This window comes from Streptomyces sp. ADI95-17, from assembly GCF_003846175.1.
Taxonomy (GTDB): Bacteria; Actinomycetota; Actinomycetes; order Streptomycetales; family Streptomycetaceae; genus Streptomyces; species Streptomyces sanglieri.
This window is the reverse complement of record NZ_ML123057.1, coordinates 105,918-156,227: the sequence shown is the minus strand read 5'-3', so window position 1 is coordinate 156,227 and position 50,310 is coordinate 105,918. Positions and strand designations below refer to the sequence as shown.

At 68.4% G+C, this 50,310-nt stretch carries 46 protein-coding genes and 9 pseudogenes; 28 read left to right on the top strand and 27 right to left on the bottom strand.

The features are described 5' to 3' along the window. Positions 1-179: 179 nt before the first annotated feature. Positions 180-695 (top strand): hypothetical protein, encoded by a 516-nt coding sequence (locus tag EES42_RS43880; protein WP_241196989.1) that lies wholly within the window; start codon positions 180-182, stop codon positions 693-695. Between the two features lie 140 nt (positions 696-835). On the opposite strand, the pseudogene EES42_RS43875 reads toward EES42_RS43880, so the two are convergent. Both EES42_RS43875 and EES42_RS43870 read right to left on the bottom strand, forming a co-directional pair. Continuing rightward, positions 836-1,493, bottom strand: a pseudogene (locus EES42_RS43875) (IS5 family transposase); the annotation flags it as partial. Between the two features lie 24 nt (positions 1,494-1,517). After that, complete coding sequence (locus EES42_RS43870; protein ID WP_124723756.1) at positions 1,518-1,991, bottom strand: hypothetical protein; 474 nt, start codon at positions 1,989-1,991, stop codon at positions 1,518-1,520. 358 nt (positions 1,992-2,349) lie between these two features. Here EES42_RS43870 and EES42_RS43860 point away from each other — a divergent pair. Then, positions 2,350-3,027 (top strand): annotated as a pseudogene (locus tag EES42_RS43860) (IS630 family transposase); the annotation flags it as partial. 71 nt (positions 3,028-3,098) lie between these two features. Here EES42_RS43860 and EES42_RS43855 read toward each other — a convergent pair. Next, positions 3,099-3,476: a nuclear transport factor 2 family protein gene (locus EES42_RS43855; protein WP_124723755.1), complete on the bottom strand. Its 378-nt coding sequence runs from the start codon at positions 3,474-3,476 to the stop codon at positions 3,099-3,101. Positions 3,477-3,617: 141 nt separating this feature from the next. Between EES42_RS43855 and EES42_RS43850 the strand changes: the two genes are divergently transcribed. Then, positions 3,618-3,803: a hypothetical protein gene (locus tag EES42_RS43850; RefSeq protein ID WP_124723754.1), complete on the top strand. Its 186-nt coding sequence runs from the start codon at positions 3,618-3,620 to the stop codon at positions 3,801-3,803. Positions 3,804-3,939: 136 nt separating this feature from the next. After that, entirely contained in the window at positions 3,940-4,539 is a 600-nt protein-coding gene (locus EES42_RS43845; protein WP_206433981.1) for a GNAT family N-acetyltransferase, read from the top strand. A 273-nt stretch (positions 4,540-4,812) separates the two neighbouring features. Here EES42_RS43845 and EES42_RS43840 read toward each other — a convergent pair whose 3' ends face one another. After that, positions 4,813-5,673 (bottom strand): phosphotransferase, encoded by an 861-nt coding sequence (locus EES42_RS43840; protein ID WP_124723773.1) that lies wholly within the window; start codon positions 5,671-5,673, stop codon positions 4,813-4,815. Positions 5,674-6,008: 335 nt separating this feature from the next. Here EES42_RS43840 and EES42_RS47800 point away from each other — a divergent pair. Beyond that, positions 6,009-6,185: pseudogene (locus tag EES42_RS47800) on the top strand (hypothetical protein); the annotation flags it as partial. Positions 6,186-6,445: 260 nt separating this feature from the next. Here the strand turns inward: EES42_RS47800 and EES42_RS43830 are convergent. Next, the gene (locus EES42_RS43830) at positions 6,446-6,730 is read right to left on the bottom strand and encodes a DsbA family protein (protein ID WP_164495601.1); all 285 of its coding nucleotides are present in this window, start codon (positions 6,728-6,730) and stop codon (positions 6,446-6,448) included. Between the two features lie 78 nt (positions 6,731-6,808). Then, on the bottom strand, positions 6,809-7,162 hold the full coding sequence (locus EES42_RS43825) for an antibiotic biosynthesis monooxygenase family protein (RefSeq protein ID WP_124723751.1): 354 nt from the start codon (positions 7,160-7,162) through the stop codon (positions 6,809-6,811). 340 nt (positions 7,163-7,502) lie between these two features. Between EES42_RS43825 and EES42_RS47130 the strand changes: the two genes are divergently transcribed. Continuing rightward, a complete protein-coding gene (locus tag EES42_RS47130) occupies positions 7,503-7,868 on the top strand; it encodes a helix-turn-helix domain-containing protein (RefSeq protein ID WP_323138625.1) in 366 nt (121 codons plus the stop codon). A 113-nt stretch (positions 7,869-7,981) separates the two neighbouring features. After that, positions 7,982-8,374 carry a hypothetical protein gene (locus EES42_RS45500; protein WP_164495577.1) on the top strand — a complete coding sequence of 131 codons (393 nt, stop codon included), beginning with the start codon at positions 7,982-7,984 and terminating at the stop codon, positions 8,372-8,374. A 192-nt stretch (positions 8,375-8,566) separates the two neighbouring features. Here the strand turns inward: EES42_RS45500 and EES42_RS47125 are convergent, their stop codons facing one another. Continuing rightward, positions 8,567-8,827, bottom strand: a complete 261-nt coding sequence (locus EES42_RS47125) for a helicase associated domain-containing protein (RefSeq protein ID WP_241196988.1) — start codon at positions 8,825-8,827, stop codon at positions 8,567-8,569. 328 nt (positions 8,828-9,155) lie between these two features. On the opposite strand from EES42_RS47125, the gene EES42_RS43810 reads away from it, so the two are divergent. Further along, on the top strand, positions 9,156-10,247 hold the full coding sequence (locus tag EES42_RS43810; RefSeq protein ID WP_124723750.1) for a glutamate--cysteine ligase 2: 1,092 nt from the start codon (positions 9,156-9,158) through the stop codon (positions 10,245-10,247). Positions 10,248-11,096: 849 nt separating this feature from the next. Here the strand turns inward: EES42_RS43810 and EES42_RS43805 are convergent. Continuing rightward, entirely contained in the window at positions 11,097-12,347 is a 1,251-nt protein-coding gene (locus EES42_RS43805; RefSeq protein WP_124723749.1) for an FAD-dependent monooxygenase, read from the bottom strand. Positions 12,348-12,418: 71 nt separating this feature from the next. Between EES42_RS43805 and EES42_RS43800 the strand changes: the two genes are divergently transcribed. The 5 genes from EES42_RS43800 to EES42_RS43780 all read left to right on the top strand — a co-directional run bounded on the left by EES42_RS43800 (position 12,419) and on the right by EES42_RS43780 (position 15,931). Further along, positions 12,419-12,994 (top strand): TetR/AcrR family transcriptional regulator C-terminal domain-containing protein, encoded by a 576-nt coding sequence (locus EES42_RS43800; protein ID WP_124723748.1) that lies wholly within the window; start codon positions 12,419-12,421, stop codon positions 12,992-12,994. Between the two features lie 246 nt (positions 12,995-13,240). After that, positions 13,241-13,474: a hypothetical protein gene (locus EES42_RS43795; protein ID WP_241196987.1), complete on the top strand. Its 234-nt coding sequence runs from the start codon at positions 13,241-13,243 to the stop codon at positions 13,472-13,474. Between the two features lie 107 nt (positions 13,475-13,581). Continuing rightward, a complete protein-coding gene (locus EES42_RS43790; RefSeq protein ID WP_124723747.1) occupies positions 13,582-14,187 on the top strand; it encodes a dihydrofolate reductase family protein in 606 nt (201 codons plus the stop codon). Positions 14,188-14,324: 137 nt separating this feature from the next. Continuing rightward, entirely contained in the window at positions 14,325-14,615 is a 291-nt protein-coding gene (locus tag EES42_RS45880) for a hypothetical protein (RefSeq protein ID WP_206433980.1), read from the top strand. 1,088 nt (positions 14,616-15,703) lie between these two features. Beyond that, positions 15,704-15,931, top strand: coding sequence for a hypothetical protein (locus tag EES42_RS43780; protein WP_124723746.1), 228 nt, complete (start codon positions 15,704-15,706; stop codon positions 15,929-15,931). Between the two features lie 42 nt (positions 15,932-15,973). Here EES42_RS43780 and EES42_RS43775 read toward each other — a convergent pair whose 3' ends face one another. Beyond that, a complete protein-coding gene (locus EES42_RS43775) occupies positions 15,974-16,174 on the bottom strand; it encodes a hypothetical protein (RefSeq protein WP_124723745.1) in 201 nt (66 codons plus the stop codon). A gap of 1,114 nt (positions 16,175-17,288) precedes the next feature. Here EES42_RS43775 and EES42_RS43765 point away from each other — a divergent pair. Beyond that, on the top strand, positions 17,289-17,975 hold the full coding sequence (locus EES42_RS43765; protein WP_164495604.1) for a DUF4232 domain-containing protein: 687 nt from the start codon (positions 17,289-17,291) through the stop codon (positions 17,973-17,975). 49 nt (positions 17,976-18,024) lie between these two features. Here EES42_RS43765 and EES42_RS47120 read toward each other — a convergent pair. Beyond that, positions 18,025-18,426: pseudogene (locus tag EES42_RS47120) on the bottom strand (zinc-binding dehydrogenase); the annotation flags it as partial. A 235-nt stretch (positions 18,427-18,661) separates the two neighbouring features. Between EES42_RS47120 and EES42_RS43755 the strand changes: the two are divergent. Together EES42_RS43755 and EES42_RS43750 are read left to right on the top strand one after the other, a co-directional pair. Then, entirely contained in the window at positions 18,662-19,348 is a 687-nt protein-coding gene (locus EES42_RS43755) for a hypothetical protein (RefSeq protein ID WP_124723743.1), read from the top strand. A 1,133-nt stretch (positions 19,349-20,481) separates the two neighbouring features. Continuing rightward, positions 20,482-21,906, top strand: a complete 1,425-nt coding sequence (locus tag EES42_RS43750; protein ID WP_124723742.1) for an FG-GAP repeat domain-containing protein — start codon at positions 20,482-20,484, stop codon at positions 21,904-21,906. Positions 21,907-21,955: 49 nt separating this feature from the next. On the opposite strand, the pseudogene EES42_RS43745 reads toward EES42_RS43750, so the two are convergent. Next, positions 21,956-22,105: pseudogene (locus tag EES42_RS43745) on the bottom strand (transposase); the annotation flags it as partial. 567 nt (positions 22,106-22,672) lie between these two features. After that, on the bottom strand, positions 22,673-23,176 hold the full coding sequence (locus EES42_RS45490; protein ID WP_164495599.1) for a TetR/AcrR family transcriptional regulator: 504 nt from the start codon (positions 23,174-23,176) through the stop codon (positions 22,673-22,675). A 9-nt stretch (positions 23,177-23,185) separates the two neighbouring features. On the opposite strand from EES42_RS45490, the gene EES42_RS43740 reads away from it, so the two are divergent. Next, positions 23,186-24,409: an SDR family NAD(P)-dependent oxidoreductase gene (locus EES42_RS43740; RefSeq protein WP_206433978.1), complete on the top strand. Its 1,224-nt coding sequence runs from the start codon at positions 23,186-23,188 to the stop codon at positions 24,407-24,409. A 231-nt stretch (positions 24,410-24,640) separates the two neighbouring features. Here the strand turns inward: EES42_RS43740 and map are convergent, their stop codons facing one another. Next, positions 24,641-25,423, bottom strand: coding sequence for a type I methionyl aminopeptidase (gene map, locus EES42_RS43735; protein WP_124723740.1), 783 nt, complete (start codon positions 25,421-25,423; stop codon positions 24,641-24,643). Positions 25,424-25,489: 66 nt separating this feature from the next. On the opposite strand from map, the pseudogene EES42_RS43730 reads away from it, so the two are divergent. After that, positions 25,490-25,847: pseudogene (locus EES42_RS43730) on the top strand (helix-turn-helix transcriptional regulator). Positions 25,848-26,060: 213 nt separating this feature from the next. Here EES42_RS43730 and EES42_RS43725 read toward each other — a convergent pair. Then, the gene (locus EES42_RS43725) at positions 26,061-27,071 is read right to left on the bottom strand and encodes a recombinase family protein (RefSeq protein WP_124723739.1); all 1,011 of its coding nucleotides are present in this window, start codon (positions 27,069-27,071) and stop codon (positions 26,061-26,063) included. A 597-nt stretch (positions 27,072-27,668) separates the two neighbouring features. Here EES42_RS43725 and EES42_RS43720 point away from each other — a divergent pair. Beyond that, positions 27,669-28,970, top strand: coding sequence for an MFS transporter (locus EES42_RS43720; RefSeq protein WP_241196986.1), 1,302 nt, complete (start codon positions 27,669-27,671; stop codon positions 28,968-28,970). A 62-nt stretch (positions 28,971-29,032) separates the two neighbouring features. Here EES42_RS43720 and EES42_RS43715 read toward each other — a convergent pair whose 3' ends face one another. From EES42_RS43715 to EES42_RS43700, 4 genes are all read right to left on the bottom strand, one after another. Further along, complete coding sequence (locus tag EES42_RS43715) at positions 29,033-30,562, bottom strand: Tn3 family transposase (protein WP_164495597.1); 1,530 nt, start codon at positions 30,560-30,562, stop codon at positions 29,033-29,035. Positions 30,563-31,334: 772 nt separating this feature from the next. Continuing rightward, on the bottom strand, positions 31,335-32,426 hold the full coding sequence (locus tag EES42_RS43710; RefSeq protein WP_124723736.1) for a M23 family metallopeptidase: 1,092 nt from the start codon (positions 32,424-32,426) through the stop codon (positions 31,335-31,337). A 116-nt stretch (positions 32,427-32,542) separates the two neighbouring features. Continuing rightward, positions 32,543-33,322, bottom strand: coding sequence for a D-Ala-D-Ala carboxypeptidase family metallohydrolase (locus EES42_RS43705; protein WP_124723735.1), 780 nt, complete (start codon positions 33,320-33,322; stop codon positions 32,543-32,545). 94 nt (positions 33,323-33,416) lie between these two features. Further along, positions 33,417-34,283: a peptidoglycan-binding domain-containing protein gene (locus tag EES42_RS43700; protein ID WP_241196985.1), complete on the bottom strand. Its 867-nt coding sequence runs from the start codon at positions 34,281-34,283 to the stop codon at positions 33,417-33,419. Between the two features lie 407 nt (positions 34,284-34,690). Here EES42_RS43700 and EES42_RS43695 point away from each other — a divergent pair, with 407 nt between their 5' ends. The 3 genes from EES42_RS43695 to EES42_RS43685 are packed head-to-tail and all read left to right on the top strand — an operon-like array spanning position 34,691 to position 37,468. Beyond that, positions 34,691-35,737: a sensor histidine kinase gene (locus EES42_RS43695; protein ID WP_124723734.1), complete on the top strand. Its 1,047-nt coding sequence runs from the start codon at positions 34,691-34,693 to the stop codon at positions 35,735-35,737. Further along, a complete protein-coding gene (locus tag EES42_RS43690) occupies positions 35,730-36,833 on the top strand; it encodes a hypothetical protein (protein WP_124723733.1) in 1,104 nt (367 codons plus the stop codon). Before EES42_RS43695 ends, EES42_RS43690 begins: the two co-directional genes overlap by 8 nt. Further along, positions 36,812-37,468 carry a response regulator gene (locus EES42_RS43685; RefSeq protein ID WP_124723732.1) on the top strand — a complete coding sequence of 219 codons (657 nt, stop codon included), beginning with the start codon at positions 36,812-36,814 and terminating at the stop codon, positions 37,466-37,468. Before EES42_RS43690 ends, EES42_RS43685 begins: the two co-directional genes overlap by 22 nt. Before the next feature lie 111 nt (positions 37,469-37,579). Here EES42_RS43685 and EES42_RS43680 read toward each other — a convergent pair whose 3' ends face one another. Beyond that, positions 37,580-37,927, bottom strand: a complete 348-nt coding sequence (locus EES42_RS43680; RefSeq protein ID WP_124723731.1) for a hypothetical protein — start codon at positions 37,925-37,927, stop codon at positions 37,580-37,582. 175 nt (positions 37,928-38,102) lie between these two features. On the opposite strand from EES42_RS43680, the gene EES42_RS43675 reads away from it, so the two are divergent. The 5 genes and pseudogenes from EES42_RS43675 (at position 38,103) to EES42_RS43650 (ending at position 42,677) form a co-directional block, all read left to right on the top strand. Then, positions 38,103-38,465, top strand: coding sequence for a MarR family winged helix-turn-helix transcriptional regulator (locus EES42_RS43675; protein WP_124723771.1), 363 nt, complete (start codon positions 38,103-38,105; stop codon positions 38,463-38,465). Further along, complete coding sequence (locus EES42_RS43670) at positions 38,462-39,895, top strand: MFS transporter (protein ID WP_124723730.1); 1,434 nt, start codon at positions 38,462-38,464, stop codon at positions 39,893-39,895. The genes EES42_RS43675 and EES42_RS43670 overlap by 4 nt, the downstream gene beginning before the upstream one ends. 33 nt (positions 39,896-39,928) lie before the next feature. Continuing rightward, on the top strand, positions 39,929-40,222 hold the full coding sequence (locus tag EES42_RS43665) for a DUF1330 domain-containing protein (RefSeq protein WP_124723729.1): 294 nt from the start codon (positions 39,929-39,931) through the stop codon (positions 40,220-40,222). A 133-nt stretch (positions 40,223-40,355) separates the two neighbouring features. Then, positions 40,356-40,967 (top strand): annotated as a pseudogene (locus tag EES42_RS47115) (IS5 family transposase); the annotation flags it as partial. Between the two features lie 129 nt (positions 40,968-41,096). Beyond that, positions 41,097-42,677: an ISL3 family transposase gene (locus EES42_RS43650; RefSeq protein WP_124723726.1), complete on the top strand. Its 1,581-nt coding sequence runs from the start codon at positions 41,097-41,099 to the stop codon at positions 42,675-42,677. A gap of 13 nt (positions 42,678-42,690) precedes the next feature. Here EES42_RS43650 and EES42_RS43645 read toward each other — a convergent pair whose 3' ends face one another. Together EES42_RS43645 and EES42_RS43640 are read right to left on the bottom strand one after the other, a co-directional pair. Then, on the bottom strand, positions 42,691-43,206 hold the full coding sequence (locus EES42_RS43645; RefSeq protein ID WP_124723770.1) for a DUF2716 domain-containing protein: 516 nt from the start codon (positions 43,204-43,206) through the stop codon (positions 42,691-42,693). A 715-nt stretch (positions 43,207-43,921) separates the two neighbouring features. Continuing rightward, positions 43,922-44,554, bottom strand: a complete 633-nt coding sequence (locus EES42_RS43640; protein ID WP_124723725.1) for an HAD family hydrolase — start codon at positions 44,552-44,554, stop codon at positions 43,922-43,924. A 231-nt stretch (positions 44,555-44,785) separates the two neighbouring features. Here EES42_RS43640 and EES42_RS43635 point away from each other — a divergent pair, with 231 nt between their 5' ends. Then, complete coding sequence (locus EES42_RS43635) at positions 44,786-45,022, top strand: hypothetical protein (protein WP_241196996.1); 237 nt, start codon at positions 44,786-44,788, stop codon at positions 45,020-45,022. A gap of 110 nt (positions 45,023-45,132) precedes the next feature. On the opposite strand, the pseudogene EES42_RS43630 reads toward EES42_RS43635, so the two are convergent. From EES42_RS43630 to EES42_RS43605, 6 genes and pseudogenes are all read right to left on the bottom strand, one after another. After that, positions 45,133-45,458 (bottom strand): annotated as a pseudogene (locus EES42_RS43630) (transposase); the annotation flags it as partial. Between the two features lie 29 nt (positions 45,459-45,487). Further along, a complete protein-coding gene (locus EES42_RS43625) occupies positions 45,488-46,111 on the bottom strand; it encodes a hypothetical protein (RefSeq protein WP_124723723.1) in 624 nt (207 codons plus the stop codon). Between the two features lie 124 nt (positions 46,112-46,235). Further along, a complete protein-coding gene (locus tag EES42_RS45480) occupies positions 46,236-46,685 on the bottom strand; it encodes a DUF3592 domain-containing protein (protein WP_164495595.1) in 450 nt (149 codons plus the stop codon). 353 nt (positions 46,686-47,038) lie between these two features. Then, the gene (locus tag EES42_RS43615; RefSeq protein ID WP_164495594.1) at positions 47,039-48,016 is read right to left on the bottom strand and encodes a transposase family protein; all 978 of its coding nucleotides are present in this window, start codon (positions 48,014-48,016) and stop codon (positions 47,039-47,041) included. A 30-nt stretch (positions 48,017-48,046) separates the two neighbouring features. Then, entirely contained in the window at positions 48,047-48,514 is a 468-nt protein-coding gene (locus tag EES42_RS43610; RefSeq protein WP_124723721.1) for a GNAT family N-acetyltransferase, read from the bottom strand. A gap of 619 nt (positions 48,515-49,133) precedes the next feature. Further along, a pseudogene (locus tag EES42_RS43605) lies at positions 49,134-50,310 on the bottom strand (IS701 family transposase); the annotation flags it as partial.

The window sequence follows — 50,310 nt, the reverse complement described above, 5'->3', positions numbered from 1 at the left end:
AAGGGCTGTCCCGTAAGTGTTGGGCGCGGGTGGGACGAGACTGAGCAGCTCAGTTGATGCGGGGGCCCATGCACACTGCACCGGGGAATTCGCGGGCGTCCCGCCCAGCGCCTGTCCTATCCTGACCACTGCCGTCCACGCCGGGACGGGCCCGACGGAGGGGCGGCGGAGTGCCGGACGTGTACAAGATCATGCTGGATGCCGAGTTGAGCAAGGCGTTCGATGTGTGGTCCGGCTATCTGAACGCCCGGACTGGCGAGGACCCTCAGGTCCGTGCACGACTGCGCTCCACGTTGGAGTCGGCCCGCGTGGCAGCCGCCGAGGGCGATCCCGCGTCCGCACGCGCCTTGGTGGCGGAGATGTACGACGACGCCCGAGAAGCCGGCCTTCCCTGGGCTCCCGTGCCACCTGGCCCATGCGCGGCGGACCGGCAGGCTCGCGACTACGTCAAGGACGAACTGCGGCAGGTGCTTCCTGTGCACCTGCGCGGGGATCTCGATAGCATCGCGATCTACCTGAGCGTCACAGGCCGCCGCCTCCAGACCGCTCCCGGCCTCGACGCCGCCAGCCACCAGGACATCCTCTACATCTCGGCCCGCGCCGGGATGGCCCTTGATCTCGCCCACCCGACAGCAGCGCGACGAGAACTCGAACGCCTCAAAGCAATTGCGCGACGCTGCGGGGTGGAGCCCTGAGAACCGGGCGGCATCGGCCGCGATCCGGCCCCGGCAAGACCTGCGTCGTACAGCCGCGGCGCCGGATGGCGGCCTGCGGTACGCGTGCGTGCAGAAGGGCGACTGAGCAGATCAGTTGGCGCGCGATGCCGACTTGGGCGCGACCGTGACGAATACGCCTTGTCCGCGATGACCGCGTCGGGCCTGCGGCGCGGTCGCCCGACGCCGGTCCGGGGTACTGGCAGTGCGTCCGGGACCGCGTCGAAGGCGGTGGAGTCGTTGACGTTGCCCGGCGTGGCGAGGACGGCCAGGGGGAGGACGGCCAGGGGGAGGCCCCGGCCGTCGCACGCCAGGTGAACCTTGGTGGTCAGCCCGCCGCAGGACCGGCCGAGCGCCTGGCCAGCCGCCGCGCGTTCCGGGTCCTCCAGTTCGTCCCCCGCCGGTGCCCCCTTTTGCGGGCGCCGGCGGCGTGCTGGTGAGCGCGGTTGATCGTGGAGTGGACCGAAACGGTCCACTCCACCGCTCCTCCGACCGAGTCGTCGCGGACCTGGACCTCCCCGAGCGGACGGGCCCAGGTCCCGTCCACCTCCCAGCGGGCGAACCGCTCATACGCCGTCTGCCGCGGCCCGAAGCGTTCCGGCAGGTCACGCCACGGAGAACCCGGCCGCAACCGCCACAACACCCCGTTGATCACCTGCCGGTGATCCCGCCACGGACGACCTCCACGGACGACCCCCACGGACGACCCCGCCCGTCAACACCCGGCGGCAGCGGAGCTATCCGCTCCCACGCCGCATCCGCCAGCTCCCCACGACCCACAAACAAGATCAATCATCAGACGTCCTAGGCGACCCCGGAAGCGTCGTTGGACCGTCGCACGACGGCCGCCCCGCGCAGTGCGACGGCGCACCAGACAGCCACCAGGAGCAGTGCGGCCGCGGCCAGGCCCGCGACTTCGAGGGGCTCCGGCCGCCAGCCCAGGGACAGCCGGGTGCCGATCATGACGGTGCCGAGGAGGACCTCCGACGGGGAGTAGACGGGCACCTTGGCCGCCACGAACCGCAGGATGGCGCTCAGCCCCAGGCCGATCACGGCCCAGGCGAGCAGATAGGGCCAGAGTGCTCCCGGCGCGGCGGGCGGCAGGCCGTACTCCTCCGGGCCGATGCGGAACAGGGCGCCCAACCACCCCAGCGTCACTCCGGCGGCGGTGACGAGCGCCGCCCACAGAGCATGGTGCCGCAGCGGGCCGGACCGCACTCGCTCGTCCTCGTGCTCGTCCTGGGTGTCGACGGAGTTCGTTGTCTCAGGAAGATCCATCACACCCGATGAGACGCTCACCGGCCGCCGAACGTTGCGTCGCGGACGGTGTCGCGAGCATGCCGAAAACACCGAGGCCCGCCCCGAGGGCCGTAGCTCGTCGGCGACGAGCCCGACATGATCCGAACGAGAGGCCCCAGCCGCGTTCGGCGGCCACCGACCGGCAGGTCACGCGGCCCGGTCACCCACCGGCCCTTCGACCGCCGCGCCTGGGTGCCACAGTCCGGGCAGTGGAGTGCCCACTCGTCAGCGGTGACCAGGTGCACCACCGGTCCGTCGGGGTCGTTCGCCATCTGGTGCAGGGTGTCGGCGACGTCCTCGTGGCCTCGGAGGGGAACCGCGCGGCGAAGGCGATGACTTCCAGCGCACCAGGACCTGGAAGGAGCCACCCGACCCTGATCGCGATGCCAAGCTCGACCGGATCGAGCAGGTGCTGGACCGCTTCCCGGACCGGGGCTTCGCCTTCGACGAGTTCGGGCCCCTGGGGATCCGGCCCATCGCGGGCTCCTGCTGGGCGAAGCAGGGCAAGCCCAACCGGCTGCCGGCGACCTACCGCCGCATCCACGGCGTCACCTATTTCCACGGCTGCTACTCCGTGGGCGACGACCGCCTGTGGGGCGTCAACCGCCGCCGCAAGGGCACCGCCAACACCCTGGCCGCGCTCAAGTCGATCCGCGCCGCCCGACCCGACGGCGCCCCGATCCACATCATCCTGGACAACCTCTCCTCCCACACTGGCGCGGACATCCGCCGCTGGGCGAAGAAGAAAAAGGTCGAGCTGTGCTTCACCCCGACCTACGCTTCCTGGGCCAACCCGATCGAGGCCCACTTCGGCCCGCTGCGGCAGTTCACCCTGGCCAACTCCCACCACCGCAGCCACCCCGCGTAGACCCAGGCACTGCACCGCTACCTGCGCTGGCGCACCACCAACGCCCGCCACCCCGACGTACTCGCCGCCCAACGCAAGGAACGTGCCCGCATCCGCAGCGAAAAGGGCATCCGCTGGGGCGGACGCCCCCTCAGCACCGCAGCCTGACCAACTGCGAACCGCAGCCCCCGAGCGCCGAAGGGGCAAGTTCAGGAGAAGGACAGCGACAGAAGGATGACTCAGGAGGCGGACGCCTCGATCTCCCCCGCAAAGACGATGACCTGGTCGATGAGGCTCCGCCGCAGATGGACGACGTCCGTTCCCGCCAGGCGGGGGCCTCCATCCGGCGTGGTGAAGACCCACTTGTACCGGGCCCACTCGCCAGGCATGTCCACCGCTGAGCAGCGCACCATCGTGCCGGTCCCCGCTGGGTGGCGCCGGATGTCCAGCACGAACCGCTCGACCGCCGCGATTCCTTCGCTGCGGCCCAACGGCCCCCAGAAGACCACGTCTGAGGTCAGTGCCTGGGAGAGCAGGTCAGTCACATAGCTGTCGTCCGAGGCGTTGAACGCGGAGATGAACGTGTCGATCGCGGAGCGTGCGGTCTCTTCCTGCATGCCCCAGTAATACCAGCCTTTTCGCGTGCGTTCGTCACGCGAGCCGCCTTCCGGTCACGGTGAACCATTCCGGTCACACCTCTAGCAAGTGACGGCGGGATTCTGTCCGGAGTCCCGCGCCACTGCGTGAGGAGCCTCGTCATGACGTACGCCAGCAGCGCCCGGCAGCCCGATCCCCGAGCCACGCCCGACCTGGTCAAGGGGCGCCGTGCAGCTCCTGGCGGCTCGGAATCCAGTGCCGTGAACGATGCCGCGAACGATTCCAACGTCGTGCCCATCACCGCTGCTCACACTGCCCGCCAGGTGGCCTGTCGCACCGAACCTTGAGCGAAGCGAATCTCACCGAACCTTGACGGAGGGCAGTTCGTCTCGTCGAACATCAGGTACACAGGTCAGGGCGCTGCCGCAGCGGTCGAGAGCCTGTTGGAGCGACAGACCGCAGTACACCTCCCGGGAGGAATCCGTGAGCAACAACGCAACAGGCGACGCCGCTACCTCCCTCGCCGTCCGGCTCTTGGACACGGACACCTGGCCCGCGTTCGCCCGACTGGTCGAGGCGAGCAACGGTGTGTGGGGTGGCTGTTGGTGCATGGGCTTTCATGTCAGGGTCGGCAAGGGGCGTACCCCCCAGCAGAACCGGGCCGAGAAGGACCAGCGAGTCCGCGAGGGCCGGACCCATTCCGAGCTCGTCTTCGCAGGTGACGAATGCCTGGGCTGGTGCCAGTTCGGCTCGCCAGCCGAGCTGCCGGAGATCAAGAGCAAGCGGAAGTACGAAAAGGACCTCACGGTGCTGCCGGACTGGCGCATCACCTGCTTCTTCACAGGGAAGAGTCTGCGCAGGCGCGGCATCGCGCACGCCGCTATCGGCGGGGCGCTGGCCGAGATCGCCCGTCAGGGCGGTGGCACGGTCAAGGGCTATCCCGAGGAGACCGACGACCGTTCGGTGTCGGGCTCGCTCCTGCACACCGGCCCGATGGCCGTCTTCGAGAACCACGGTTTCACGCGGGCCCGGCCGATCTCGCCCCACCGCTGGGTCGTCACCCTCACCATCCCTCCGGCCTGAGGCTGTACTTGCTCCACGGCCTGTCGATCCAACAGGCTCTCATCCGCTGCGGCAACGCCCTGACCTGTGTACCTGATGTTCGACGAGACGGTGTGCCGGGCCACGATAGTTGGCACCGCCTGGCCAAGATTCTTGGCATCTGTAGCGAATTGCCGCGTTTGTTGGCACTGGCGCCATGGTTCAGCGCGGCAGCGAGGCCGGCGAACATGGGTTGCAACGGCGACAGTCTCGTCGCTTGGTTCCTTGCCGCTTTGACGTGACCTTCGGTGATTTCTACAGACTATCCAGTCGCCTGGTCACTGTGTCGAGTGTCGGCCAAGGAGGCCCCTCGCGCAGCAAGCGCAGGAATTCCTCTCCGAATCGCCTCCCGTTCGGAAACTGGTCGCCAAGCTCCCAACGCCACGCGGCGACCATCGCGATAACGAGCTGCCGACACTCGTCCAGCAGCCCTTGGTCAACGCTCGGGTAGTGCTCACAGACCGCCTCGGGAACATGGGCGAGATCGAACTCGACGGGACCACGGCAGCACGTCTCAAGGTCGATGAACAACGGTCCGCTCTTCGTGCTGAGCACATTGCCTGGATGAGGCTCGCCGTGGAGCAGCTGCTCCACGGCGCCGCGGTCGTCGATCGCTCGTCGCAGGCTTGCCAGCCTGCCGCTGAGGAACACGCGGTCCGCGTCGGTGAGCTCCGGCGAGCGATCCGGGTCGGCGACAACTTCTTCCGCCTCCGTGATCCGGTCCGTGAACCTCGGGCTCGGCACATCGACCTTGCGCATGTCGGCGTGCAGCTGCTCCAGCGCCTTGGCGTAGTCGACTGGTGAGGTGTGAGGTGTCACGGGCTCGTAGTAGGTCCACAGCGTCACTGCGAAGCCATCGCGCGTGTACACACGCGGGTCCGCCCGAGGTTCCAAGGGACACACCGGGCATCCGACCTCGGCGAGCCGCTGAGCGAGATCGACTTCGAACTGTGCAACCTCTTGGCCCACAGAGGCGACCCGGGCAAAGACGTCGCATGGCGTCAGCCGCAGTGCCAGCTTGTTCGAGTTGTGGAGAACGGTTGCATCGTTGGCTGGCAGGTCGAGCGATGCGGCGACCGAAGTCGCAGCCGCGATCGCACGCGTGACGTCGGTCATATCCACCCTCTAATCCTGGCATAGATGAGCGAGGGCGATGCCAACCAGCATGGCAGGTGCCAACTATCGTGGCCCGGCACAGACGAACTGCGCTCCGTCAAGGTTCGGTGAGATTCGCTCAAGGTTCGGTGCGACAGGACACAAGCCCAGCGCGACTGGCTCGCCGCCTACCGGCAGCTCGCCGAACCTCGCCCCCGCCCTGCGCCGCCGCCTCCTGGACCTGTCCGCCCGGGCCCAGTGGCATCCGTTCTGGTCCACCCCGCCCGGTACACCCGCCGCCCGGGTCGAGCTGCGCCGGCTCGCTCACCGCTAGAGCAGCGCGGGACGCGTGCGGCATGACCCGGCCCGATGCCCTGTCCTCCCGGCAGGAGGCGATCCTGGCGACGATCGGGGACTGGATCGCCGAGACCGTTGAGAGCCCGTCCGTCCGGCAGATCGGCGAGCGGGTCGGCCTGTCCAGCACCAGCTCCGTCGCCTACCAGCTCGGCCGCCTCGAAGCCCGCGGACTGATCAGCCCTACTCTAGGCCGCCTGCCAGAGCTGACGATGACCGCCGGCCGAAATGCCCCCGCCTCCCACGGCCGGCCAGTCCCTTCGTGCGCATGGGCGGGGTTGCGCGCGGTCCTATGGGACGGCCTGTTGGTCGGGCAGAGACAGTGCCTCTTCCAGCAGCAGACGGAGCCGAGCCGACGGCTGAGTCCCCGAGGCAGGGGGGGCCGCCATCAATGACTACCGAAGGGACGCTGGTGATACCCAGTGCCGCGGCGCGGCGCTCAACTCACCGGACGCGCAGCATGCAGGTTGAGCTCCAGCCCTTCGAGTCTGCCTTCCGTCTGGATTTGGGCGATCCGCTCCGGCGCTTTCACTCCCCACCACGTCGACATCGCCTCGGCCGGCGTCGGGCCGAGGATTCGCCCTGCACCCGGATCAAGTTCATAACTTCGCCATACGATCTGCACTCGGCCTGCTGCGGTGACCTGGCTCGCGGTCGCTTCGATGCGCCTCTTCCCTATGTAGAACCACGGACAGAGCACATCCCCGAAAACCTCGACCCTCACCGACTTCCTCCCTCTCGTCGGCGGTCGCTGAGTGAGTCTCTTGCCCGGAGGCGACGCAATCCGGAGCTGCGACCGGAACTAGTCACGCGTCCGCGGTCCCACTTCACGCACGACCGTGTAGGTGGGTACTCCGGCCATGCGGGGTTCGACCTTGCCGACGAGCCCTTCCAGTGCTTTCTCAATGGCCGCCATCCGGCCCTCGGTGTCGGAGCTCGCGACGAAATCGCGGTAGTCAGCCTCGCTCGCCCAGTGCACGATGTTGTAGACGCGGGTGCCGTCCGTGCTCACATGGAATCGGGCCGAGCAATAGCCAGGGTAGAAGCTCACCCACTGATCCTGGATCTCGGCGAAGACCTTCACCAGCTCGGCCTGAGTCTCACGGCCGTCGACGGTGTAGTCGATGATCGAGTAGAAACCGCGGTCAGTATTCATGCTGTTCTCCTTGCTGCCGGCGCATCGGCCGGGACGAGTAGCCCCCTGGGCGGAAGTCTGGAACCTCAACATGGCTTGAGGTCAAGCGATCCATGTCCAAACCGCTCCGGACGCTCGGATTGCTTGGTCGCGTAGCCTGACTGCCCGCCACCGAGCACACCCGAGTGTCGGCAAACGACGGCACCCTCAAGTGATCAACGCACCACCCACGGATGATCATGTAATCGTGGAGGCGCAGGTGCGTGACTACGGGTTTTCGCCGGCTCAGCAGGATGAGATCTGGAGACGCTGGCGCGAGGGGCGGTCGTTCAGCTTGATCGGACGGGCACTCGGGGCACCGATGCGGCACGCCTGTCGCTTCCTGTACCAGGGCGGCGGCGTCCGTCTCTCCCCTCGGACACGATCGGAGCGGGATCTGAGCGGCAGCGAGCGCGAGGAGATGTCCCGCGGGATGGTCGCCGGAGAATCGGCCCGGCAGCTGGCCAAGCGGCTGGGCAGATCGCCTTCGACCGTCTCCCGCGAGATCGCCCGCAACGGCGGCCGGGATCGCTACCGAGCCGCGTCGGCCGATGCAGCCGCCTGCGAGCGCGGGCGCCGCCCCAGCAGGCCAAACTCGCCCAACGGCCCGCTCTGCGCGACCTGGTGGAGGCCAGGCTGGCTCTGCGTCCGAGGTCTTCGCCCTGGATGGCCCAGCCTTCCCATATGACCTACGTAAGATCCGAGTTATCCACTGATGATGCGTCATGCACCTTATGGATAGCCCTTGTTGTTACGTTCGCTTCGTTCTGTTTGTGGCAAACTCCGGAGAAGGACACAACCATGCGTACGAAGAAGATGCGGGCAGCCGGACTTACGGTCGCGGGGCTGTGCGTGACAGGTCTGGCCGTGGCCGGCGGGATGGCGATCGCGGCCACCTCAAGCTCCCAGGCCCCATACGCCCAGGCCGGAGCACTGGTCAAGGCCGACGGCTCGGTTGTCCACTCCAAGGGCGTCTCGGAAGTCACCAAGTCGGGCCACGTCTACTGCGTGAAGATCAGCAACACCGACGTCGACCTGTCCCGCGCCATCGTCACGGCCACCCCCCGCGACGGCATCGGCTACACCCTCCGCGCCATCGCCGGCGGCTGCGCGAACGGCAAGGGCGTCCAGGTGGCCACCTACAACGCCAGCGCCAGTGGCGCGGCAACCGCGTTCTACGTCGCCGTGCTCTGACCCGACCCGGCCCCACGGAGGGCCCGTCCACACGGACGAGCCCTCCACACCGCACACCCGTAACCGCGAACAGCCCCACCCCGCCGCTCCAGCCCCGGCACGAAGAAGAACGGCGGCCCCACACACCCGCCCCGACACCGCATCACCGCCACGACGAAGCAACCGCCCGGACCACCGCCCCACCATGCCCGCCTACCAGCGCATCCCGAGCTGATCGAGGTCGGCCCGCCGCTGCTCGGGGAGCTTCGCGACGCGTTTGCGAACGCTGTCGAGCCACGTGCCGAGCTTGACCAACACGGGCCCGTCAGTACCGTTCCGACGGCCCGACAGCGCATCAGCCGACTCCAGGCGCCCAGCGTGCTTGCGAGCCACTCGCAGGTGTCCTCCACACGCGTGGAACGGCCCTGCTGCTGCCAGATTGGCCGCCCACTTCGTATCCCGCGTCTGCTTCACCGGCCGCTCCTCCTCCCCGGCGCCCCGATCCCCAGGATGTTCTCCAGGAACCACTGCTGCGCAGGCACCAGCTGCTCCCACCCGAACCGCCGCACACTCACACAGCGTCCGGGGTCTTCGCCCTGGACGACGACGTCACCCGCAGCCGTGGATAGCGTGCCGCCGACCCGGACGTGGTTCTGGAGGATGCGGAAGCAGCCTGCCGCCCGGCGTGTCAGGCAGGGCACCGATGCGACACCGACCATCGACGTCGCATCCAGTCGCGCGGCAAGGCAACACCGCGCACGACACATGACAGGCGCCTGAGGGCGTCCGCTGGAAGGATCCGATGGTCCGGACTGTTGGTGTTGAAGAGGAACTGCTGCTCGTCGACACAGAGAGCGGCGAGCCCCGGGCGCTTTCGACGGCCGTGCTGGCCGTCGCGGAACGCTGCTCGGAGGGGGACTCGGCCTTCGAGCCGGAGCTTCATCATCAGCAACTGGAATTCGCCACCGAACCGCGCAGTGACATGCGCGAACTCGCCGGCGAAATCCGCCGCCGGCGAACCGAGGCCGCAGAGAGTGCCGCCCGGACCGGGGCAGCTGTGGTGGCCCTCGGGACGGCTCCCCTGCCGGTCAGCCCATCGATCGGTGAGGGGGAGCGGTACAGCTGGCTGGCTGAAAAGTTTGGCCAGACCGTACAGGAACAGCTGACGTGTGGATGCCACGTGCACGTTTCCGTGGCCTCGGACGAGGAGGGCGTCGGTGTGCTGGACCGCGTACGAACCTGGTTGCCGGTCCTGCTGGCCCTGAGCGCCAATTCGCCGTTCTGGCAAGGCCGCGACACCACGTACAGCAGTTACCGGAGCACGGTCTGGGGGCGCTGGCCATCCGCCGGACCGGCCGAGATCTTCGGCTCCGCGGAGCGCTACCACGAAGAGGTCCAGGCACTCATCGACACGGGAGTCCTGCGCGACGAAGGAATGATCTATTTCGACGCGCGGCTTTCGCACCGGTACCCGACGGTCGAGATCAGAGTGGCGGACGTGTGCCTGGACCCGGCCGACACCGTGCTGCTCGCCACACTCGTCCGCGGCCTCGTCGAGACCGCGGCACGCGAGTGGCGTGCCGGCGATCCGCCGGACCCGGTGGGAGTCGGTGTCCTGCGCATGGCTGCCTGGCAGGCCGGCCGGTCGGGACTGGAGGGGCAACTGCTCCACCCCCGCACCATGCGCCCCGAGCCCGCGGCCGACGTCGTCGGGGCCCTGCTCGCGCATGTTCGTAGTGCGCTGGAGGACAGTCACGACTTCGCCTCGGCCGAGAAGGCGCTCATGGACGTCCTGGAGCGGGGAAACGGGGCGCAGACCCAACGGGAACTGCTCGCTCGCACCGGAAGTCTTCGTGACGCAGTGGCCGAGTGCGTGTCCAGGACACGTGGCTGAGCGTCGACTTGCCGCTCCGGAGCCGGCGCTCCGGCCCTGACGCGCTGTTTCTCCCTGGGAGCGTGCGCGCCTCGACGAGTGGGGGAGGGGCCGACGGTGTGGTCCTGTGACTGCGTCGGAGAGGTGAGCGTGCACGCTGTCGGCGGCCACCTGCCCGTCGCTGGTCCCGGTCGCGTAGGTCAGGACGGTGTCAGCGGTGACGCGTGCCTTCGCGTTCAAGTCCTTCAGGAAATCGCTCTCTGTGCCGAGCAGGGTGTCGCGCCACATGTCCTGGCACGCCGCCCAGTGGTGGGTGATAGGAGACCAGCAGCATCCGGTTCCGTGGTTGGGGGTCGCCAGGGTGATGATCCGGCGGATCTCGGCGCCGTCCTCCTGGGCCTTCCTCGCCACCAGCCCCCCGACGAGGGGTACCGGCGGATGACCGGCGCCCAGCTCAACCGAGGCTCGCCACCGGCTCGCCCGGTAGATTCTTTCTCGGGCATCGAGGCGAACTGTGCCAGCACTACCGCGAGGGTATGGAGGACCAACTCGGCGCCCGCCCTCAATTCCGTAGTGCTCTTCAACAGCCTCTACGTCGACGCCGCCGTCAAGCAGGTCGCCGCTGACGGTTTCCCCGTCACCGACGAACTCCTCGCCCGCCTGTCTCCACCCTTCACCCGACCTGCCGCGCCGGGACTGCGACAGCTACGCGACGACAGCTACGCGACCCGCACACGGACGAAGACGATGACGACTGCAGGCAGGAATGGGCGTCGAGAGTCGGCAAGGCGCTGATCACTCTGTGGGCCAGCGCCTTCCTTCTTGCCGTGCTACTCGCAACGACTGTCGGCCCCCGATGTCCGGCCGCTTTCAGACGGCGCTGATCGGCGCCGGGTTCTCGGGGAGCCGCCAGTTGCCGTCGCGGTCCTTCTTCGAAAAGCGCGCGGCGAGATCGGGAACGTGCAGGAAGCAGGCCAGCGCGGTGGCGGCCTGGAAGGCGTCGATCGCACGCTGGGTCATCGGCATGCCCATGCGCAGGAGACTCGGATTCACTTCCCCCTGGATCCCGTCGACGAAGGGCCGCAGCACGCTGTCGTAGTTCGCCAGTGCGGTCGGCAGGTCGCCCGGGTGCCGGTTGATCTCGCCGGCCAGGACGTAGGCGCCCACCAGACCGCCGGAGATGCCCATGCCGCTGTAGGGGGAGGCACAGTGGGCGGCGTCGCCGACGAGGACCACGCGGCCCTTGGACCAGGTGTCGGTTCGGACCTGGACGATCTCCTGGGAGTAGAAGAAGGGGCTCGTCCGCATGCCGTCGATGAAGCGCTTCGTCTGCCAGCCCGCGTCGCGGAACCTGCTCGCCCAGAACTCCCGCTGGCGCTCGACGGGTTTCCGGTGGATCGCCGAGGCCTCCTCGGACTCCTCCCGCATCACGAAGTACACCTGAGCCTCGGTCGGGTTGTGGCTGCGGCGCATGACCTGACGGCCGCCCGGGATCATGTAGGTGTCCCGGATGTTGCTGTCGGACGCTGTGCGCGGAATGAACCAGTAGGCCATGTGGATGCCGACCCGCCAGTACGGGTCGAAGTCCGCGGGGAGGATCGTCCGACGGGTGCGCGATCCCTGCCCGTCCGCGCCGACCAGGAGGTCGAACTCGCCGGAGGAGCCGTCGGAGAAGTGCGCGATGACCTTCTGTCCGTCCTGTTCGAAGCCGTCCACGCTCACGCCGAAGACGTACTCGGTGTCGTCCTTGGTGGCGTCGTGCAGGATGCTCACCAGGTCACCGCGCATGATCTCGTACTCGGACGTGAGGCTCTGCCGGCCGCGGCCGGAGGTGTTGGCCATGATCGTCGCCTTGGCCCTGCCGCGCGCGTCGACGAAGGCGACACCCGCCTCGTCCACCAGCTTGCCGCGGACGGCGTCCAGAAGCCCCATCCGCTCGACGGCCTCGATGCCCTGCCCGCGGAGGTCGACCTGTGCCCCGGAGGCCCTCAGCGCCGGAAAGCGTTCGGCGACGGTCACGCTGTGGCCGCCCCGCGTGAGCCAGAAAGCCAGCGCCTGGCCTGCTATCCCGCCGCCGGCAACAAGAACCCGCAGGGGGCGCGCTCCCGATCCGTAGGCCATGCCCACCACCCCAAAAATCTATCAATGAATGATTCCTCTCCAGCGTCTCTATCAGTGATAGATTTGTCAACGTGACCAAGGTGAACCGGGAGATCGTCGTCTCCGAAGCGCTCGACCTGCTCGATGAGGTCGGGCTGGACACGGTCAGTACGCGGCGGCTGGCGAAGCGGCTGGGTGTCGAGCAGCCCTCGCTCTATTGGTACTTCCGCACCAAGAAGGACCTCCTCGCCGCCATGGCGGAGTCGGCGATGGCACCGCATGCGGCCGCCCCGCTGCCCATGCCCGACGACGACTGGCGCGACTGGTTCCTGGACAACACGCGAAGCTTCCGGCGCACCCTGCTGATGCGCCGGGACGGCGCACGCCTCCACGCGGGCAGCACCCCTGCCGGCGACCTCGACCGGATCCGCCGCAAGATGGATTTCCTGATCACCTCCGGAGTACCTGAGCGGGAAGCGCAGATGGCGATGCTGACCGCCAGTCGTTTCACGGTCGGCAGTGTCCTGGAGGAGCAGGCGGAAGCTGACTCCGGCGACGGCTCAGATTCACCGGCGGGCATGCCCGTGATCGACCATGAGTCGGCATTCGAGGCCGGCCTGACCCTCATCTTGGACGGCCTGGTGCACCGCACCGCGATTGGTGATTGATGACAGGGTTTGACGACAGATAGGGGCCATACCTCCGTACGGAAGGGGCCCACGAGCGGCGAATCTGGTCTACAAACGGGTCTTGACCCAGCAACCGACCAGCAGTCGACCAGAACCTCGTTCTGGCCGAGACGGGATCGAGGATCCCGCCGTCTTCGAGGAGGCCCCGGGCACCTCCAGCCGCCTCCACCGCTCCAGCGGCCGAAGTTCCGCGCGCTCCTCGACTGCGCCCGGCCCGGTGGCACCGTGCACAGCTCCGAGATGTTCCGCCTCGCACGCGGCACCGGCCACACCCTCGACGTGCTCGGCGTCCTCCACACCGACTGCCTCGCCCTGCGCATCCACGACGGTGCGTTCTCGGCGATGGGCGTCACCACCCGCCACCCTCGCACCGGGAAGTTCATGGTGCAGACCCTCGCCGCCGGTGACCTCCAGCGCGAGCCGACCTACGACAGACTGCGCGCCGCCGACTGTGACTGAGCGTTTCGGTTGGCCCGGGCCGTTTTCTCGTTACTGCACAGCGCGGCCGATGAGTTTGTGGCTCCCGGCCGGTCCAAGCTCGTGACACCCCAGGAAAGGACATCGCCATGTCGGAGCTTCTCGTCGACTTCATCACCTCCCTCGACGGCCACGCCTCGGGAGAGGGATGGCCCGGGTTCTGGGGCCTTGAGGGCCCGGAGTACCTCGCATGGCTCGGCGAGCAGCCCAAGGCCACCTACCTGATGGGAGCGAACACCTACCGCCTGATGTCGGGCTTCGCCGCAGGCGGGGTCCCGGATGGCCAAGACGAGTTCAGGCCCGAGGAGGAGGCGTCCGTCGACGAGCTCACGCAGGCTTCCAAGGTGGTGTTCTCCTCCTCTCTCAAGGAGCCACTGGCATGGGCCAACTCCACGCTCGTCTGCGACGACGCTGTCGAGGCGGTCCGCGCCATGAAGTCGAGTGGCTCGGGGCTCCTCAGCACGATCGGCAGCCTCAGCCTGTGCCGGTCCCTGCTGCGAGCCGGACTCGTCGACCGCTTCCGGGTCGTGATGTTCCCGGTGATCACCGGGGCCACGGGCGAAGAACGCATCTACGACGGCTATCCGGACGTTGCCCTTGAGATGATCGAGCACCGGACCTTCGACGGCCGTATCCAGCTGGTCGAGTACAAGCCCCGCGTGCTTGAGCACCCGCCGCTCGGCGTCCCTGCGTGACGACGACCCGTCCGCCGGTCCGGACGGCCGCCAGGCCGACGCCGGCGGGCGGCCAACGTCAGGGCGCCCGGCCCACCCGGCTCCGAGCCGTCGCAGGTCAGCCACGTACGCCCGCCCGGGCCCGGCTTTTGAACGGCATGCGGCAGAACACCGCTGATGGGGAATCGCGCCAGGGCGTGCCGGCGGTCGAGGCCGCGAGCAGTGCCCTGCGGGAGGTGGAGGCTGCTCAGGGCCGGGCGCGGCTCCAGGCTGGGCCGCTCATGTCGCTGATCGCCGCTGCGGCGGCCACGGACCCGGAGATCGCCGCGCAGTGGCCCGCCGGCCCCGACCCGTGCTACACCGTCCAGCACGCCGCAGCGAAGGCACTGACCTCCAAGCCCGACGCCTGCCCCGACGTCCATACCGCCCGCGCCGCCGACCTGCTGTAGGGGCTGCTCAGCCCAGAGCTGTACCTGATCTTTGTCCGCGACCGGGGCTGGTCCCCCGAGGCCTGGCAAGAGTGTGCCTGCGCGGCCCTCACCGCCCACCTCTGCACGGATCACGAGTAGGCCACCGATCCGCCGGCGACAGCCGCCGACGAGAGACCACGCGTCATCTACTGCTGAAGATTCGACGCTGTGAAGCTCTGAAGGTCACAGCCAGGGCACACAGCTCGGCGCCGGTCCTGCCCCGGCTCACCCACTGGATGGCCGCGCGTCGCCTTGACGTGGAGATCCTCAGCGACCGGGGAGCCGCCCTGTGACCGGCCCCGACACCGACACGGACGCCGTCCAGCTCGGCGGCGTGGCCGAACTACCGGTCAGCTGGTGACCGGGACGGCATGAGCGTCGGTACCGGCGCCGGCCGGCCGGCCCCGCCGAGGGCGCGACCGCCAGGGCGCTCCACGGCCCAGTGGTCCTTCGCGGGTCGCCCGCCATGGCCGCTCGCGACGCGCGGACGGCAAGGAACGTGCCGGGCTGGAGACCCTGGCCAAGGACTGTTCCGACACCGCCGTGAAGTACGAGGCCGCCCCGTAGATGCACCGCCGCGGCCCCGGTGGTGCCGGTTTGGTGTGGCACGGGGCGGTGGGGTCATCTTCCGGGCCAGGTGGTGGCGGCCTGGATGGGGGCGCAGAGCGCGTCGTGGGGTGGTGGGGCCTACGGTGGCGAGGATGTTGTGTGCGCACGCGGCGTCCAGCTCGCTCTGACCAATGCCATTCGGGCAAATGCTCCCACTCCCTATAGAAGTCTGGTCCGACACGCCCGCCCCCCTGTTGGCCGTGCCCCGGGGCCCGCGCGGCTGAGCGCGGACCGCATCAAATGGCCACCTTGACGCCCACGCGTGCACGCCACTTGGGTAGCTCCAGCAAACCTCCGCGGATGGAACACGAGTACAAGCCCACACCCGTCCGGGCCATTCGGTCCGAGGCCGCCGCCCCCTGCGAGCAGAAGCCGGCCCCGGTCGGGCCGGCCCGCGGCCAGCCCGACCACGGGACCCCACACGCCCTCTGCTGCCGCCCGCCCGTACGATGACCGGCGTGACCGTCCGCCGATCCCTTGGCGCAGGCCCCCAGGCCCCCGCGCCCAGCATCCGCGCCGCCCAGGCCGACCTGCTCGACACTCTCCCCGGAGAGCGCCTTTCCGACCTCGACGACCTGCGAGCCCGAGGCGTACTCGGCGCGCGCCCGGCTGAACCCCCGTCCCCGCGGCGGACCCTCGGAACCGGCGGCCACGCCGACGAGGAACTGCCCCACCACCCCGCCTGACATTCCTCAGCGATGGGGTGGTGAATTGGTACGGCGCGACCATCAGAACAGGGAGTCCTGGTCGGGTTCCTGGCGCTGTAGCGGTGGGAGGTCCTTGCCCTCCCACTTTGCTTTCAGGTGCTTGCGCCAGCCCTGTGGCGGGGGCCAGGGAACACCCCACTCCGCAAGCTGCTTCCTCGTCCAGCCGCCGTCGGGGGTCTGCGCGGCGGTCACTTCATCAGGAGAAGGCACGTAAGTCGGCATGAGCCTGATGATGCCCAACGTCGAGGCGGACAGGCTTCCGCAACCCTCTGCCGCCGGGCGGGGTGTCAAGGCGATTTCGGTCAGCAGCTGGTGGCTACTGCCGCGGCTCGTCGTTGGGTCTGGCATGAGCGATGACACGGGGACGGATGTGGTCAACGATGGCGAGCCTCCGCCACTTCGACCATCCGGACACCGGCCTCGCGAGCTTTGCAGAGTGCGCTCGCGTTGTGCGCCACGGCGCTCTTCGCGAGGACTACGGACCATGACCACGCCCGGACCGGAACGCGGGCACCGCTCCGGTACACGAGGTGATCGAGGCCTGGCCGGGCTGTAATGACGCACCACCGTGGCTGATTGTCTCTGCGCCAGTTGGGCGCTTGTTGCGGCCTTGAGATGGGCGGCTTTCTGATGCGGTGCGCGCGTGCAAGGATCGCGATCTTGAGTGGGATCCACGGTGGATGGAGCGCTGATGACAGAGTGGCGGCTCATGCAGGGTGACACCCTGATCGGGGAGCTCACCGAGCGCGGATGCGATCAGCCGTTCTTCTTGATGTATTTCTCCCCTGGCCCAGGCTGGGAGAAAGTCAGGGCCCTGTTCGAGGGGTTGGCGGCTCTCAGGGGTCCAGATCCCGACGGAAGCCAATTTGTTCGCGTTGCCAAGCCACTTCAGGATCTGGAGTTGATCCTCGTGCCCGTGCATGCGGACCATCGATCAACCTTCAGCGGCAAACGGTCAAGGTCCGGTGTCACAGGAAAGGCCGGGCTGCGGCCCGACCACCGCCCCGACCATCGCAGGTCCCTGCGGGACCTGCCGCCATCGGCGCGCACCGGGCCTCGGTGGGCAGTTGGGAGACGAGACGCACCCGTATGTTCCCAGGAGTGGTGGACGGGGCGCACATCGCGAAGCCGGCCGGTCCTTCGATGCCTCAATTCTGGTTTCCGGCCCCGAACAAGCCCCGTGAGCTGGTATTTGGCGCAAACTCAGCACCTCCGTTCTGGAACGGAATCGCTGAAACAGAACCTGGACAATCGCGCAATCATTTCAGGATCGACTCGGCCCTAACGTCGTCGTTGTCAGCAGGAAGCACCGCAAACGACACCGTTGGAGATCATGATGCGCTCGCGTCTCGCCGCCCGTTCGACCCGTCTCGTCCTGGCCGCCGCCGCTGTGACAGCCCTCGCCGCCACCACCACCGCCTGTGGCACCGCGGACGCCACGGAGACCGGCGCCTCCGCGGTGCCCTCCGCCGCTTCCTCCTCCGCCGAGGGCGGCAAGAGCGAGGCCCCCTCCGACGGCAGCGCCAAGGTCGGCAACAGCCTGTCCGCCAACAGCTCCACCAGCGGCGGCACCCGTGACAAGAGCGAGTCCAGCAACGGCGACAAGAGCGGCTACGGGCAGTCCTGCGGCACCAACGACCTGGACTTCACGGTTACCTGGGAAGCCCAGCCGATCAGCTACTACCTCGTCACCGCCAAGGCCAAGTCCGGCATCACCTGCTACCTGGACGTCAACACCCCGAGCGTCTCCTTCGGCTCCCGCGCCGACGGCGTCGCCTCGCCCGTCGGGCAGGGCGGTGAAGACCCCATCAAGCTCTCCGGTTCCTCCGTCGCGTACGCCGGTATCAACGTCAAGACCACCGAGGGCGAAGGCGGCACGCAGTTCGAGTTCGTTACCATCGCCACCAGCGAGGACGACCCCAACCCCGCCGAGGTCGAGCTCCCCGACGCGCCCACCGTGGACAAGCCGATCGTCACCAACTGGTCCACCAAGCGCAACGAGGTCATCCCGCGCATCATCTGATGGTCCGGCCCATGACCGCGCAGCGGGAACGCACACGCGGAAAGCCGTGTCACACCAGTTGAATCACGTGCTTGCCCCGCACCCCACCCGCCTCCAAGATGCGGTGGGCGGCGGCGATTTCCGACAGCGGATGAACCGTGTCACGACGGGACGTGGATCGCCTCGTTCCACGTACGCGGCCACTCCGGCGAACAGGTTGTGCTTCGGATGCGAGGCTCTTCGCGGCTCGCGAGACCGGCGACATGTGCACCGAAGGCCTTGCCGAGCTGGACGGCGACACCGCCGGACGCCTCACGCACGAGCAGGCGTTCCCCCGCCCGCAGACCGGCTGTCGCAGGGCGGTGAGCGAAGTGGTGCCGTCAGCGGGCAGTGAGACAGCCTCAGCCAGGGTGACGCTCCCGGGGGCGTACGCGATCCGGCGCGGCCGGACCGAGACGTACTCGGCCACGCTGCAGCGCAGGTGAGACGCGGGGCGGCCGCGCAGAGCGAAGCGGAACTCGGGGCGCGCGAGCACCCCGGGCCGCAGGGGGATTCAGCCCCGTCCGGCGGCTCTGGCCCTTGGCTTCAACGGGAACCGATGGCCGGTCTTGCTCTGCGGCTGTGTCCGGGATCTCCCGGCAGCGGGGTACCTCGGTGTAACGGATGCGGTCGACGATCAGCTCTCTCCTCGGGAAGAATCGGCCGCCATGCGGAAGAACAGAGCTACGGTGCTCACCCTGATGGGCATCCTGCTGATCTCAAATGTCGTCCTGCTGACGCTCCTGGTCGCTACAAACATGTCGTCCAAGGGTGATGTTGCGATAGGCAAGGCCGCGCCCCGAGATGCGAGGATCAACTTTCCTGCGCTCAAGGGTGGGGCAATCCTGGCCGCGAATCAGTGGCCGGATGCGTGCTCGTTCGTGGACCAGGGGGAGATCAAGGCGATCTTCCCTGGCGCCAAGGACATCGAACAGGAGAGCCGCCCGATCAACGCCTTGTCGATCAAGGACTTCGCTGCGGACTCCTCGTGGAAAGAGAGTGACAGGTCCGAGTCTGGTCAGTGCCTCTACAGCATGCGCCTTCCGGGCGAGACCTACGCCGCTACCCAGTTCTGGTTCCGCATCGAGGCCGTGGCCGACCCCAAGCTGATTGTCAGCTACGACGATCGTGTCGGGTCAGGAACCAATACCAACCAGGGTGCCAAGGGTGCGAATCACTGTGTCATCGCGGGGGTCAAGGAGGGCAGTTGGACTTGCCGCAAAGGCCCGCTGCTGTTCGCCGTAGGCGGGCAGACGAGCGTGACTTTCAAGGGTGCGTCAGCCTCAGCACCTTTCGTCTGGCGGGACGATGTGCTCCCTGAGTTCGTCCAGACCATCGCCGCGAAGATCAGATAGGCGTGCTCGGTTCCAGCCCAGCGACGCCGCCGTCCCCGCCGCGGACCCTCGGTTCCGGTGGCCGCTCCGATTCCGATGTGCCTGTTTCTGACCTTCCGTCCTGGCCAGCGCCGGAGGCCTGACAGCAGAATCCTCGGCCGTCCACCAACGCATCCCGAGGGCATCAAGGTCCGCACGGCATTGCTTGGGGAGCTTCCCAGCGCGTTTGCGGACGTTTGTCGAGCCACGCGCCGAGCATGACCACCACAGGCCCGACAGCGCCGTCCTGAGGGCCTGTCGGGACCGCCTCCCCGTCCAACTCTGTTCAATGTGCTTCCCGGGCACTCGCAGGTGTCCCTCACGGCGTGGAACTGCCGGGCTGCTGCCAGCTTGGCCGCCCACTTCGTATCCTGCGTCTGCTTCACCGGCCGCTGCTCCTCCCCGGCTGCCCGGAGCCCGAGGGCGTTCTCCAGGATCCACCGCTGTACGGGCAGGAGCTGTTCCCACCCGAACCGCTGCGCTTTTACCCACCGGCCGAGGTCTTCGCCCTGGACGACGACGTCACCCGCGGCCTCCAGGAGTGTGCCGCAGGCTTGGACGTGGTTCTGGACGAGGCGGTAGCCCGGTGTCCCATACCGGGCACCAGTCCGGATCGATCGCGTCCGGCTCGTCCCGCCGGGCCTCGATCATCGCTCCGGCCGCTGAAGGGACGGGGCGGCCGGCCGCGCGGAGCTCCTCGTTCTGCCACGCCCTACGGGCTGCCGCGCGGGCGTTTTTCGCCCGCACCTCGATGGGATGCCCTCCCAAGGGCCGCACGAACTGGGCGAGCACGGCCGGGTCGCGTTCCTCACGGAACAGCAGGACCCCGGCCGCAGCCCTGCTCAGCACCACCGCCCAGTCTCCGTCCTCCAGGACGTCCTCGCTGTCGTGGTCCTGGTCCTGGTGGTCGGTGTGTCGTGCCGGGCAGTGGCGGCGGGACCGCCGACTGCGGAAGAGGGTGGCGTCGGAACCGGGCGCCGAGGGTCTGTGGCCCGCGCCGGTCCCCGAACGGACCGACGGCAGGCTGGCTGTGCCCCCTACCGGCGCGGGTACCGTCGTACGGCCTGCCTGGCCGCCCGCACAACCATTCGGGGGTGGCTCCGGTCCAACTCCGCATGCAGAAACGACTTGTCTCCACCCTGGCCCTGGCTGCGGTAGCCGCCTGCGGGGCCCCCGCAGCCGTCCCCGATTCCACCGTCATACCGAGCATGACGCAGACCGCCGCAGCCACGAAGCGGCCCGCGGCCGACCCCGACACCGCCGGGGCTCATGCCGACTTCGACGGCGACGGGAAGGAGGATCTGGTCATCACCGACACCTCGGCCACGGTCAACGGCAAGTACGCCGCCGGCTACGCGGCCGTGGTGCACGGCTCAGCTGCCGGACCCGACACCCGGCGCCACCAGGTGATCACCCAGGACAGCCTCGGCCTCGGCAAGGCGGGCGCCGGCGGCCGCCTCGGCAGCGGTGCCACCTCGGCCGACCTCGACGGCGACGGCCGCAGCGACCTCATCACGCAGGCCGGCGGCAATACGGTCTTCGTGGTCTGGGGCGGAAAGAAGAAGCTCTCCGGAGCAGCCAAGCTCAGCGGCGCCACGCCGGTCGTCGGCGACTTCGACGGCGACGGCCACGCCGACCTCGTGACGAGCCGGAGCGCGGACTCCAAGGCGACGGTCCGGTTCGGCCCGTTCACCCGGACGGGCAAGCCGGTCCGCACGAAGACGCTCGACCTCACCCCCGACAAGCCGTCGTACTACACCGCCCGGCCCACCGGCGTCGGCGACGTGAACGGCGACGGCAAGGACGATCTGGTGGTCACCTGGTCGCACGTGTTCGCGGACGAGATCCCGACCCCCCGCGCCACCCTCGTGTACCGCGGAGCGGCCAACGGCGTACTGAAGAAGGGGCCGCGCCTCAAGGACGCGCGAGGCAAGGACATGTACGGCTCGACCACCCTCACGTCCGACGTGAACAAGGACGGCTTCGCCGATGTGATCGTCAGCCTCACCTGCGAGATCATCGGCGACGAAGCCACGCCCGAGGGCGGCAGCCGGCTGATGGTCGCGTACGGCGGAAAGAGCGGGTGGAGCACCGGCCTGAAGCCCACGACGATCAACGAGAAGACACCGGGGCTGCCAGGCGAACTGGTCTCCTCCTACTGCAACTTCGGATACGCGCCGACGACGGGTGACGTGAACGGCGACGGTTACGCCGACGTCGCGTTCAGCGCCCCGCTCAAGGGCGACAAATCCGTGACCCTGGTGCTGCGCGGCGGACCGAAGGGCCTGACGGGCACGAACGCGAAGAGTATTTCCGGCCTCCCGGTGTGGCCCCGGCTGGCGATCCAGGATCTGAATGGCGACGGCGCGGCCGAACTGGCGGTCAGCACGTCGCACACGAGCGGGGCCGACGACAAGGTCAGGATTCTGCGAGGCGGCCCTTCCGGCATCAGCACATCCAGGCCGATGCTCATCGGGCCCGCGGATCTGGGACTGAAGCCAGCGCCGGGGGACAGCTTTGGCTCCGGCTTCGGCCACTGAAACTGCTGACCGCCGCCGCCCGGCACGGGCTACGGGGCTACCAGACCGTCGATATCCCGAAGCACGGCGGCAACGCCCGCCAGGCGCACCCGCTGACCAGCACGTAGACGATTGCCGCGAACAGCGTCTCATCAGGCGTGTCCTGCGTCCCGCCACCCCGCGGACGCACTCTCGACGGCGGGATCAGCGGCTCGGCGATCTCTCACGGCCCGTCCGGAACGGTCCAACTCCATGTACCCCGCCCCATGACCTGACCAGCGACCCGACCCCACATAGGACACGGCCTGAGAAGCCGTTGTCTTTCCGAGAGTGAAGGGTACGTTTCCGCTGGTCAGGTGTAGGCGCGGTGTTTCGGCGGCAGGGACGAGGTGTTGTGTCGTCTCTTCGGTGGAGGTGCCGGGATGCGGCACCTGATGCGGGTGGCGGTCTTCGTGCGCGAGGGCGCCGTCACCTCCACGCCGCTGCTGCGGCGCCTGCCTCCGGCTCGCCACCTACAGCCCGCTGCGCGGCGACGCCCCGCCCGCCCCGGGCGGCTACGGCCAAGCTGCCTGACCGCTACGCCATGAGAACCCCGACGAACAGCCCCGCACCCAGCCCGGCGGTCCTGGCCTGTACTGCGTGGACCGTGCGTACATCGGTGTGTCCGGTGACGCGGGCGCGTGTGAAGCTGTGCGCAGTTGATTCCTCCCCGTACAGCACGGACCTCGACACCAGCGGTACGCCGGTGCGAGTGGGACAGCAGTGGCCGTAAGGGATTCCGGGGCTTCTACGGATCGCTGCGCGAAGCAGCCGCCCCGGACAGGAGCAGTGTCACGAGCCGGGCGAGCCGGGGGGTGAACTCGGAAGCCACATGGGCGAAGAGCCGGTCCTCGGCATACAGCCGGGCCAGGGCTTCCGGCGGGTTCGAGGTCTGCCACTGCTGTGCCGCCATCGCGGTGGTCCCGGCGATCACGTCGACCGCCTGCCCGCGGGTCAGCCAGGGCAAGGCGACGGTCAGGGCGTGGGAGATGCGGTCGACGGCGTCGAGGGTGGTGAGTTTGAAGGCGCGGACCTGTTCCTGGGTCACCCCGCGTTCCAGGCTGAGCTGGGAGTGGGCAAGCAGGTCGCAGAACAGGGGGCGTTCGGCGAGCGAAGCGGCGAGTGCGGCCGCGACCGCCGGAGGGCCCGCCGGGGCTTTCAGGGTCTCCTCGACGGCGCTGGCCCAGTCCTGCCAGCCGTCTGCTGTGAGCAGGAGGAAGACTGCTTCGCGGGAGGCGAAGTAGCGCAGCACGGCCGATTTGTGGACGCCGGCGTCCGCAAGGAATCGGACCTGGGCGCGCACGCCGAGCTGGACAACGTCAGGACGCTCCTGCTGGACGTCGACGACGAGGACGCCGACCTGGGCTTCGGTGATCTCGCGCTGTCCCAGTTCGGCCGCCTGGACGCGCTGATCAACAACGCTGGCTATTTCCAGGGCGGCCCACTGGAAGCGACCACGATGGACCAGGCCCACCGGCAGTTCCAGACCAACGTCTTCGGGCTGATCGCACTGAACAAGACGGTCATCCCGATCTTCCGCAAGCAGCGCTCAGGCGTCATCGTCAACGTCAGCTCCATCAGCGCCGACGCGGGATTCCCGTACACCTCGGTGTACCAGGCGTCGAAGGCCGCCGTCGCCTCGCTCAGCGAGGGCTTGCACGCGGAACTGGCCGAGTTCGGCGTCCAGGTCAAGGCGCTGCACCCCGGCAGCCACGAGACCAAGATCTTCAGCAAGGTCGACCGCGCCGAGAACGTCCCACAGGAGTACACCGCCTCCTGGAACGCCTTCGCCTCGCTGAACCTGGTCCGCTCCGACCCGGCCCTCACCGCCGAGGTGATGTTCCGCATGGTCACCGACGGCGACACCAAGAAGGTCCACTACTACAGCGGCCCCGACGGCGAGGCCATCCCGCGCGTGAAACAGCTCCTCGGCCAGGACTGGTACCTGGAAGAGCTGACCGCCCGCAACCGAGGCAAGGCCACCGCCCTGTGGAACGCCCTGATGCCCACCCCCGCCAAGGCGACGAATCAGGGTCCGCCCGGCCGGCAGGATAGGGAGACAGCACGTGGCAGTCCCAACGGTGTACGCCTACGTGGCTGCGCCCATCTCGCGGTCGCCCCGGACGGACAGCACGTGGTGGTCGCGAGCCACTACGGCGGTGAGTACGCCGTGCTCCCGGTCCACGAGGACGGGCGACTCGGCCCTGCGAGTCACACGGTGCGGAACACCGGCAGCGGCCCGCACGCACGCCAGGAGTCGAACCATCCCCACGCCGTCGTCTTCGATCCGCGGGGCCGGTTCCTCGCGACCGCCGACCTGGGCGTCGACAAGGTCCAGGTCCTCTGGCTCGCCGACGGCCGCCTCGAACATGTCAGCGAGGCGCCGGTGCCCGGCATTGGGGTACGCGGTGCAAATCTTCACCCACGTCCTCTGCGCCTGTCTCCGCCTGCCCTGCACCGCCGAAACCGACCTGCCGGCCGGTGACGCGGACGCCCGGCCCGCATACCCGGCCCTGCGCGAAGTCCGGCACACCCGCGACTGCCTCACCACCCGCGCTGATGCGCTGTTCTAGCTGACGGACGCGCGTCGGGGTGGCATTGCCGCGCGGGCCGCTTCCTGGGCACCACAGGGCCTCGGCGTCGATCGACGCCGAGGCCTTTCAGCCCTCTTCGTCCTCGACGGCGCCGGGATCCCGGAAACACGGGGGCTGCGACCTCACGGCTGCGCTTGCTTCGGCAAGGTGAGGATTTCGGCTCCGTCGTCGGTGATAGCGATCGTGTGCTCGCTGTGTGCTGTCCGACAGCCCGTCGCACTTCGGAGCGTCCACCCGTCGGCGTCAGTGACGAGCTGAGCGGTGTCCGCCATGACCCATGGCTCCAGTGCCAGCAGCAGCCCAGGGCGCAGTTTGTATCCACGGCCAGGCCGTCCGGTGTTCGCAACGTGCGGGTCCTGGTGCATCGTTGATCCGATGCCATGACCTCCGAACTCGGTGTTGATCGGGTACCCCGCCTCACTGAGGACCGTGCCGATGGCATGGGAGATGTCGCCGACACGAGCCCCGGGGCCGGCGGCGGCGATCCCTGCGGCCAGCGCGCGTTCGGTCGCGCTGATCATCGCGACGCTCTCCGGGGGCTTTGTGTTGCCCACGATGAAGCTGATGGCAGCGTCCGCGGCGACTCCGCCTTTGGAGACGGCGAGGTCGAGGGTCAGCAGATCGCCGTCGGCGAGCGCGTAGTCGTATGGCCGCCCGTGGAGCACGGCGTCGTTGACGGCCGTGCAGATGTAGTGGCCGAACGGGCCGCGTCCGAAGGACGGCGCGTAGTCGACGTAACAGGACGACGCTCCCGCCTCGACGATCATTTTCTCGGCCCACCGGTCGATGTCCAGAAGGTTCGTGCCGATCGTGCTACGGCTCTTCAGCCTCTGCAGGATGTCACCGACCAGGGCGCCGGTGGTTTTTGCCCGGGCCAGCAGAGTGGGGTTGAGGATCTCGATCATGCGGCGCCCTTCTCATGCAACCAATAACTATACCGTCATTACTATACCGGTACTTGAATTGAGGTCATGGTCAGGGCGTCGGATACTCCCGCAGAGGTCGAACGCGGACAGCGTTGGTGCCCTCCTGCGTCGGGCCAGGGAAAAGCGCTCGATGCTCGAAACCGCGCTCGGTGCACGTGTCCCACCGGAGACCCTCCGGAAGATCGAGTCAGGCCGCGTGCCCACCCCTGCCCTCCCGACCATCGCGGCGATCGCCGATGTCCTCGGCCTCTCTGATACGGGCTGGAGGCGGCGAAGAGAGAAGGTTGGGGGTGCGTCTTCGGGTCGTCGCTGGCTGATACGCGCGGAGCCAGGCTCCGGAGGCGGCGCCGCAGTCAACATCTGGGAAACCGGCCGACCCGCCTCCAACATCACCGCGAGGTAGACATGGCTCACCTCCTGGGAACAAGGGCAGGTAGAATCAAGTCGCCTAAAAGATCGTGTAGTTCGTCAAGAGAGACCGGCGTCGAAAAGGTGATTCCGAGGCGAGCGCGCCCCAGTAAGGGGGCCGGGGCGGGTGTCTCGGTGCCTTCGCCGACCCCTCTCTGAGGCCCTGTTCTCCCGAAGCTGCCGCGAAGTGACAAGTAGCTCTCTGTGATCAGAGTGCCGCTCGATCAGGGAGAGCGAGGCGGGGTCCGGGGACTTCGTCGGCTGCCTGGAGGGCGGCGAAGCCGGCGTGCGCGGCCTCGACGGCTTCCGGGTACGCCTCGCGCTTGGCGTTCTCGGCGAGCGCCCGGTAGATGCTCGCGACCGAGGGATTCTGGCCCTTGCGCTTGCCGGTGTGGATGACCAGGTCGGGCTGGATCTGCTCGACCGATTCGCCATTCGTCCGGCGGCGGAGCACGGTGTGCAGCATGTCGTCGGTGATCACCGGCGGCCGGCCGCCGTGCTTGCCCTTGCGGGCCGCAGTGTCGAGCCCCTCCAGCGTCGACTCCCGGATGTTCTCCCGCTCGGTCTCCGCCATCGCGGCGAAGAAGGCGAACAGCAGCTTGCCGGGCCCGGTGGGGTCGTAGATGCCGGGCAGCGGCCCGGCGAGCATCTCCAGGATCAGGCCGTGGGCGGTGAGGTGGTCAGCCAACGCGGTGAGTTCGGCGGCGTCGCGGCCGAGGCGCTTCATCTCGTACACGGTGAAGATGACGCGGCAGTGCGGGGCGTGTGCCTTGACCTCGCGCGCGGTCCGCAACGCCTCCTCGAACCGGGGGCGGACTCGTACCCGGGTGCTGATCTTCTCGCTGAAGATCTTGTCCCGAAGGATGCCGTGCTTACTGAGCGCGTCGAGCTGGGAGTCGAGTTCCTGCCCGAGCGTCGAGCACCTCGCGTAGCCGATGCGGATGTCCGCGCTCGGCAGGTCCGGGTCGATCGGCGCCGGCGGCGGGGTGCCCGGGCGCCACGGGCGGCCCGGGCTGCGGTCGGTCGGGGTGGGCACGCGCAGCGCCTTCTTCAGCCGGGGCACCTGGGTGAAGCGGCGGGTGTGGTAGGCGGAGGCGACCGCGCCGCCGCGCGAGCGGCACGGCGAGCCGGGCTGTGCATCACACTTCGGGCAGGTGTGCTGTTCGATGTCGTCGGCGTCCGACCGGTCGGCCGGGGAGGGCTGCTGAGGGTCCGTCATAGGCCCGGATTTTCGCACAACGCAAGTCTCAGAAGGGGGTCCGTCCCGCTTTTGAGTGAGAACGTGTTCTGCGAACCCATCCAAGATCAACGGGGGTTTGGCGACCTGCTTTCGATCTTGCTCCGGCAAAGGGCCGTTTGTGAGAGTGGCTCTTGCTCATGGTCGGGGAAGATCACCACGGGTGGACGGCCGATGTCGCGGCCATCTGTTCGAGCTTCGCAATGAGGAGCCGCGCATCAGCGACCGCGCCGTGCTCGCGCCCGCTCACCGAGTAGGTGTTTTTCTTCCTAGCGTGTTGAAGCACGGCGCTCCGAGATCCAGATGGTCAGCAGATCTGTCCTCATGGGCGCAACTCGATCAATTACCTGTGTGAACTCACCCATTGCAACGGATCGTCGTTGCGGAGGGCCGGTGCCCGACGTCACAATGCGTGGTGGTGCCGGGTGGTCATCCCGGCGAAGTGTTGGAGGCGCTGCTTGTGAACACCGCATCGCGGTGCGCCTCGCCATGCGCGCCAGACGCTGACCACTTCGCTTCGCCCACCGGCTGACCTGCTTCCTTCACGGTGGGCGCTTCCCCTTATGGGAGACCACCGTAGTGTCCGAAGACTTCGGGACGGTTGATCGCCGTCCTCTGGCAACAGTTCTTGCCGCCAACCTCGTTTCGATCGCAGGGAATTGCCTCACGTACATGGGCGTGCCGTGGTTCGTGCTGCAGAGCACGGGCAGTGCCGCCAAGGCCGGGATCGTGGCGTTCTGCACATTGCTGCCCGCAGTGTTCGCTGCGCTCGTCAGCGGTCCGGTCATCGACCGGATGGGCCGACGGCGGGTGAGCGTCGCCTCGGATCTCGCCTGCGGGATCGCGGTTGCGGCGATCCCGCTGCTGCAGTTCGCCGACATCCTGCAGTTCTGGATGCTGTGCGTGCTGATGGCGCTGACAGGGCTGTTCCGTGCGCCGGGTGGAACCGCTCGCGGCGTCCTGTTGCCCACGCTCGCCGAACGCGCAGGAATGCCGCTGACCAGGGCCGCCGGGCTGTACGACGGTGCGGCACGCTGTGCGGCGCTGACGGCATCCGCTCTCGGAGGTGCGCTGATCGCCGTACTCGGAGCCGAGAACGTCCTGTTGGTAGATGCCGCGACCTTCGCCGTGGCCGCGCCACTGTTCGCGTTCGGAGTGCGCGGCCTGCCCGAGGCACAGCCCCAACGACGGGCCGAGCCGACGTCGCTGCGGGCCTACCGTCGTGAACTCGCGGAAGGCTATCGCTTCCTGGCGGCCACGCCGCTGCTGCTGGGCCTGTGCCTGATGACGCTGGTCACCAGGGGCCTCGACCAGGGATGGAGCGCCGTGCTCCTGCCCGTGCATGCCCGTGAGGAGCTTGATGGTGCCGTCGATCTCGGTCTGCTGAACGCGGCGTTCGGGATCTGCGCTCTCACGGGGGCGCTGGTCTATGGGGTGGTGGGCAGCCGCTTTCGGCGGTGGCCCGTGTTCACGATCGCCTTTCTCATCGGGGGCCTGCCGCGCTTCGTGGTGGCCGCCTTCACCGACACCTTCACCCCGCTGGCCCTGACCATGGCGGTAGAGGGTCTCGCCTTCGGCGTACTCAACCCCATCATGGCCACCGTGACGTATGAGACGGTGCCGGAGGAACTACGCAGCCGCGTGCTGAGCGCGACAACGGCCTCGGTCCAGCTGGTCACTCCGCTGGGCGGACTGGCCGCGGGCTTCCTCGTGGACTCGGTCGGCCTGCCCTTCTCGCTGCTGGCGGTTGGTGGTGCGTATCTCCTCGCCACGCTGTGTCCGGTGATCTTCCCGGCCTGGAGGCAGATGGACCGTACTGGTTCTCCCCACGACAGGACGGAGGACTCGCTGCCGCAGGATTCGGGGACGAAACGCGTGTAGTCACGGAGACGGCCGTTTTGGCGCTGCTCACGAACACCTGACGCCGGTGCTCCCCGTCGTGCTCAAGCGGGGGGCCCGGCCTTCTTCGTCCAAATGTCAGTGCGGGGGCCGGGCACCGTGGCCGCCGCCGCGGCGGCGAGGTCGAGGTGGGAGTTCATGTCCAGCTCGGACCGGCCGTAGGGGTTCGCGTGAGTCCAGAACAGCGGGGACAGTGCCCGCCGGTCGGCGTGGGTGAGCGTTCTCTGCCACTTCTCCTCGCTCAGGATGTCCTGAAGCAGCAGGGTGTTGACGTGCACCAACGCGGACTGGAGCAGGTGCAAGGCGAGCATGGACACTTCCTGGGACTCCTTGTCGGAGCCGGTCAGGCCGCCGTCCTTGCCGTAGAACAGGTCGTGGTTGGCGCTGTTCCAGTTCTCCACGACCTGGAGACCGTCGTTGATCTCGCGCCGCAGGTCGGCGTCGGCGAGGTAGTCGCAGATGAACGCCGTCCGCACCGCCCGGCCGAGTTCCTCAATCGCCCGGTAGGTGGGGTGCTTGGGCCCGCCGCGGGTGAAGCGCCGCAGGACCTGCTCAGCCTCAGCGGTGCCCAGGCGCAGGGCGGTGGTGTACTTCACGATCTGGTTGTACTGCTGGCGGATCAGGTCCCAGTCAATCGTCTTGGTCGACAGCACCGGCGCCAGGTTCGGCCACTTCTCGTCCTCCCCGGCCGCCGGCCGGTACAACCTGGCCGGGCCGACGTTCTTCAGCCTGGGCAGCAAGTTGAAGCCGAGCATGTGAGCGAAGGCGAACCCGACGATGGAGGCGCCGTGTGTGTCGGTGTACTGCCGGTCGATCTTCATGTCCGTGCAGTGCCGCAGCACGCCCTCGATCATCGCCGCGACCTCGGAGGCCGAGCAGGACTTGAGCTGGCTGTAGACACACAGCGACTTCTTCTCGACGTGCCAGTAGATCATCACCCCGGGCCCGCGGTAGCGCTGGTGCCACTCGGTCATGAAGTTCGAGGACCAGGAGCCGAACTTCTTCGAGTCGCTTGCGCAGGCGGTGCCCTCGCCCCACCACGCCGCATCGCGGGCAGCGAAGGTGGCGTTGACCAGCCGTACCAGCGCTGCGCGCAGGTTGGTCCGGTTGACGAACAGGTGCCGCACCCGGCGCAGGACGGCCTCGCTCTCGCCGTGCTTGCCGGTCACCGCAACCCGCTTGATGCCCATGTTCGTGCCCAGGGCGAACAGCACCAGCAGCAGCCGGCGCCTCAGCACCGCCTTCGGGACCGCCTCCCTGGTGGCGACCGAGGTGAACTCGCCGGTGAAGCCGGTGGCGAACTCGGCCTCCTTAAGGATGTCGATCAGGTCGATGGTGCCCCAGCGGCGTTCGATCTCCGCCTTCAGCGCGACGAGGTTCTCCGGTTCCTCCTGCTTGCCCAGCGGCGAGACCTTGATCCACGGCTCACCGTGCCGGCGCACGATGTCCACCCCGCCCGTGGTGCCCAGCTCCAGCGCGGTGTCGAAGCGGGTCAGCGCCTCGCGCAGCCGCTTCTGCAGGGCCTCGATGAACTTCTCCGGGTCCTGCGGCTGGCGGATCGCGTCGTAGTGCACATCGCGGTTGTCCTCGAAGTCCGGCGGCAGATCGTCCTCCGGGTTCCGCCACCGGTTCGCCCCCCGGCACCCAGATCTCCCGCCGCCGCAGCGCGTCCCGCAGCGCCACCAACACGCACAGCTCGTACGGGATGCGCTCCACCCGGCCCCGCTCATCCACGACCGCCTTGCGCCACTCCTCGCGCACCACCCCACCCAGCGGGATCCTCTCCGCCTCGTCGAAGAACGCCCCCTCCTTGGCGATGGGCTGGTCCAGATACCGCTTCAGCAGGTCGATCGCGTCCATCACCGGCCGGTAGGCCGTGTTGTTGCACTTCAACTCCAGCGCGTTCAGCAGCGGCGAGAGCATCCGCCGCCAGTGGTTCGAGTACGACGAGCGCAGCACCGTACGCACCCGGGCCCGGTAGCGGGCCTCATTCGCCGTGGCCTCAGCCGCCAGCGCCTTCAGTGTGGACTCCCCAGCCACCGGATAGATCACCTTGCGGACCGTGCCGCCCGGCTCGGCAACCGCCGCCTCCGCCAGCCGCAGCAGGATGCCCTCCTTGCCACGGACCCGCTTGAGCTCCTTGGTGAACTCGCCCTCGACCTTGCCCGCGCAGCAATGGCTGCTGGAAAACGTCCTCGTTCCCGGCAGGCTGTCCCGTCAGGCAGGCGCTTCACCGCTGTCCGGCTGCGGACCGGCGAGTTCGTCGACTCGATCACCCCGGTGCAGCCTCGACCACGCGACTCCGCACCCGGCGGTGGGGCCGGGTGCGGAGTCGCACGGCGGTTGTCAGCTGGTGCGGTTGTAGAGCGCCGTGCCGGGGCAGGCGGTGACGCCGGAGCGGGTGGCGCAGCCGGTGTACTGGCCGGAGCCGTTCCACCAGGTCCAGCCTCCGATGGTGCGGCCGTTCAGCCAGGTGTACTGGCCGACGTAGTTGGCGTCGTACGTCCGGAGGCTCCAGTGCACGTGGGCTCCGGTCGCGGAACCGCCTGCGCAGGTGTCGGTGCCGATGTTGCCGAGCAGGGCGCTGCGGGCGATCGACGTCCCGTTGTAGTAGGTGGCGTTCCACATGTGGTAGTAGTCCGTCGAGAAGCCGCCCGGGTGGATCACCCTGGTCCAGCCGCCGCCGGCGCCGCACATCGAGGTCGCCGTCCCCTCGCGGGAGGAGCGGACCCGGCCACTGGCGTTGCCGCCGGAGAAGTCGAGGCTGCTCCAGTAGCCGGTCGAGCCGTCGCTGGAGTGCGCGCCGCCGGTCAGGGTCATGTAGTAGTCGGGCATCCAGGGCAGCAGCAGCCCGTTGGTGTTGGCCAGGATCCCCACCGACGACGTCTGCTTCTGCGGCGTCGCCTTGCGCTGTGCGTATGCCGTCATGGTCTGCCGCTCCGCCTTGCCGACCAGTGGGGACTTCGCCACCTGGTCGGCGAACTCGCGGTCCCCTTCGAGGCCCGCGACCCAGCGCCCGTCCTTGCGGTGGGCGATGTAGAGCCAGCCTTCCGGCTCGCCGTGCTGTGTGCGCGGCGCCTCGACGTACGCGACGCCACGTGCCCAGTCGCGCGAGACGGTGCGGACGTCGACGACCACCTTGCGGCCCTCGGCGGCGAGCTTACTGACGGCGGCCCTCGGGGCGATGCCCTTGGCGTCGTGGGACCGGGAGAGGACGTCGGTGGAGACGGCGTCTATCAGTGCTTCGCGGTCGGTGCCGAGGCGGTCGGCGACCGTGGCCGGCATCCTCACGGTGACACCGGAGGTCGACGACTGGGGGGTGGCAACCGGGGCCGCGGCCGAGTGCCGGCTGCTCCCCGCCGCCGAAGGCGCGGCGGCGAGCAGCCCGGTGACGGCGAGGGCGGCGACGACGGTTCTCACGGACAGTTTGGAAAGCATGGGCGGAATCCCTTCTGCACAGGAGGGCCTGCCGGGCCGACAGGCAACGAGAGGGTGGTGGAATGCGGCACGCCGGCAGGTGAAGCGGGCGGCTGGGTTCGCCGCGGGGTGAGGGGTCAGAGGCCGCAGTCGGGGGCCGACCAGTATCGGCCGGTGCCGCCTGCGACGTGGACGTGGTCGTCGTGGCCGGGGTAGCCCGGTCCCAGGATCTGGGTGAAGCCGTGTTCGCGGGCCTCGAAGGCCAGGGCGCAGAAGCCCTGGGAGCCGGCGCTCAAGTCGGCTGCGAGACCGTACATGTGGAGGCTGTCGGGATCTCCGCCGACGGCGTCGTTGCAGGCGTGGTCGCGGAAGCCGTCGTTGATGCCGATGGGCCGGTCGCCCATCGCGTGCCGCAGGGCCTGCAGTTTCCACATGGTGACCAGGACGTTGGCCTGGACCGTGGCGGCGTCGGCCTGGCCGCCGGACCAGTCGGTGCCGCACTGGTTGAGTTCCGACCAGTCGAAGTTGGCCGGGGAGCAGTCGCCCTTTTGGAGGTCGTAGATCTTGCCGAAGGTGAGCGGGCCGGCGATGCCGTCGGCCTCCAGGCCGTACGCCGTTTGGAAGCGCTGCACCGCGGCCCTGGTGGCCGGGCCGAACTCGCCGTCGATGGCGAGTTCGCCGCCGAACCCGGGGTAGCCGGCGACCCTGATCTGGAGCTGCCGTACGTCCTCGCCGGACGTTCCCTCACTCAGGGACCGGTTCCAGGTGAAGCAGGCTCCGGCGGATGCGAGGCCGGTGGATGCCGAGGCGGGTGCGAGGGACGGTGCGGGGCTCGCGGACGCGGACGTGGGTGCGGCGAAAAGCAGGCTGACGCCGGTCAGGGCGGACGCGAGCAACAGGGATGAACGCGATGTCATGTGGGCCTCTGTTCGGACGACGAAATTGTCGGGTGACATGGTCGGGGGGTGTGACACGGTCAGGGGGCGCGGCGTCGTTGACTGAGCCAGGACTTCAGAGGTGCGACGCGCGTTCGATCAGCTCGCGGGCGGTGCCTTCCACCGCGTCGTAGCGGTCCGGGTAGGCCGAGACCTGCACGGCCTGCGCCACCTGCCCCGCGGACAGGTCCGGGTTGTCCGCCGCCACCCGGATGGCGCGGGTGAAGAACGCCTTCGACGCGTACGACACGTCCCTGATCTGTTCCGGCGTGCCCCAGCCCTGCGACGGACGCTGCTGGAACACTCCGAGCGAGTCCCGGTCGCCGCAGTCCAGGTTGTTCATGTTCGACTCGACCACGCCCGCCTCGAACCCGGCGAGCAACACCCTGTCGACGACGCCGAGTTCGCCGCCGGTCCGGTAGACGACCTTGAGCACCTCGGGGTCGGGTTCGTCCGGCACCGTGCAGCCCCCGCCGCCACCGCCGCCGCCCAGGCCGACGAGGTTCTGCCAGGTCTCGGGGCCGATGACACCGTCCACGGACAGACCCTTGTCACTCTGGAACAAGGTGACCGCGGAGGCGGTGGCCGGACCGAACTGTCCGTCGACGGCAAGTCCGTAACCGTACTTGTTCAAAGCGGTCTGCGCCGCCGCGACCGCGTCGCCGCTCTCGCCCTCCCGGACCGTGACGATCAGCCCCGGCCAGGTCTCCGCGCCGATGACACCGTCCGCGGCGTATCCCCTGGACTCCTGGAAGGCAACCACCGTGTTCTCGGTCGCGGGGCCGAAATCACTGTCGGCCGAAATGTCGTAACCATGACCACGCAACAGGTACTGGGCGGTGGCGACGTTCGCTCCGGTCGTGCCATTGCCGAGGGCCGGCCAGGCAGGAGCGGCGGTGGCCGACTGCACAAGACCGAGCGAGACCACCAGGGCCGCGCACACCGCGGCAATCGCGACCCACGTACGTCTGACTCTTGTTCCTGATATCAACCCGACTCCCACGTCAAGCAATATGGAGTGCCGAAAGCTAGCAACGGACGGCCCGGCCGGCATCGGGTGTTCGACCGACGTACGGAACATGACATGTCCGCCGTGTCGCTATCCGACAGGCCGACGAGCACGCACATCTGACATGAGGGGCGGTCGTACGGCTTCGGTATAGTCCCGCGTCGTCGGGGCTCGTCCTCGACAGCTGAGATGGCCGGGTCAACCCAGGAGGACGGTGAGCCGATGCCCGGGTTGTCATCCTGCGGTGTCCCACCGGTTCGGTGAGCGGCGTGCCGCCGGTCTCGCCGCAAGACAGTGTCGAGGCGCGATTCCTGACGTCCGCCCGCCGGTTGGTTCCTCCCGTGCGCGGGGTCGCGGTGGTCGTCATCAGTGTCTTCGGACTTCTCGCGGTACCCGACGAGGCCCTGCCGCTGGGGTTCGCCTTGTTCGGGCTGGTACTCATGGGGGCCGGGGCGGACTGCTGGGCGGGGTTCACGGGGCGCGGCGCGGTGCTGTCCCTGGTGTTCGCCGTGCTGCGGGTGGCGGCGGTCTGCGGAACCCAGGAATGGACCGGCGGGCCACCGAACCTGTGGGCGCTGAACATGCTGACCACAACGGCGATCACCCTCCAGTTGGAGTGGCCCCCGGCGGTCGCCGTGCCCGTCACGTCCGCGCTGCTCGCGGTCGACCTGACCGCGGGGGGAACCGATGTCGTCGGCACTCTGCTGCCGCGCCTGGTGTTCGAGTGCCTGCTGGCGCGCCTGGGATTCGTGCTGCTTCGCCAATCGGCCCGGCGGGTGGACGAGTTGCGGGAACGGCGATCGGCGCTGGCGCGCGCGGAGGCGGCCCTGCTGGCGCGGCACCGGCAGGAACGCGAGTACCTCGCGCTGCTGCACGACACAGCGGCGTCGACCTTCCTTCTGGTGACGGTGCAGGCGAAGGAAACGGACCCGGAGCAGGTCGCCGAGTACGCCCGGCACGACCTCGCGGTGCTCACCGGTACCGCGGGGGGAGCGACAGCCCAGGACAGCACCGTGGACCTGACAGCCGCGCTGCACACCGTCGTCGGCCGCGGTCAACTGGCCGTCGACGTCAGCACGGAGGACACCCCGCTGGTTCCGGCCTCGGTGGCACTCGCCTTCGTGCGTGCGGTACGCGAGGCACTGGCCAACGTCGAGCGGCATGCCGAGGTCGGCACCGCCGTGCTGAGCGTGCGCGGCGAAGGCGACCGGGTCGTCGTCACGGTGGCCGACCGCGGGGTGGGGTTCCACCCGGACGAGGTGACGCGCTCCCGTCGCGGTATCCGGAGCTCGGTGGTCGAGCGCATGGTCGCCATCGGCGGCAGCGCCACGATCACCTCACGTCCCGGTGCGGGTGCCACCGTGAGGTTGGTGTGGCCCGGTGAGTGAGAGACGCGTGGCAGGTGACCACGTCTACGCGACGATGCGGATCATCCTGGTCTGCGCCACCGGCATCCTGCAGTTCGGCCTGTGCCTGCACCCCCTGCTCACACAGGAGTACCGGCAGCGATGGCTCGCCGTGGCCGCCTTCATCGCCCTGGCCTGCGTCACCGCCGTCTGCTGCGGGTGGGTGCTGCGGCGAAGGCCGCTGCCCGTCGCCCTCGTGGTGGCCGGCACGGCAGTGGTACTCGCGGTGTCGTTCTGCGCCTCGGCCGCGCTCGCCCCGGACCAGCGATTCCAGGCGTCCGACTGGTCGTTCGGCCTGGTGGGGTGGCACCTGCTGTTGCTGTTGCTGGACCGGGTCCGGACGCTGATCACGGTTCTGACCGCGCATCTGGTGACAAGCATGGGACTGTTCCTTTCGGCAGGCGTGCCGGACCGCGCCACGTTGGGTGCGGCCGGTGCCGCCGCGTTCGGCGCGGTCAACGTCCAGCTGGCGGTCGTAGTGATCACGCGAGTGCTGCACTGGCAGACCCACGAGGCGATGGCGGTGGCCGAGGAAAAGGACCGGCTGGTGACCCGGGTACTGACGGCGCAGCAGTGGGAACAGGGTCAACGGAGCCTCTTCGCCGACCAGTTGGGCTCCACACTGTCGCTTCTTGCGGGCCTGGCCGACGGCGAACTCGACCCACGCGACAGTGACACCCAGCGGCGATGCGCGCTTGCCGCGACGCAGTTGCGGCGGCTGTTCGCCGAGAACGACGACATGCCCGATCCGTTGGTGCACGAGGTCACCGCGTGCGTCGACGCGGCGGAGCGACGAGGCGTGGAGGTGTCGTTCGCAATCAGTGGCGCCGCTGTGCCGGTGCCCTCGCAGGTGCGTCACGAGCTGACCGGGCCGGTGGTCACGGCATTGTCGGCGGCGCGGATCCGTGCCAGGGTGAGCATGCTGCGCACTGATGAGGAGGTGCGCATCGCGGTGGTGGCCGACGCCGACGACTGCGCCGGCCTGGTCATCGAATCCACCGGCCGAGTCGGGGTCGAGTACCGTGTCTACGGTGAGTTCCTGCGGCTGGAGGCCAGATGGCGCAAGCAACAGAGCTGAGCGCCGTCATCGTCGACGACCACCCCGCAGTGCGTGCCGGGGTCGCCCAATGGCTGGTCACCGGCACCCCACCGATCCAGGTCGCGGCGTCGGGTGACGATGTCCGGGTCGCATGGGCCGGTGCGGGCGCCACCGCCGACGTGGTGATCCTCGACCTGCACCTGGGCGGGCCGACGCCGGCCATGGGCGAGCTGCACAGGCTGGTTCAGGCGGGGCGGCGGGTCGTCGTCTACTCGATGCGCGCGGATGACGAGATCGCTTTGCAGTGCCTGGAGTTGGGGGCCCTGAGCTACCTGACGAAGGCCGAGGGCGCCGAACATCTCCTCGAAGCCTCCGTCACTGCGGCATCAGGCCGCGCGTACACTCCGCCGTCGCTGGCAGGAGCGCTGGCAGGCGACCGCTCCGCCACCCGGCCGGCGCTCTCGGCGCGCGAGACCGAGGTGCTGGTCGAGTGGTTCCAGTCCGAGTCCAAGGACTTCGTGGGCCAACGCCTGGGTATCTCGCCGCGCACGGTCAACACCCACCTCGAACACATCCGGATCAAGTACGCGATGATCGGCAGGGAGGCGCCCACCAAGGCCGCGCTCCTGGCACGAGCGATCCAGGACGGACTGGTCCAGGTCGACGACCTGTGACGCGAGTCCTTCCCTCCCCTCACTCCGAAGCGGAAGGGCACGGGCGCCCACAGTCTGACGGGACGACCGGGATGCCGGGTCGATCCGCCGCAGTTTCGTCACCGGAGTGCGTCAAAGTCCGGGGCCGGAGAATCCCGTTCCCAGCGGCAACAGCATGAGCGCCGTCCAGAGGAAGTCGCGGCCGAACAAGGTCAGGAACCACGGTGCGCCCGCTCCGGCGAACAGGTCACCGGGAGCCCCGGGGTCGGAGAGCAGCGGTCGGGAGAGATCCTGCTCGGCCCGGCCGACGAGCCGGGTGAAGTCACCGTCCGCACTCTCGACCGCGAGGTCCCTCCAGGGGCGGTATCCGTGCGGCGCCGGGTCGAAGGGGGTGGCGATGTTGCCGGTGGCGCGGCCTTCGAGCGAGCGTCGGCGCCCACCTGGGCGAGCCGGGCGACGGGATGGCTGGGCTGGGAACACAGGCGCACCGGCCGCCGGATCCGGATGAGCGCGAGGCCATTTACATAAATTATAAATATAAAAACGCTATGCTTCGAGCATGAGTCGTCAAGACACCGCTCCTGGCGCGTCCGCCGCCATCGGGGCAGCCCTCTACGGCCTGGCCACCAGGGCCGCGAGACGCCTGCCCCGGGACATGAGCCTGACGTCCGCCGCCACCTTGGCCACCCTGGACAAGACCGGCCCGCGACGGATCACCGATCTGGCGGTGGCCGAGGGCGTCACCCAGCCCGCGATGACCGTCCTGGTCCGGGTGATGGAGGAATCCGGGCTGGTCGAGCGGAAGGGCGATCCGTCCGACAAGCGGGTCACGCTGGTGTGCCTGACCGAGGCCGGCGCGTCGTACGTCCGGACGCGACGCCAGGCGGGCGTCCACGCGTTCGAACGGTTGATCGGCGAGCTCACCGGCGACGACGTCGAGGCGCTGGTGGCGGCCCTTCCGGCGCTGAAGCATCTGGCAGAGCTCGAAAGCCAGGACCGCGAAGGGCCGAAGCAGTGACTGGGCAGCCGGTCGGCGGGGTCGCGGTGAAGACGTTCCCGGTGGCGCGTTCCGAGGCGCGGCTGCTGGTCCCCGCCCTGATGTTCATCGCTCTGGTCGTGGCGGCGGTCGCCAGCCTCGGGACGCCGCTCATCACCAGCGTGGCGACCTCGTTCCACGTCTCGCTCGGCAGCGCGCAGTGGACGCTGACCGTCGCGCTGCTCAGCGGCGCCGTCGCCACGCCGGTCCTGGGCCGGCTCGGAGCCGGCCCGCACCGGCGGGCCACGATCCTCGCCACGCTGGCGGTCGTCGTCGCCGGCAGCGCGCTCACCGTGCTGCCGCTGCCGTTCGCGTGGCTGCTGGTCGGCAGGGCGGCCCAGGGCGTCGGGCTCGGGCTGACGGCGCTGATGATGGGCGTGGCCCGGGACCACCTCCCCGAGGAGCGCGGCGCGTCCGTGATCGCCCTGATCTCGGTGGTCTCGATCATCGGGGCCGGCGTCGGCTACCCGCTGGCCGCACTGCTTGCCGAGCTCGGCGGGGTACGGGCCGCCTACGGCCTCGGCCTGGTAGTCACCGCCGCCGCCTTCCTGACCGCGTGGCGCTCGATGCCCGACGCCCCCGAAGGCCGCTCCGCCCACGTGGACGTGGCAGGCGCGGTCGTCCTGGCCGCTGCGCTGCTCCTGATGCTGTTCCTCGCCGGCGAACGGAATCTGTGGAGCCGGCACCTCGCCGTGGCGGCGGGCCTCGCCGTCGTCGCGGTGGTACTGCTCTGCGTCTGGGCCGTCATCGAGCTGCGCAGCACGACGCCCCTGGTCGATGTGCGGGCGGTGCGGCACCCGGCGGTCGCCGGGGCGAACCTCGCCATGTTCGTCGGCGGGATCGGCATGTACCTCCTGCTCACGCTCATCACCCGGTACGCGCAGACGCCGCACGACGCCGGCTACGGCTTCGGGCTGACGACCTTCGTCGCCGGGCTGGTCCTCATCCCGTTCTCGGTGCTGGGTTTCGTCGCCGGCAAGCTCACGCCGCGGGTCCGGACGCGGATCGCCGACCCCCTGCTCCTGGCCGGCAGCGCCGTCGTGGTCGGCGGCGGGTTCGCCCTGTTCGCGGCGGCCCGGTCGGACCTGGCCGAACTGTTCGCGGCGATGGGCGTGCTCGGCTTCGGCGTAGGCGGTTTCTCGGCCGCGATGCCCGGCGTCATCCTGGCCGTCACCCCCAAGAGCGAGACGTCGAGCGCCATGAGCTTCAACTACGTCGTCCGCAGCGTCGGGTACTCCCTGGGCAGCGCCATCGGCGGCCTGATCCTCGCCGCGGGCACCGGCCCCGGCCACCTCTTCCCCGACGACAGCGCCTACACCACCGCGGCGCTGGTCGGCATCGGCGCCATGGCGATCACGACGCTGACAAGCCTCGCTCTCGCCCGCCGACGCTCGTCCGAGACCAACCCGTAAGTCAGATGCACTCATCCCAACATTGGAGGTTCCATGCCCAAGGGCTACTGGGTCAGCGCCTACCGCACCATTTCAGACCCTGAGAAGCTGGCTGCTTACAGCAAGCTGGCCGGTCCGGCCGTCGAGGCCGGGGGCGGTCGGGTCCTCGCCCGTGGCAGTCGGGTCGTGGCGCATGACGCCGGAATCGCCGAGCGCACCGTCCTGATCGAGTTCGACAGCTTCGAGCAGGCCGTCGCGGCGCACGAGAGTGCGGCCTACCAGGAGGCGCTGGTCGCCCTCTCCGACGGCGTCGAGCGCGACTTCCGCATCGTCGAGGGCATCGACTGACCGAGGTCCAGTCGGATCTTCACTGAAGGCTCAGATCTTCACTGAAGGCTCGGAGCAAGGCATTGGGTTCGCTGCAGCGCTTACGGTGCGCTGGGCGGAGTGTTTGACAAGTCCATGGCCGGGTTCTGAGCCGTTGCGACGCGGGCCGCCTGTCGTTGTCCTGAGCGTGTTGACCGATGCCCAATGGGCCAGGATCGAGCCTTTGTTGCCGTACCGGACTCCTCGCCGAGGTGGACGATGGCGTGATCACCGGCAGGTAATCGACGCGATCGCCTGGAAGTACCGGACTGGATCTCCGTGGATGGATCTGCCTGCGGAGTTCGGCTCGTGGAAGGGTGCCTACAGTCGTCTGCGGAACGGGCGCTCGGCGGGACCGGGGAGCGAGTGTTCACCGCCTTGCCGGCCCAGGCGGACGCCAACGAGGACCTGAGCCGGGTGGTGTCCGTCGACTCCACCGCCGTTCGAGCACATCAGCATGCGGCCGGAGCCCGCAGAAGGGGGGCTCCGGCCAACGAGCCCGCTGACCACGCCCATCGGTCGCTCCCGAGGTGGGCTGACCACGAAGATCCGTCTCGCCGCCGACGGCAACTGCCGACCTCTGGCCTTCGTACTCACGGCAGGGCAGGCCGGCGACGCGCCCGCCTTCACCGACGTAATGGCACGACTGCGCATCCCCCGTCGTGTCGGACGTCCCCGGACCCGGCCGGACGTGGTCCTTGCCGACAAGGCGTACTCCTCCCGGGCCAGAACAGTGCCGCGCGCAGCCGGGACGCGTCCGTGATGGCGATATTTGAATTTGGTTCTGTCCGCACTTCCGTGAACGGGGTTCGGCTGCCTTGGATGGCGGATCGTTCCTCCAGGGCAGCTCTTGGTGGTGGGGGCTACTGAGCGATCGATCGAACAGCTGCTGTACCCAGGCATCGACGGCGTTGCAATGGAAGGCTTCACGGCCGACGACTGCCTCGTCGAAGTTCGAGCGTTCAGTCGGACACCTCTCCGCTTATGCTCCACCTGCGGCGTTCCGTCGAAGCGCGTCCACAGCCGGTACGAGCGGAGGATTTCTGATCGCCCTGTTGCCGGCCGGTCGACGGTCATTCTGCTGACGGTTTGCTGGTTCTTCTGTGACAACACCGGATGCGTGCGGCGTACGTTCGTGGAGCAGATCGCCGGGATCAGCGAGCGATACCGCCAGGCCAGCACGGGGTTGCGGCAGCTGTTGCATGCCATCGCGACCGAGCTCGGAGGGCGCCCCGGATCCAGGTTGTGCCGGAAGATGGGTGTGCCAGCGGGGAGAATGCGGCTGCTGCAACTCCTTCATGCTCCACCCGTCGCACAACGAGCACCCCGCATTCTGGGCGTGGATGAGTTCGCCTTCAGGCGGGGACGCACTTACGGAACGATCCTCGTCGACGTGGAAAAGCGTTGTCCCGTCGATGTTCTTCCCGATCGCACGTCTGAGACGCTCGCGTCCTGGCTCGTCGCCCATCCTGGAGTGGAGATCGTCTGCCGAGACAGAGCCAGTGCTTACACGCGAGCGATCAAGGAAGCGGCTCCGCACGCAGTGGAGGTTGCGGACCGCTGGCACCTGCTGCGGAATCTGTCGCAAGCGGTCGAGAAGACCTGCCAGCAGCACCGATCCTGCCTGCGGAAATACGCCGAGCAGGCGCCTTCCCCGACACCCAGCATGCCCCTGCTGGAGGCGCTGCCTCCCACTTTGATCGTGCAGCGCGTTCAACAGCGACACGAACTCATCAACCGCATGCTCGACGGCGGCTACCCGCTGAGCGAGGTGGCCCGCAGGGTCGGCCTGGACCGGAAGACCGCCCGGCGCTATCGCGATACAGAGCTCGACGTTCTGATTGCGTCCGCCCGTGACCGGCGCAATGTCCCCCTGGATCGATACAAGCCTTTCCTTCAGGCTCAGTTCGCATCGGGGGTGACCAGCGCGAAGGAGCTGTACGACCAGATTTGTGCGCAGGGGTTCCAGGGAGGGTACTCAACCCTGTCTCGCTACGTTCTGTCTCTCCGTAACGGAGTGGCTGTCGCAGCGCCGGCCCAGATTCCCAGCCCTCGCTCGATTACGGCGTGGATCATGCGTCCCAGAGAAAGTCTGTCAACCAGCGAGGTCACTCGTCTCGACGAGGTCAGAATCGCATGCCCCGACATCACCGAGGCATGCAATCTCGCGCGTGCCTTCACCGATCTGGTGCGGCACCGCCGCGGGACCATGCTCGGGCTGTGGATCCGAGAAGCCGAGCAATCCACGATCGGTCCCATCCGATCGTTCGGCAGCTTTCTGCGGCAAGACTTCGACGCAGTGACCGCCGGCCTGACCCTGCCCTACAGCTCAGGCGTCGTCGAAGGTCACGTCTGCCGCGTGAAACTGCTGAAGAGGAGCATGTACGGACGCGCAACATTCGCTCTGCTGCGGGCACGCATTCTCGCGAGACCCTGAGCCCGGTCCAGGCTCAGGCCGGGCCTACCGCCTTGCCTGACCTCCGGATCGGCGGGCCAAGAACGTTGTCGACCTCCGTGGCCGCGACGTCGAGAAGTTCCTCACCGAACAGGCAGAGAGACTCTTCCCAGGGGTGTCCGAAGCTGCCGAAGCGGAAGTCCTCTGCAAGGAAGATGAAGTAGTCCCCGTCGGGATACGGGCTCAACGGCCAGGCCGGTTGTCCAGGACCGCCCACCTCTTGCGGTGCGAAGCGGTACGACGGGTGCTGCCAGTCGAGGGCGAACAGAGTGCCCGACGGGCCAACGCAGGAGGACAGTCCTTGCTCGACGACGGCGACCAGGCGGTCCAGACGCTCGTAGTCAGGTTCGTCGGGAAGCGTCGCCAGACTCCATGTGACTGATGCGCCGGGCTCTTTGATGGCCGGCCACTTGGACGGACTCATGCTCGGCTGGAAGCTGAACTTCTCGTAGAAGCGGTCCCAGACGCGGCGCTTCTCAGCGTCTGACAGCTCTATCACAGGTTCGTCCATCACCCATCGATCGTACCGACCGGCTGGCAGAGAGGGTGCTGGGAGATCGTTCACGAAAGTGCGGACAGAACCTTGAATTTCCCCACCAGGTGCTCAAGCTCTCCTCAGACGTGCTCACCGTTGTTCCCCACCCTCGGTGGCTTGCAGCCTGTTGACCCCGGCAGTCCTGGCCGTGAAGGATTTGCGCATGCTGCTTCTCGCCGGTCAGACCGATCCCGCCGCGGGTGCTGTGTTCCTGTTGATCTGGGGGATGGTGGTCATCTTCGTGGGAGGACCCTTTGCCACGAAGAGAGGGGCGGCTGGGGTTCGCGTTCTCGTCGTGAACGGCCTGGAGCGGAAGTCTCGTGCAGCAGGCGGAAGCCCACAGCGTGTCAGAGGGTTTCGCGCGTTTCGTGGGCGGGTTGCTGGTGGTCTGCGGGATGGTGGCGGTGCCTGTTTCCATGGTCATGCTGGCCCGCCACTCCCCAGGCTGCGCTCGCTCTGTGGCCAAACCTGCTCACCCGGTCTGGACAACGCCCTCGGCGCCGTCGTCGGGATGATCGTGGCCGCAGAGCTGGTGCAGGACGACCAGCTAGGCGTACATGCTGCACCTCGGGTCGCTCGCCGACGAAATCCCTGTTCTTGTCGGTGCCCCAACACTGTGACCTGGACGGACGTAACGGCGCTCTCGCCGCGTCGTCTCACCTGGCATAGCCAGCGATTGCTCACGGCGGTATCAGCTCTCCAGCATGAAGCCCAACGGCCCACGGAGGTCGGCAGGTCCGCAGTAGTACACGCCGGCCATCCCGAGCCCGACTGCAGCCTCGACGTTCTCAAGCCGGTCATCCACGAAAAGGCACCGGCTCATCTCGACACCCGCCTGCTCGGCCGCAATCTCGTAGATTTTCCGGTCCGGCTTGGCCACTCCCACCCGCGCACTGCTGACGACGTGGTCTGCGAGATCCGACAGACCCAGCGAGGCCAGGTCGTCCTCCAGCTCCACGGTCGCATTGGTCACCAGCACCAAGGGCATGTGCGCCCGCACCTGACGGAGCATGGCCACCACAACTTCGTCGGCCCAGAACGGCGCCTTGGCCAGCGCGGCACCCAGCTCGCGGGCTTGCACCTCTGGCACCTGGCCTGCGAGGCCGATCACGATGGACTCCACCCACTGCTGCTTGGTGATCGTCCCGAGGAGCAGTGGCAGGTCTATCTCCGGCGCAAACGCCACCCTCTCGGTTGTGCCCTCTGCCAGCCCCGCACCACGCTCCAGGTTTGCCAGCTGCGTCGTGTCGTAGAAGCGGATCACGTTGTCGAGGTCGCACAGCACCGCGTCGAAGGGCCTACTAGAGATCTTGGTAGTCGTCACTGCCCTTGGATAGCACGGCGTTCATCGCAGTCTCACATGACCTCATCCCTGGCCTGCGAACTCGCGACGCTAGGCAGCGTTGTGGCGGGCTGGAGCGTCCATGGGATGCCGGACCCGGCTTGGCCAGGGTGTTGAGGGGGCTCGTGGCGCGGGGTATGGGGAAGCAGGCAGGACGGTCCAGGGCGAGAGCTGAACGCTTACGAGAAGGTTCTCGCAGAGGACCGCCGCGTCATGCGCGAGATGTTCCGTGTGAGCATCGGCGGTGCCCATGCCGGGCTCGTCATAACGGTCTTCATCGTAGTGTTGTTCTCTGCCATTGGCGGCACCGTATGGGGTCTGATCGTTGGCGGAGCGGTTGCGTTCTGGTTCACCGTCGCCCCTATCGCGGTTGTCGGTGGCGATCGCCGCGGGTGGGCCGCAGTCAAGCGCGCGTACCTCTTGACTTCCGCCTGGGCCGACTGGCTGTGATCGTCGGCGAGGGAATGGCCGACGCGAGCAGGCAGCATCGGCAGCTCCGTCCGGCATAGCCATTCTCCGATCGCGGCGACAAGGACGGTGGCTTCGAAGCGGACGGCGAGCTTGTCGAATCGGGTGGCACCGCCCGGTGCCTTTTGAGGCGGTTGATCCCGCACTCGATCGCATGGCGTTCGCGGTAGTCGACCGGGTCGAAGCGCGGCGGCCGGACGCCGCGGGCGCCGAGCTTTCGGCGGTTGTGCGCCTGGTCGGCCTTGTCCGGGATGGTGCAGCGGATCCCGCGTCGGCGCAGATAGGCGCGGTTCCTGCGGGAGGCGTACGCCTTGTCCGCCCGCACCCGATCGGGGCGGATGCGTGGCCGGCCCGGGCCGATGCGGGGCACGCGGACCTTCTCCAGCACCCGTTCGAATTGCGGCACGTCGCCGCGCTGCATGTGCTCGACGTGCTTCCGAGGCACTCTCAGTGTCCTTCACGGGCGTGGAACTGCCGTGCCGCGGCGAGGTTGGCCGCCCACTTCGTATCCTGCGTCTGTTTCACCGGCCGTTCGTCCTCCTCGGCCGCCTGGAGCCCGAGGGTGTTCCCCAGGATCCATTGCTGTGCGGGCAGGAGTTGCTCCCACCCGTACCGCTGCGCCGTGACCCAGCGTCCGAGGTCCTCGCCCTGGACGACGACGTCGCCCGCAGCCTCCGGGAGGCTTCCGCCGGCCTGGACATGGTTCTGGACCAGGCGCAAGCAGCGCTGCCACCCGGTGTCCCACACCGGGCACCACCCCGGGGCAATCGCGTCCACCTCATCCCGCCGGGCATCGGTCATCGCACCGGCTGCCGAGGGCACCGGACGACCGGCCGCGCGCAGTTCCTTGTTCGCAGCGGCCCGGCGGGCCGCTGCGCGGGCGTTCTTCGCCCACATCCCATTGGGGTGCCCATCCCACACCGCAGTGGTCGGCGGGAGGAAGTGCCCGTGCACCGCGGTGTACTCCTTGGCGACGGCGATCCCGTCCGCCCAGGACGCGTCCTGCTCGGACCACACCATCCCGAGCTTTTCCAGATCGCCGACCCGCCCGGCCTCCAGCGTCCCGGCCAACCGTTCTCGGTGGCCACGTGCTGGTGAAGGACGCCTCACCCGCGTGATCCGCAAGGTGGTGTCGATGCGGGCGAGGGCGGCACCCGCGAGCGTAAGGACGCGGACATCCCCCAGGGCGGCAACGTCATCCCACCGCCGACCGTTTCCGCAACGCCCGCCGAATGTCGCGGAGACCTTCCCAGCCGAGCCTGAGTACCAGTAGCGGCATGAGGATCATGAGCGCGAGCCCGGCCAAGGCCAGCATGCCGTACCCCACCCTGTTGCTTGTCACGGAGTGGGTGCTCGCCGTCTCGGGGCGCCCTGGCTCGTAGTGGACGCGGATCGTGTCGCCGACGTCCGCATCGCCGGCTTCCCAGAACTGGTAGGACGTCCCGGCGGCCGTGGTGAAACGAACTTCGATCCTCTTGCTGCTGCTTCCCTGGGGCTCACTCACCTTGTCTTTCGCCAGGACGACCCCGTCGACCGACTGTTCACGCGCAGCGACAGCGGAGGCGTCGTTCAGCCCGCCGAGTCCTGTACGGACGAACCCGTACCCGAGAACGACGAGTAACGCCACCACAGTCGTCGCAGCCACCCCGCCCGCGACCTTCCCGGCGACGCGCGCCCACGCGCCGAACCGGCACAACCACCGCCGCGCGCTCACCGTCTCCCACCCGGCCCATGAGCCACGGCCCCTCCGACCAGACATCGCACCAGGCGGCCTCCGCCGCATATTCCTCCGAGGTGTCCTGCCCGTCGTACAGCGCTCTATCCGGGAAATCTTGTGCTCCCTACGGCCGGCTGTCTCACGTGACCTTTCCCTCGCGTGCGAATCGGAGAACGTCGGGTGAGACAGCAGCAAGATCCCGTGAGACGGGACAACGTCTTACGATGTGGTCCGCGATTGAGGCCCCGACATGCCGGCCTGGCGGGTTGGCTGGTATTTGATCAGAGGGCGTCTCGCCGGACGAGTACCAGTGTGGTGCTCAGCTTGCGGCGGGTTGGCCGGTGAGCGGAGCTGTCCGATACCAGCGAGGCGATCGCGCGGTGGGTTTCGGCGTAGTCCTCGCGTCGGGTGGTGTAGCGCTGGAGCGGGCGCCACTGCCGCAGTTCGGCGTTGGTGTGCTCGACGCAGATCCGGGCCGAGGACTGCCGGCGGCGCATTTCTTGCCATGCGTAGTGCTCGCCGGGCGGCGCGTCGTCTTTCGGCTTCTTCGGTGGGGCGCTGACCTGACCGGGGAATGCGTTGGCCAGGCCCCGATAGCCCTCGTCGACCTCGGCTTTCACAACCGGGTGGAGCCGGAACTGCTCCGCGATGCCCTCGGTGCGCGCGGCGGTCTGGTCGTGCATGCGACCGGGCCGGTTCGCGCCCGACCACAGCAGGCGGCCCTGTCCATCGCTGACGGTGGTGGTCTTGATTGTGTTCTGTTTCCTCTTGCCTGATACGAAGGCTCGTCGTCCTGGCTGACCGGCCTTCGGGCGGCGAACCTGGGTCTCGGCCCCGTCGATTCGCAGACGGATCCCCTCGGCCTCGGCGTAGGCGAATACATCCGCCAGGGTGCGCAGCCTGATGCCGGGGCGGTCGGGGACGGCGAAACCACGTGCGGCCAGCAGCGGGCGGATCTCGCCGATGGCCCGGGAGATCGTGGAGCGGGCTGTGCCGTACAGCTCGGCCACCGCGGCGTGCGGGAGCCCGGTGCGCGGATGCACCAGCGTGACCAGCACACGGTCGGTGAAGACCAGGTCGTGCTTCGGTCCGGCACCAGCGTCCCGCTGCCTCTCGGCACCACGTCGCTCACGTAGTGCAGACTCACACCGGGCAAGCCACGGGCCTGCCAACTCCTCAATCAAATTCCCGAGATGCGCACGGGAGACACCGCTGAAGGCAGGATGAGACAAGGCCGCACGAACCCATGGAGACGACACATCCGATGAACTCGTGCGGTCCGCTTCAGGTCACGGGTGCCTCCGCCCGGTCTGTGGCCGGCGGAGGTAGAACAGCTCGGGGTCGCCCTCATCGAGACCGTGAAGAAGGCCGGCCGGGCTCCATCCGGATTTTTGGAGCAGTCGCTGCATCGGCTGGTTGGAGACGTTGGTCGAGGTGAAGAGCTTCGGCGTCGTGCACGAGGCGGCCACGGCGTCCAACAACCGATGACCAACGCCCCTGCCGCGGGCCGATGGGGCCACCATGAGCATCGTGACGAAGCCCTGTTCGAAGAACGTGTACTCAACCACGCAGTAGCCAAGCAGGCCAGACGCGTCCTCTGCTACGACCACCAGGCCCTGCTGGCACCATCTTCGGATGCTCGCCTGTCTCCCGACATCACCTTCGACCGCGACCGAGTCGATCCCGACCAGCGCGTCCGACTCCGACTCACTCGCGCTGCGCACAACGAACTCGCCGAGGTCTACTGCATCGTCCATGAGCCCATGCTCTCAGTTCGCCCCGGAAGCCCGTCCTGCTCCCGGTCCTCTATCGCGGGCCAGGTCGCTATTGTTCCGGGCAGTGTCGTTCAGAGCGTGGCGCCGCCGGACGGCCATAGAGCGCGGACAGCGTTACGTCCAGCCGTCACGAATTCGGCCCCTACCGGCGCGTATGACGGCTCTACGTCACGCGCGACCGTTCTCCTGCGCCGTCCCCTGCATGGTTCCTTGCGGTATGTCCTGCGATACCTATTGCGCCCCTCTGTGCGACGCCGGGCATCTACGCAGGTCACTATGCCCGTAGAAGCGTGGTCGGGGTGCTGACATCCCCTCTGCGCACCCCCTGCCGCCCGAACTGCCGAAATGGCGGGGGGCGGGGGCGAGCGGAGCACTTCGGGGCTCGGTGGCCGGCCAGTCCCTCGCGCACATCTCCTCCAACCGTCCAAGAGGCTTACCTCACGCCCTGCCCGGGCGGCAGACAGGCGTCGTGGGGAGGGCGGGTGCCTAGTAGGGCTTGGTCATGTTGGTGCGGGGTCTGGCATGTCGCGGTGACAGGTGGGGCAGGCGCCGGTCCAGGTTGCGATGAGTGTCTGCAGTTCGCGGACGACTCGGTAGAGGCTCAGGCCGACGCCGTCTCTTTTGGGGATCGGCTCAGTCGCTGCAGGGTGCAGAAGGCGTGGGCGATCGAGACGAGGGTGACGTGGTGGTGCCAGCCTGGCCAGGTTCGGCCTTCGAAGTGGGCCAGGCCGAGGGCCTGTTTCATCTCGCGGTAGTCGTTCTCGATGCGCCAGCGGAGCTTCGCGGTGCGCACGAGGACGGGCAGCGGGGTGGTCTCGGGCAGGTTGGAGAGCCAGAACTGCACGGGCTCGTCCTGGTCGGCGGGCCATTCGGCCAGCAGCCAGCGGACCGGAAGCTCGGTGCCTGCTGTGGCCTTGCGGATCTCACGTCCGGCGGGCCGGACCCGCAGGGCCACGAAGCGCGAATACATACGCTTGTACCCGCTGCGGCCGCTGCCCGGCCGTGATCCTTCCCTCCACTGCACCGGCCGCGCGGAAGATTTGCCGGCCGCGATGACCAGGCTCTTCACCCTCTGTGCCGGCTCGGGGTAGGCAGGAACCGGATGTGGGCCGCGGCCGGAGTAGGCCGGGATGCACGGCTGTGCGTCTTCGGGGTGCGCGGTGGTCGTGGTCGAGATGCCCACCACGTAGTCGAGGCTGCGTTCTTCCAGGCCGAGCCGGAAGGCTGCGGTGTCCCGTAGCCGCCGTCGGCGATGACCTGGGGCACCTCGATGCCCCAGGACCGCGTTTCGTCGATCATGTCGAGGGCCAGCTGCCACTTCTCGACATGCCCCACCTGGACAGGGATGGCGCACTTGTCACGGCGGGCCACCTTGGCCCGGTCGGCCTTGGGCGAGGCGGGATCCCAGCACCCGGGCAGGAACAGACGCCAGTTCACGGCCACGGAGGCGCCGTTGGAAGCCAGGTGCAGCGAGACTCCGGCCTGGCAGTTGGTGACCTTGCCCGCGGTGCCGGTGTACTGCCGGGTCACGCACGCCGACGCATCTCCGTCCTTGAGGAATCCTGTGTCGTCGATGATCAACGCGGTGGGCTTGATGACCGGCTGCATGCGCCAGGCCAGACGGGCCCGCACATGCGCCGCATCCCAGGGGCTGGACGTGACGAAGTGGGCCAGCGCCTGCCGGTTCCCGTCCTCACCCAGGCGTGCGGCCATCGGCTCCACCGACTTACGCCCGCCGTCCAGCAGCAGGCCCCGCAGATAGACCCCGCCCCACCGCC

What these genes read in the sequence shown, in the direction of transcription:
- EES42_RS43870 (WP_124723756.1), bottom strand. Translation starts at nt 1,991, where the DNA reads ATGGATCTTCCTGAGACAACGAACTCCGTCGACACCCAGGACGAGCAC.
- EES42_RS43855 (WP_124723755.1), bottom strand. Translation starts at nt 3,476, where the DNA reads ATGCAGGAAGAGACCGCACGCTCCGCGATCGACACGTTCATCTCCGCG.
- EES42_RS43850 (WP_124723754.1), top strand. Translation starts at nt 3,618, where the DNA reads ATGACGTACGCCAGCAGCGCCCGGCAGCCCGATCCCCGAGCCACGCCC.
- EES42_RS43840 (WP_124723773.1), bottom strand. Translation starts at nt 5,673, where the DNA reads ATGACCGACGTCACGCGTGCGATCGCGGCTGCGACTTCGGTCGCCGCA.
- EES42_RS43825 (WP_124723751.1), bottom strand. Translation starts at nt 7,162, where the DNA reads ATGAATACTGACCGCGGTTTCTACTCGATCATCGACTACACCGTCGAC.
- EES42_RS47130 (WP_323138625.1), top strand. Translation starts at nt 7,503, where the DNA reads ATGCGGCACGCCTGTCGCTTCCTGTACCAGGGCGGCGGCGTCCGTCTC.
- EES42_RS45500 (WP_164495577.1), top strand. Translation starts at nt 7,982, where the DNA reads ATGCGTACGAAGAAGATGCGGGCAGCCGGACTTACGGTCGCGGGGCTG.
- EES42_RS43810 (WP_124723750.1), top strand. Translation starts at nt 9,156, where the DNA reads ATGGTCCGGACTGTTGGTGTTGAAGAGGAACTGCTGCTCGTCGACACA.
- EES42_RS43805 (WP_124723749.1), bottom strand. Translation starts at nt 12,347, where the DNA reads ATGGCCTACGGATCGGGAGCGCGCCCCCTGCGGGTTCTTGTTGCCGGC.
- EES42_RS43790 (WP_124723747.1), top strand. Translation starts at nt 13,582, where the DNA reads ATGTCGGAGCTTCTCGTCGACTTCATCACCTCCCTCGACGGCCACGCC.
- EES42_RS45880 (WP_206433980.1), top strand. Translation starts at nt 14,325, where the DNA reads ATGCGGCAGAACACCGCTGATGGGGAATCGCGCCAGGGCGTGCCGGCG.
- EES42_RS43775 (WP_124723745.1), bottom strand. Translation starts at nt 16,174, where the DNA reads ATGCCGACTTACGTGCCTTCTCCTGATGAAGTGACCGCCGCGCAGACC.
- EES42_RS43765 (WP_164495604.1), top strand. Translation starts at nt 17,289, where the DNA reads ATGCGCTCGCGTCTCGCCGCCCGTTCGACCCGTCTCGTCCTGGCCGCC.
- EES42_RS43755 (WP_124723743.1), top strand. Translation starts at nt 18,662, where the DNA reads ATGCGGAAGAACAGAGCTACGGTGCTCACCCTGATGGGCATCCTGCTG.
- EES42_RS43750 (WP_124723742.1), top strand. Translation starts at nt 20,482, where the DNA reads ATGCAGAAACGACTTGTCTCCACCCTGGCCCTGGCTGCGGTAGCCGCC.
- map (WP_124723740.1), bottom strand. Translation starts at nt 25,423, where the DNA reads ATGATCGAGATCCTCAACCCCACTCTGCTGGCCCGGGCAAAAACCACC.
- EES42_RS43725 (WP_124723739.1), bottom strand. Translation starts at nt 27,071, where the DNA reads ATGACGGACCCTCAGCAGCCCTCCCCGGCCGACCGGTCGGACGCCGAC.
- EES42_RS43710 (WP_124723736.1), bottom strand. Translation starts at nt 32,426, where the DNA reads ATGCTTTCCAAACTGTCCGTGAGAACCGTCGTCGCCGCCCTCGCCGTC.
- EES42_RS43705 (WP_124723735.1), bottom strand. Translation starts at nt 33,322, where the DNA reads ATGACATCGCGTTCATCCCTGTTGCTCGCGTCCGCCCTGACCGGCGTC.
- EES42_RS43685 (WP_124723732.1), top strand. Translation starts at nt 36,812, where the DNA reads ATGGCGCAAGCAACAGAGCTGAGCGCCGTCATCGTCGACGACCACCCC.
- EES42_RS43675 (WP_124723771.1), top strand. Translation starts at nt 38,103, where the DNA reads ATGAGCCTGACGTCCGCCGCCACCTTGGCCACCCTGGACAAGACCGGC.
- EES42_RS43665 (WP_124723729.1), top strand. Translation starts at nt 39,929, where the DNA reads ATGCCCAAGGGCTACTGGGTCAGCGCCTACCGCACCATTTCAGACCCT.
- EES42_RS43645 (WP_124723770.1), bottom strand. Translation starts at nt 43,206, where the DNA reads ATGGACGAACCTGTGATAGAGCTGTCAGACGCTGAGAAGCGCCGCGTC.
- EES42_RS43635 (WP_241196996.1), top strand. Translation starts at nt 44,786, where the DNA reads ATGCGCGAGATGTTCCGTGTGAGCATCGGCGGTGCCCATGCCGGGCTC.
- EES42_RS43610 (WP_124723721.1), bottom strand. Translation starts at nt 48,514, where the DNA reads ATGGACGATGCAGTAGACCTCGGCGAGTTCGTTGTGCGCAGCGCGAGT.